Origin of the sequence: Enterobacter cloacae complex sp. IR5384, from assembly GCF_049237265.1 — a bacterium.
Lineage (GTDB): Bacteria > Pseudomonadota > Gammaproteobacteria > Enterobacterales > Enterobacteriaceae > Enterobacter > Enterobacter cloacae.
This window is the reverse complement of the sequence record NZ_JBMKHJ010000006.1, coordinates 57,471-115,141: the sequence shown is the minus strand read 5'-3', so window position 1 is coordinate 115,141 and position 57,671 is coordinate 57,471. Positions and strand designations below refer to the sequence as shown.

Annotated in this window: 53 protein-coding genes and 2 pseudogenes (2 of these 55 cut by a window edge); 9 read left to right on the top strand and 46 right to left on the bottom strand. The window is 55.2% G+C overall.

Annotated features, from left to right (window positions below; translation table 11 throughout):
• Together ACOTX3_RS07895 and ACOTX3_RS07890 are read left to right on the top strand one after the other, a co-directional pair.
• Window positions 1-295 carry the 3' end of a methyl-accepting chemotaxis protein gene (locus tag ACOTX3_RS07895; RefSeq protein ID WP_048972371.1) on the top strand. It extends 1,490 nt beyond the left edge of the window, so 295 of the gene's 1,785 nt are visible here — the last part of the coding sequence; the start codon falls outside the window, past its left edge; it ends in the stop codon at window positions 293-295.
• Window positions 296-507: 212 nt separating this feature from the next.
• Entirely contained in the window at window positions 508-747 is a 240-nt protein-coding gene (locus tag ACOTX3_RS07890; RefSeq protein ID WP_013096243.1) for a DUF1883 domain-containing protein, read from the top strand.
• A gap of 41 nt (window positions 748-788) precedes the next feature.
• Here ACOTX3_RS07890 and ACOTX3_RS07885 read toward each other — a convergent pair whose 3' ends face one another.
• Together ACOTX3_RS07885 and chaB are read right to left on the bottom strand one after the other, a co-directional pair.
• A complete protein-coding gene (locus tag ACOTX3_RS07885) occupies window positions 789-1,484 on the bottom strand; it encodes a gamma-glutamylcyclotransferase (RefSeq protein ID WP_127869009.1) in 696 nt (231 codons plus the stop codon).
• Between the two features lie 177 nt (window positions 1,485-1,661).
• On the bottom strand, window positions 1,662-1,892 hold the full coding sequence (chaB, locus tag ACOTX3_RS07880) for a putative cation transport regulator ChaB (RefSeq protein WP_013096240.1): 231 nt from the start codon (window positions 1,890-1,892) through the stop codon (window positions 1,662-1,664).
• 270 nt (window positions 1,893-2,162) lie between these two features.
• On the opposite strand from chaB, the gene chaA reads away from it, so the two are divergent.
• Window positions 2,163-3,263 carry a sodium-potassium/proton antiporter ChaA gene (gene chaA / locus ACOTX3_RS07875; protein WP_029882731.1) on the top strand — a complete coding sequence of 367 codons (1,101 nt, stop codon included), beginning with the start codon at window positions 2,163-2,165 and terminating at the stop codon, window positions 3,261-3,263.
• A gap of 115 nt (window positions 3,264-3,378) precedes the next feature.
• On the opposite strand, the gene kdsA is transcribed toward chaA, so the two are convergent.
• The 7 genes and pseudogenes from kdsA to hemA all read right to left on the bottom strand — a co-directional run bounded on the left by kdsA (window position 3,379) and on the right by hemA (window position 8,633).
• Entirely contained in the window at window positions 3,379-4,233 is an 855-nt protein-coding gene (gene kdsA / locus ACOTX3_RS07870; protein ID WP_013096237.1) for a 3-deoxy-8-phosphooctulonate synthase, read from the bottom strand.
• Between the two features lie 36 nt (window positions 4,234-4,269).
• Entirely contained in the window at window positions 4,270-5,079 is an 810-nt protein-coding gene (gene sirB1, locus ACOTX3_RS07865; RefSeq protein WP_013096236.1) for an invasion regulator SirB1, read from the bottom strand.
• A 3-nt stretch (window positions 5,080-5,082) separates the two neighbouring features.
• Window positions 5,083-5,225 (bottom strand): annotated as a pseudogene (locus ACOTX3_RS07860) (siroheme synthase); the annotation flags it as partial.
• Window positions 5,226-5,348: 123 nt separating this feature from the next.
• Window positions 5,349-5,447 (bottom strand): annotated as a pseudogene (locus ACOTX3_RS07855) (siroheme synthase); the annotation flags it as partial.
• Window positions 5,417-6,253 (bottom strand): peptide chain release factor N(5)-glutamine methyltransferase, encoded by an 837-nt coding sequence (gene prmC / locus ACOTX3_RS07850; protein ID WP_058678626.1) that lies wholly within the window; start codon window positions 6,251-6,253, stop codon window positions 5,417-5,419. The gene prmC and the pseudogene ACOTX3_RS07855, both read right to left, overlap by 31 nt.
• Window positions 6,253-7,335, bottom strand: coding sequence for a peptide chain release factor 1 (prfA, locus tag ACOTX3_RS07845; protein WP_013096233.1), 1,083 nt, complete (start codon window positions 7,333-7,335; stop codon window positions 6,253-6,255). The genes prmC and prfA overlap by 1 nt, the downstream gene beginning before the upstream one ends.
• A gap of 41 nt (window positions 7,336-7,376) precedes the next feature.
• A complete protein-coding gene (gene hemA, locus ACOTX3_RS07840; protein ID WP_013096232.1) occupies window positions 7,377-8,633 on the bottom strand; it encodes a glutamyl-tRNA reductase in 1,257 nt (418 codons plus the stop codon).
• 201 nt (window positions 8,634-8,834) lie between these two features.
• Here hemA and lolB point away from each other — a divergent pair, with 201 nt between their 5' ends.
• The 4 genes from lolB to dauA all read left to right on the top strand — a co-directional run bounded on the left by lolB (window position 8,835) and on the right by dauA (window position 13,191).
• Entirely contained in the window at window positions 8,835-9,446 is a 612-nt protein-coding gene (gene lolB, locus ACOTX3_RS07835; protein ID WP_013096231.1) for a lipoprotein insertase outer membrane protein LolB, read from the top strand.
• The gene (ispE, locus tag ACOTX3_RS07830; protein ID WP_058678625.1) at window positions 9,443-10,312 is read left to right on the top strand and encodes a 4-(cytidine 5'-diphospho)-2-C-methyl-D-erythritol kinase; all 870 of its coding nucleotides are present in this window, start codon (window positions 9,443-9,445) and stop codon (window positions 10,310-10,312) included. The genes lolB and ispE overlap by 4 nt, the downstream gene beginning before the upstream one ends.
• A gap of 127 nt (window positions 10,313-10,439) precedes the next feature.
• Window positions 10,440-11,387, top strand: a complete 948-nt coding sequence (gene prs / locus ACOTX3_RS07825; RefSeq protein WP_003856663.1) for a ribose-phosphate diphosphokinase — start codon at window positions 10,440-10,442, stop codon at window positions 11,385-11,387.
• 124 nt (window positions 11,388-11,511) lie between these two features.
• The gene (dauA, locus tag ACOTX3_RS07820) at window positions 11,512-13,191 is read left to right on the top strand and encodes a C4-dicarboxylic acid transporter DauA (RefSeq protein WP_040022152.1); all 1,680 of its coding nucleotides are present in this window, start codon (window positions 11,512-11,514) and stop codon (window positions 13,189-13,191) included.
• Here the strand turns inward: dauA and ACOTX3_RS07815 are convergent.
• On the bottom strand, window positions 13,177-14,235 hold the full coding sequence (locus tag ACOTX3_RS07815) for a MerR family transcriptional regulator (protein ID WP_058678624.1): 1,059 nt from the start codon (window positions 14,233-14,235) through the stop codon (window positions 13,177-13,179). The two genes, dauA and ACOTX3_RS07815, sit on opposite strands and share 15 nt — an antisense overlap.
• Before the next feature lie 124 nt (window positions 14,236-14,359).
• Window positions 14,360-14,635 carry a stress-induced protein YchH gene (gene ychH / locus ACOTX3_RS07810; protein ID WP_013096227.1) on the bottom strand — a complete coding sequence of 92 codons (276 nt, stop codon included), beginning with the start codon at window positions 14,633-14,635 and terminating at the stop codon, window positions 14,360-14,362.
• Window positions 14,636-14,908: 273 nt separating this feature from the next.
• Between ychH and pth the strand changes: the two genes are divergently transcribed.
• Both pth and ychF read left to right on the top strand, forming a co-directional pair.
• Entirely contained in the window at window positions 14,909-15,493 is a 585-nt protein-coding gene (gene pth, locus ACOTX3_RS07805; RefSeq protein ID WP_013096226.1) for an aminoacyl-tRNA hydrolase, read from the top strand.
• Between the two features lie 126 nt (window positions 15,494-15,619).
• Window positions 15,620-16,711: a redox-regulated ATPase YchF gene (gene ychF, locus ACOTX3_RS07800; protein WP_013096225.1), complete on the top strand. Its 1,092-nt coding sequence runs from the start codon at window positions 15,620-15,622 to the stop codon at window positions 16,709-16,711.
• A 54-nt stretch (window positions 16,712-16,765) separates the two neighbouring features.
• Here ychF and ACOTX3_RS07795 read toward each other — a convergent pair whose 3' ends face one another.
• From ACOTX3_RS07795 to ACOTX3_RS07625, 35 genes are all read right to left on the bottom strand, one after another.
• Entirely contained in the window at window positions 16,766-17,059 is a 294-nt protein-coding gene (locus tag ACOTX3_RS07795) for a YciI family protein (protein WP_029882738.1), read from the bottom strand.
• A 748-nt stretch (window positions 17,060-17,807) separates the two neighbouring features.
• Window positions 17,808-18,038: a hypothetical protein gene (locus ACOTX3_RS07790; RefSeq protein WP_224085025.1), complete on the bottom strand. Its 231-nt coding sequence runs from the start codon at window positions 18,036-18,038 to the stop codon at window positions 17,808-17,810.
• 503 nt (window positions 18,039-18,541) lie between these two features.
• Complete coding sequence (locus ACOTX3_RS07785; RefSeq protein ID WP_048972362.1) at window positions 18,542-18,802, bottom strand: hypothetical protein; 261 nt, start codon at window positions 18,800-18,802, stop codon at window positions 18,542-18,544.
• On the bottom strand, window positions 18,802-23,178 hold the full coding sequence (locus ACOTX3_RS07780) for an RHS repeat-associated core domain-containing protein (protein WP_058678623.1): 4,377 nt from the start codon (window positions 23,176-23,178) through the stop codon (window positions 18,802-18,804). Before ACOTX3_RS07780 ends, ACOTX3_RS07785 begins: the two co-directional genes overlap by 1 nt.
• A gap of 3 nt (window positions 23,179-23,181) precedes the next feature.
• Entirely contained in the window at window positions 23,182-23,622 is a 441-nt protein-coding gene (locus ACOTX3_RS07775; RefSeq protein WP_029882748.1) for a DcrB-related protein, read from the bottom strand.
• Window positions 23,623-23,697: 75 nt separating this feature from the next.
• A complete protein-coding gene (locus tag ACOTX3_RS07770) occupies window positions 23,698-24,774 on the bottom strand; it encodes a hypothetical protein (RefSeq protein ID WP_058678622.1) in 1,077 nt (358 codons plus the stop codon).
• Between the two features lie 3 nt (window positions 24,775-24,777).
• A complete protein-coding gene (locus ACOTX3_RS07765; RefSeq protein ID WP_234355574.1) occupies window positions 24,778-25,218 on the bottom strand; it encodes a hypothetical protein in 441 nt (146 codons plus the stop codon).
• Between the two features lie 115 nt (window positions 25,219-25,333).
• On the bottom strand, window positions 25,334-25,816 hold the full coding sequence (locus ACOTX3_RS07760) for a hypothetical protein (RefSeq protein ID WP_072205109.1): 483 nt from the start codon (window positions 25,814-25,816) through the stop codon (window positions 25,334-25,336).
• Between the two features lie 10 nt (window positions 25,817-25,826).
• The gene (locus ACOTX3_RS07755; protein ID WP_058678620.1) at window positions 25,827-27,749 is read right to left on the bottom strand and encodes a type VI secretion system Vgr family protein; all 1,923 of its coding nucleotides are present in this window, start codon (window positions 27,747-27,749) and stop codon (window positions 25,827-25,829) included.
• Between the two features lie 65 nt (window positions 27,750-27,814).
• Window positions 27,815-28,249 (bottom strand): hypothetical protein, encoded by a 435-nt coding sequence (locus tag ACOTX3_RS07750; protein WP_058678619.1) that lies wholly within the window; start codon window positions 28,247-28,249, stop codon window positions 27,815-27,817.
• Between the two features lie 89 nt (window positions 28,250-28,338).
• Window positions 28,339-30,267 (bottom strand): type VI secretion system Vgr family protein, encoded by a 1,929-nt coding sequence (locus tag ACOTX3_RS07745; RefSeq protein ID WP_058678618.1) that lies wholly within the window; start codon window positions 30,265-30,267, stop codon window positions 28,339-28,341.
• A gap of 96 nt (window positions 30,268-30,363) precedes the next feature.
• Window positions 30,364-30,711 carry an immunity protein Tsi6 family protein gene (locus tag ACOTX3_RS07740; RefSeq protein WP_072205099.1) on the bottom strand — a complete coding sequence of 116 codons (348 nt, stop codon included), beginning with the start codon at window positions 30,709-30,711 and terminating at the stop codon, window positions 30,364-30,366.
• Between the two features lie 21 nt (window positions 30,712-30,732).
• Window positions 30,733-31,788, bottom strand: a complete 1,056-nt coding sequence (tri1, locus tag ACOTX3_RS07735; RefSeq protein ID WP_058678616.1) for an ADP-ribosylarginine hydrolase Tri1 — start codon at window positions 31,786-31,788, stop codon at window positions 30,733-30,735.
• A 51-nt stretch (window positions 31,789-31,839) separates the two neighbouring features.
• Entirely contained in the window at window positions 31,840-32,478 is a 639-nt protein-coding gene (locus tag ACOTX3_RS07730) for an immunity protein Tsi6 family protein (RefSeq protein ID WP_234355578.1), read from the bottom strand.
• Between the two features lie 202 nt (window positions 32,479-32,680).
• Window positions 32,681-33,454 carry an ankyrin repeat domain-containing protein gene (locus tag ACOTX3_RS07725; protein WP_058678615.1) on the bottom strand — a complete coding sequence of 258 codons (774 nt, stop codon included), beginning with the start codon at window positions 33,452-33,454 and terminating at the stop codon, window positions 32,681-32,683.
• A gap of 42 nt (window positions 33,455-33,496) precedes the next feature.
• Window positions 33,497-34,261 (bottom strand): ankyrin repeat domain-containing protein, encoded by a 765-nt coding sequence (locus ACOTX3_RS07720; RefSeq protein WP_058678614.1) that lies wholly within the window; start codon window positions 34,259-34,261, stop codon window positions 33,497-33,499.
• The gene (locus tag ACOTX3_RS07715; RefSeq protein ID WP_058678613.1) at window positions 34,258-35,724 is read right to left on the bottom strand and encodes a hypothetical protein; all 1,467 of its coding nucleotides are present in this window, start codon (window positions 35,722-35,724) and stop codon (window positions 34,258-34,260) included. The genes ACOTX3_RS07720 and ACOTX3_RS07715 overlap by 4 nt, the downstream gene beginning before the upstream one ends.
• Window positions 35,725-35,760: 36 nt before the next feature.
• Entirely contained in the window at window positions 35,761-37,194 is a 1,434-nt protein-coding gene (locus tag ACOTX3_RS07710; protein ID WP_013096192.1) for a serine/threonine protein kinase, read from the bottom strand.
• A gap of 24 nt (window positions 37,195-37,218) precedes the next feature.
• Window positions 37,219-39,834: a type VI secretion system ATPase TssH gene (tssH, locus tag ACOTX3_RS07705; protein WP_058678612.1), complete on the bottom strand. Its 2,616-nt coding sequence runs from the start codon at window positions 39,832-39,834 to the stop codon at window positions 37,219-37,221.
• A gap of 38 nt (window positions 39,835-39,872) precedes the next feature.
• Entirely contained in the window at window positions 39,873-40,916 is a 1,044-nt protein-coding gene (gene tssG, locus ACOTX3_RS07700) for a type VI secretion system baseplate subunit TssG (RefSeq protein WP_127869002.1), read from the bottom strand.
• Complete coding sequence (gene tssF, locus ACOTX3_RS07695) at window positions 40,913-42,784, bottom strand: type VI secretion system baseplate subunit TssF (protein WP_038420938.1); 1,872 nt, start codon at window positions 42,782-42,784, stop codon at window positions 40,913-40,915. Before tssF ends, tssG begins: the two co-directional genes overlap by 4 nt.
• Window positions 42,785-42,786: 2 nt before the next feature.
• The gene (tssE, locus tag ACOTX3_RS07690) at window positions 42,787-43,350 is read right to left on the bottom strand and encodes a type VI secretion system baseplate subunit TssE (protein ID WP_127869003.1); all 564 of its coding nucleotides are present in this window, start codon (window positions 43,348-43,350) and stop codon (window positions 42,787-42,789) included.
• Window positions 43,343-44,155: a type VI secretion system accessory protein TagJ gene (locus tag ACOTX3_RS07685; RefSeq protein ID WP_013096187.1), complete on the bottom strand. Its 813-nt coding sequence runs from the start codon at window positions 44,153-44,155 to the stop codon at window positions 43,343-43,345. Before ACOTX3_RS07685 ends, tssE begins: the two co-directional genes overlap by 8 nt.
• 9 nt (window positions 44,156-44,164) lie before the next feature.
• Entirely contained in the window at window positions 44,165-45,151 is a 987-nt protein-coding gene (locus ACOTX3_RS07680) for a hypothetical protein (RefSeq protein WP_038419867.1), read from the bottom strand.
• A 16-nt stretch (window positions 45,152-45,167) separates the two neighbouring features.
• On the bottom strand, window positions 45,168-45,965 hold the full coding sequence (locus ACOTX3_RS07675) for a PP2C family protein-serine/threonine phosphatase (RefSeq protein ID WP_013096185.1): 798 nt from the start codon (window positions 45,963-45,965) through the stop codon (window positions 45,168-45,170).
• Entirely contained in the window at window positions 45,962-47,731 is a 1,770-nt protein-coding gene (gene tagH / locus ACOTX3_RS07670; RefSeq protein WP_013096184.1) for a type VI secretion system-associated FHA domain protein TagH, read from the bottom strand. Before tagH ends, ACOTX3_RS07675 begins: the two co-directional genes overlap by 4 nt.
• A gap of 87 nt (window positions 47,732-47,818) precedes the next feature.
• Window positions 47,819-48,172 (bottom strand): T6SS amidase immunity protein Tai4 family protein, encoded by a 354-nt coding sequence (locus ACOTX3_RS07665; protein ID WP_013096183.1) that lies wholly within the window; start codon window positions 48,170-48,172, stop codon window positions 47,819-47,821.
• The gene (locus tag ACOTX3_RS07660) at window positions 48,169-48,660 is read right to left on the bottom strand and encodes a type VI secretion system amidase effector protein Tae4 (protein WP_013096182.1); all 492 of its coding nucleotides are present in this window, start codon (window positions 48,658-48,660) and stop codon (window positions 48,169-48,171) included. The genes ACOTX3_RS07665 and ACOTX3_RS07660 overlap by 4 nt, the downstream gene beginning before the upstream one ends.
• 58 nt (window positions 48,661-48,718) lie before the next feature.
• The gene (locus ACOTX3_RS07655; protein ID WP_008502640.1) at window positions 48,719-49,201 is read right to left on the bottom strand and encodes an Hcp family type VI secretion system effector; all 483 of its coding nucleotides are present in this window, start codon (window positions 49,199-49,201) and stop codon (window positions 48,719-48,721) included.
• Window positions 49,202-49,536: 335 nt separating this feature from the next.
• Window positions 49,537-51,036 (bottom strand): type VI secretion system contractile sheath large subunit, encoded by a 1,500-nt coding sequence (gene tssC / locus ACOTX3_RS07650; protein WP_013096181.1) that lies wholly within the window; start codon window positions 51,034-51,036, stop codon window positions 49,537-49,539.
• Window positions 51,037-51,039: 3 nt separating this feature from the next.
• On the bottom strand, window positions 51,040-51,564 hold the full coding sequence (gene tssB / locus ACOTX3_RS07645; protein WP_008502644.1) for a type VI secretion system contractile sheath small subunit: 525 nt from the start codon (window positions 51,562-51,564) through the stop codon (window positions 51,040-51,042).
• A 75-nt stretch (window positions 51,565-51,639) separates the two neighbouring features.
• Complete coding sequence (tssA, locus tag ACOTX3_RS07640) at window positions 51,640-52,656, bottom strand: type VI secretion system protein TssA (RefSeq protein WP_038419870.1); 1,017 nt, start codon at window positions 52,654-52,656, stop codon at window positions 51,640-51,642.
• An 11-nt stretch (window positions 52,657-52,667) separates the two neighbouring features.
• Complete coding sequence (tagF, locus tag ACOTX3_RS07635) at window positions 52,668-53,384, bottom strand: type VI secretion system-associated protein TagF (RefSeq protein WP_013096179.1); 717 nt, start codon at window positions 53,382-53,384, stop codon at window positions 52,668-52,670.
• A 16-nt stretch (window positions 53,385-53,400) separates the two neighbouring features.
• On the bottom strand, window positions 53,401-57,021 hold the full coding sequence (tssM, locus tag ACOTX3_RS07630; RefSeq protein WP_058678611.1) for a type VI secretion system membrane subunit TssM: 3,621 nt from the start codon (window positions 57,019-57,021) through the stop codon (window positions 53,401-53,403).
• Between the two features lie 2 nt (window positions 57,022-57,023).
• Window positions 57,024-57,671, bottom strand: partial view of a DotU family type VI secretion system protein gene (locus tag ACOTX3_RS07625; RefSeq protein WP_013096177.1) — the 3' portion only. 591 nt of this gene lie beyond the right edge of the window; 648 of the gene's 1,239 nt are visible here — the last part of the coding sequence; its start codon lies beyond the right edge, outside the window — the gene reads right to left on this strand; its stop codon occupies window positions 57,024-57,026.

The window sequence follows — 57,671 nt, the reverse complement described above, 5'->3', positions numbered from 1 at the left end:
TATCGACTCCACCACCGACAGCGTGGCAACCGGCTCCCGCTATGTACACCTGGCCGGGGAAAGCATGGATGAGATCCGCGCCAGCATCGGCAGCGTCTCGGGTATCATGCGTGAAATTTCCATCGCCACCAGCGAGCAGATGAAAGGCATCCATGAGATCAACCATGCTGTCACGCACCTCGACAGAATGGTGCAGCAGAACGCTGAACTGGTGGTGCAATCCGCCGCAGCCGCCAGCGCCCTGCAGAGCCAGGCGGGCGACCTTGCTGAAACTGCCGGACATTTCCGCATTTAATTTTCTTCTGGCGCGCCTTCACCGTGTAAATGCGCGCCAGCTGAATGCTTTCAGGTATTTTGTCATTTTTGTTTAAACGTTATGCCATTTTTTGATCAAAATCAGCATCCCGACGCTCCCCCTTTGGTGTTATGCCATGAGTGAATTGTGAACAACATCACGCTCGGAAATGGCAGCAGGGAGAGCGTTGTTTAAGACTACGGGGTAAATAAATGGCACTGGTAAAAACAAGTTTGAAACTGTTTGGCGGGGATACGGTAGTGGTGCGTTGTTCAGAGCGCTGCCGTATTCATTTGATGAGTGCGAAGGCACAAAAACAATCGCAGGCAGATATCCTGACCGTGCAGGATGATAAGGCGTGGCTAACCGTCCCTTATACCGGCACATGGGATGTCCTGATTGACAGCCATAGTCAGTCACTCGAACACTCAGTCAGCTACGTGGCCGCTTAAAAACAGACGCCCGGTCTGCACTCTCGCAGCCGGGCGTATTATCAGGCAAAACCCGGACGCAGCGGGTTATTCAGCGGATTTCCTTCCAGCAGTGCTTTCACCTTCGCTACCAGCTCATTCAGACACTCGTCCTGCATGCCGAGGCGCGTCAGTTCCTGATCGAGTGAAAACAGATACTGCGCGTTTGTGCCGAGCGGTCCACTGGCCGCCGCAATCAACGGCGCGATCACCTGCGTGCGGGTATCCGCTTCATACAGGGGATGGCGCGGATCCATAATAAACACCAGCGCGTTGACGGTGCGTCCGTCATCAAGTTCCAGCTTGCACCAGCTTGGCATATAGCAGCCGGTGATCATCTCGCGCTTCCAGAGCAGCGTCAGCTCCTCTTCGAGGGTGGCATCCGGCAGGCGATACGCCACCCCCGTGGTGCGTCCGCCCTCTTTCAGTGCAAGCATACGTCCCGGCTGACAGGCACTTCCGCGTCCGGCGGTTAATCGCAGACAAAATGCGCGATGCCACCCCGGGAGCGTAGCTGTCGCCGATTCGACAAATTCCAGAGCCGGGTTCCACATCAGCGAACCGTAGCCAAAAATCCATACCGGGCCATCATCCGGGCGGCAGGCAAGCGTGGCAGCGAGCGACGCCGCACGTTGTTCAGCTGACCAGAGAAGCGATTCCTCAATAGCACCAAATGCCGTCTTACAATCTGCCTTCATTAAGAAATCACGCGTTAACACTTTACACCTCCGCCACTGCATGCTTCCTTGCGACATCTGTAATTCACCTTCCCGGCATTATCTACTGGTCATTTTGCCAGCAGTTGAATAACGATAAGCAATTCGCGGGCCAGTTGCAATACAACGGCAGTTCAACCGCCTGAAAAGTCAAAATGAAGGCAGCTTATTATTTTACGGCTATTTCTTTTTATGCCATTTATCATCGTCTCCTTTCTCGTAGTCATGTTTTACTGCCGCCCAGGCCACTTTATGCGCCGTCTCTTCCCGGCTGGCATCGTCCCGACGATCGTCTTTATCTTTGTATTGATCCCAGGCGCTGTTAAACGCCTCTTTATAGATATCCTGCGCATGTGCGGGCAGTACGTTTTGCACGTTATCGGGTAAATCGCGTTTCGTTTTATATGGCATCACTAACCTCTCTTTTGCTTAAAAAGATAAGTGTGGACGACGATGCTGCAAGCTGCCAGTCGCGGATCAATTTTGAAGAATTAATGAAGTTAATTACATGTTATTTAATATGTATTAATCAAAAATATGACATTATGGATATCAGGAGACTTAAAACAGGATTAGGGTAAAATTAAGTAAAAGATAAAGGGTATTTAACAGAGATCTGTTAATTTAATGACCTCAAAATTCTATCTATAATTACAAGCACCTGCATTTATGGAGAAGCACATGACAGCAGCACACGAGGCGGTAAAAACCCGCCACAAGGAGACGTCGCTCATTTTCCCGGTTCTGGCACTGGCTGTGCTGCTCTTCTGGGGAAGCAGTCAGTCACTGCCAGTGGTGGTTGGTATCAATATTCTTGCGCTGGTAGGGATTTTAACCAGTGCCTTTAGCGTGGTTCGCCATGCCGATGTCCTGGCCCACCGTCTGGGCGAGCCGTATGGATCGTTAATTCTCAGCCTTTCCGTTGTGATTCTTGAGGTCAGCCTCATTTCCGCGCTGATGGCGACCGGTGATGCCGCGCCAACCCTGATGCGCGATACGCTCTATTCCATCATTATGATTGTGACCGGCGGTCTGGTGGGCTTTTCACTGTTGCTGGGCGGCCGTAAGTTCGCCACCCAGTATATGAACCTGTTTGGCATTAAACAGTATTTGATCGCCCTGTTCCCGCTGGCGATTATCGTGCTGGTCTTCCCGATGGCGTTGCCGGGAGCAAACTTCTCTACCGGTCAGGCGCTGCTGGTCGCATTGATTTCCGCCGCCATGTACGGCGTGTTCCTGTTGATTCAGACCAAAACGCACCAGAGTCTGTTTGTGTACGAGCATGAAGACGACAGCGACGACGATGACCCGCACCATGGCAAACCGTCTGCGCACAGCAGCGCGTGGCACACGGTTTGGCTGATCGTACATCTGATTGCGGTTATCGCCGTCACCAAGATGAACGCCAACCCGCTGGAGACACTGTTAACCGAGATGAATGCCCCGGTGGCCTTTACCGGCTTCCTGGTGGCGCTGCTGATCCTCTCGCCGGAAGGGCTGGGCGCGCTGAAAGCAGTGCTGAACAATCAGGTACAGCGCGCCATGAACCTGTTCTTCGGCTCGGTACTGGCGACCATTTCGCTTACCGTTCCGGTGGTGACGCTGATTGCCTTTATGACCGGTAACGAGCTGCAGTTTGCGCTGGGCGCGCCGGAGATGATTGTGATGATGGCGTCACTGCTGCTGTGTCAGATTTCGTTCTCAACCGGGCGCACCAATGTACTCAACGGCGCGGCGCATATGGCGCTGTTTGTGGCGTACTTAATGACAATTTTTGCGTAGCCTTTTTGCCCAGCGGCGCTTCGCTTGCAGGGCCTACGGGTTTTGTAGGCCGGGTAAGCGCAGCGCCACCCGGCAATATGTCCCATAAAAAAACCCGCCGAAGCGGGTTTTTTTATTAGTTGCTGGTATCCAGCTCGTCGAAGCTCTTCACCAGATCGTCAATCGCTTTGATCTGTTTCAGGAACGGCTCCAGTTTGTCCAGCGGCAGCGCGGATGGACCGTCGCATTTTGCATTCGCCGGATCCGGGTGCGCTTCAATGAACAGACCCGCCAGGCCGGTCGCCATACCGGCGCGCGCCAGTTCGGTCACCTGCGCACGACGGCCGCCAGACGCGGCGCCAAACGGGTCGCGGCACTGCAGAGAGTGGGTCACGTCAAAGATCACCGGAGACTGGTTAGAGACGTTTTTCATCACGGTGAAGCCCAGCATATCCACAACCAGGTTGTCGTAACCGAAGTTGGAACCACGGTCGCACAGGATCACCTTATCGTTACCGCCTTCGATAAACTTATCGACGATGTTCCCCATCTGGCCTGGGCTCACGAACTGCGGCTTCTTCACGTTGATGACCGCACCGGTTTTGGCCATCGCTTCCACCAGGTCAGTCTGACGAGCCAGGAACGCTGGCAGCTGAATAACGTCAACCACGTCAGCCACAGGCTGCGCCTGAGACGCCTCGTGAACGTCGGTGATCACTTTCACGCCAAAGGTCTGCTTCAGTTCCTGGAAAATTTTCATCCCCTCTTCCAGGCCCGGGCCACGGTAGGAGTGAATGGAAGAGCGGTTGGCTTTGTCAAAAGAGGCTTTAAACACGTACGGGATGCCCAGCTTCTGGGTCACGGTCACGTAGTGCTCGCAGATACGCATGGCGAGATCGCGGGATTCCAGCACGTTCATACCGCCAAACAGCACGAACGGCAGGTCGTTTGCCACGTTGATATCACCAATGCTAACCACTTTTTGTTTCATAGGATCGCCTTATTCAGGTGTGAATCGGAATTAAGATTAATGCAGTGTAATTTGTTTGTGCGAGATCGCGTTGATCTGCGCGCGAATCATTTCGCTGATCGGGTCTTCCGGGCATTGCTCGACGAAATAGCTTAAATCGTTCAGCGCCACATGCTCGCAGTCGAGCTGGGCATAAATCAGCCCGCGGTCGCGAATTTCGTACGGGTCTTCCGGATTAAACTGCAGCAGCACTTCGCTGGCGCGCAAGGCCAGCTCCATCTGCCGCTCTTCCATCAGTGCAGATTTCAGCGTATCCAGCAGCTTGCGGATCACTTCGGCGTTATCGGCTTCGTCGAGATCTTCGTTAAAGAGCTCGGCCACCGGGCTGATATTACCTTTCAGCCAGACATCCAGCGTATGTTCATCCAGCGTATCGCCGTTAAACGGATTGATTAACCACATCTCCCCGTCCAGCCACTCGGCACGCAGGATCATCTGCGTCGGGAAAATGACCGGCACCAGTGGAATATCCAGACGGTGCGCGATCCACAGCAAAATAGAGCCCAGCGCAACGGCGCTGCCCTGACGATTTTTTAAGACCTGGTCCAGCCATAATGCGTCAGACAGGCGATACACGCCACGCGTGTCGCAGAAACCCCACTCGCCGTAGAAAAGCTCCAGCAGCTTTTCCAGTTGCCAGTCCTGCGGACGCGCCTGATTGATCTCTTCGCGCGCCAGGCTGACCAGACTTTCCAGCTCATCGTAGACATACTGCGACGTAAAATCGTCGCGAATCATCTCCGAAATCAGGATCATGCCATCGCAGAGCGGCACTTTATTAAATTCGAAATCGGCTAAGGACCTCATGACTTACCCCAGTAACGGTATTCTTGTGGTGGCGAGTTTAATGATGATGTACAGCACCACCAGACCCAGCAGAAAGGCGATAAACCCGACCTGCTGGCTGCGCGGACGACGACGTCCAGGCGCGATAAAACCCAAAACGATATATACCCATCATACTTCAAGCTGCATGCGCGTTGGCTGCGCTCGCTCACCTCAGTCACATAGTTAACTATGCTCCTGAGGACTCGCTCTCTTGCCGCCTTCATGCAACTCGAATTATTTTGGGTATAGATGATAACGCCAAACAGCTTTTCAGTCAGCCATGCGCCTTTATCAGTAAATGGCAGATAGCCTGTTTTCACTGCCACTGCCACTGCCCCAGCGTCAGACGCTCGTTACCGCCGTAGTCGCGGCAGGTCTCGACAGCAGCATAACCCGTCTGCCTGAAGAGCCCACGCACCGCCTCCCCCTGCGTCCAGCCATGCTCCACCAGCAGCCAGCCGCCGGGCAGGAGATGTTGTCGTGACGTTGTCACAATGTGTTCCAGATCGGCCAGCCCTGCATTACCTGCGACCAGCGCCGTCAGCGGTTCAAAGCGAACATCCCCCTGCGCCAGGTGTGGGTCGTGTTCGTCAATATAGGGCGGATTACTGACAATCATCCCGAACGTCTGTTTCTCCAGCGCACTGAACCAGCTGCTTTGCAGCACGGTCACATTAGTCACGCCAAGTCGCTCAACGTTACGCTGCGCCAGTGCCACCGCGTCGGGCATCACATCGACCGCCGTTACCGCGCAATCGGGCCGCTCGGTGGCGAGCGCCAGCGCGATTGCGCCAGTGCCCGTTCCAAGATCGAGAATGCGGCTGGCCGCTGCGGGTAACCGCGCCAGCGCCTGCTCCACCAGACATTCGGTGTCGGGACGCGGGATCAGCGTCGCCGCTGAGACGAACAAGGGTAACGACCAGAACTCGCGCTCCCCGACCAGATGTGCCACCGGCTCGCCGGTTTTACGGCGGGCAAGCAGCGCGGCCAGCTGCGCTTCCTGCTCTACGGTCAGTTCGGTTTCACCGAAGGCCAACAGATACGTGCGGGCTTTTCCCGTCACATATTCCAGCAAAATTTCGGCGTCGCGCTTCGGGCTTTCACTGTCAGAGAGCGCGCCGGTGGCCTGGCGTAACCAGCTCTGAAAATCCATTATTCCTGCTCGGACAATGCCGCCAGCTGGTCGGCCTGGTATTCCTGCACGATAGGCTCAATCAGCATATCGAGCTTGCCTTCCATCACCTCATCCAGACGGTATAACGTCAGGTTGATGCGGTGGTCGGTAACGCGGCCCTGCGGGAAGTTGTAGGTACGGTTACGATCGCTACGATCGCCGCTGCCCAGCAGGTTACGACGGGTTGACGCTTCCGCCTGCTGACGTTTTGCCATTTCCGCCGCGTGAATACGCGCACCCAGCACGGACAGCGCTTTGGCTTTGTTTTTGTGCTGAGAGCGTTCGTCCTGACACTCCACCACAATGCCGGTTGGCAGGTGGGTAATACGGATGGCGGAGTCGGTGGTGTTAACGTGCTGACCACCCGCCCCGGAAGAACGGAAGGTATCGATACGCAGATCCGCCGGGTTAATGTCCGGCAGTTCCGCTTCCGGCAGCTCTGGCATCACCGCAACCGTGCAGGCTGAAGTGTGAATACGGCCCTGCGACTCGGTCGCCGGTACACGCTGCACGCGATGGCCGCCGGACTCAAACTTGAGACGGCCATACACGCCGTCACCGCTGATTTTGGCGATCACCTCTTTAAAACCGCCGTGCTCGCCTTCGTTGGCGCTCATGATCTCCACGCGCCAGCGACGCGATTCGGCGTAACGGCTGTACATGCGGAACAGGTCTCCGGCGAACAGTGCCGCCTCATCACCGCCCGTTCCGGCGCGGACTTCCACAAACGCGTTACGCTCGTCGTCTGGATCTTTCGGCAGCAGAAGCACCTGCAGCTGTTGCTCCATCTCTTCTGAGCGCGCTTTGGCATCCTGCAGCTCTTCCTGCGCCATTTCGCGCATTTCAGGATCGTCGAGCATCATCTGCGCGGTTTCGATATCTTCCTGAACCTGTTGCCAGTCGGTAAAGCATTTTGAAACATCACTTAACTGCGCATATTCACGCGACAGTGCGCGAAAACGTTCCTGGTCCGCAATGGTCCCGGCATCGCCGAGCAGCGCCTGGACTTCTTCATGGCGCTCGTGCAGAGCTTCCAGTTTAGCGACGATAGAAGGCTTCATAGGCGTAAGTGCACCTTGTAATAGAAAATGGGTATAGGGCGCTATTCCAGCCCGAGGCTGTTGCGCAGAATAGTCAGGCGTTCATCGTCCCCGTCACGGGCAGCCTGCTGAAGTGATTTGGTTGGTGCATGGATCAAGCGATTGGTCAGTTTCCAGGCCAGATCCTGCATAATAGCGTGTGCGTCGCCGCCCTGTTCCAGAGCTGCTAACGCTTTGGCAGTCAGGTCATCACGCACCTGCTCCGCCTGACCGCGATATTCGCGGATAGTCTCGCTGACGCTTTGCGCGCGCAGCCAGGCCATAAATTCACTGGCTTCCTGCTCGACAATGGTTTCCGCCTGCACCGCTGCCGCTTTACGCTGAGCAAGGTTGTGCGAAATGATGCTTTGCAGATCATCCACGCTGTAGAGATAGGCGTTGGCCAGTTTGCCAACCTCCGGTTCGACATCACGCGGAACGGCAATATCCACCAGCAGCATTGGCTGATTACGACGGGATTTCAGCGCGCGCTCTACCATCCCTTTACCGATAATCGGCAGCGGGCTGGCGGTAGAGCTGATGATGATATCCGCCTCTTTCAGACGTTCGTCGATCTCGCTCAGCGCAATCACTTCGGCCCCGACTTCGTCTGCCAGCACCTGCGCACGCTCGCGGGTGCGGTTAGCGATAACCATCTTTTTCACTTTATGCTCGCGCAGATGGCGCGCCACAAGCTCAATGGTTTCGCCCGCGCCGACCAGCATCACGGTGACGGTCGACAGGGATTCGAAGATTTGACGTGCAAGGGTACAGGCCGCGAACGCAACAGAAACCGCACTGGCACCAATGTCGGTTTCGGTTCGCACACGCTTCGCCACGGAGAATGACTTCTGGAACATACGCTCCAGCTCGCTGGCTTTCAGATGCCCTTTTTGCGAATCCGCAAACGCTTTTTTTACCTGACCGAGAATTTGCGGCTCGCCCAGCACCAGCGAATCCAGACCACTCGCGACACGCATAAGATGGCTCACCGCATCGTTATCCTGATGCCAGTACAGGCTCTTACGCAGCTCGTCTTCGTTGAGATTGTGGTAGTCGCATAACCAGCGGATCAGCGCTTCATGCAGGTTATCCTGCTCTTCCACGCTTAAGTAAAGCTCGGTACGGTTGCACGTCGAGAGCACCACCCCGCCCTGCACCATCGGTTGTGCAAGCAGGCTATCCAGCGCCAGGTCGAGCGTATCCGGCGAAAACGTGACGCGTTCTCGCAGCGAAACCGGGGCGGTTTTGTGGTTGATGCCGAGTGCTAATAGGGTCATGTTGAGCGGGAGTAGTACCAGCGTTAATAAGGTTAGCAAGACGCATCATACAGGATGCGCGAGATCAATAAAAGAGACTGCCCCCTTTCGGAGTAATAGGTTACTCAACGCTTTGAGATAATTTGAACGTAGACGGTGACACCCTTCAACGCTAGCATTAACAGTTATAACTGCAACGTATCTCAAGGATTTGTCCTCATTATGACCCGACTGATTCGCCTGCTGCCGCTGGCAGCACTGGTTCTGACCGCATGTTCTGTCACTCAACCAAAAGGCCCGGGCAAAAGCCCTGACTCACCACAGTGGCGTCAGCACCAGCAGGACGTACGTAATTTAAGTCAGTACCAGACCCGCGGCGCGTTTGCTTATCTCTCTGACGAACAAAAGGTTTATGCCCGCTTCTTCTGGCAGCAAACGGGGCAAGATAACTACCGCCTGCTGCTGCTGAACCCGTTGGGCAGTACCGAGCTGGAGCTTAACGCTAAGCCGGGTGAAGCGCAGATCACGGATAACAAAGGCCAGCACTACACCGCCACCGACGCGGAAGAGATGATTGGCAAACTGACCGGAATGCCTATCCCGCTGAACAGCCTGCGCCAGTGGATCCTGGGCCTGCCGGGTGACGCCACCGACTACACCCTGGACGATCAGTACCGTCTGAGCCAGGTGAACTACACGCAGAACGGTAAAACCTGGAAGGTGGTGTACAGCGCCTATGACAGCAACAGTAAACCGTCGCTGCCGTCGAATATGGAGCTGACGCAGGGTAGCCAGCGCATCAAGCTGAAAATGGACAACTGGATCGTTAAATGATGACCCACTGGCCCTCTCCGGCAAAACTTAACCTGTTTTTATATATCACCGACCAACGTGCTGACGGGTATCACACCCTGCAGACGCTGTTTCAGTTTATCGATTATGGCGACACGCTCTCGATTGAGCTGCGTCAGGACGGGCAGATCTGTCTGCTGACGCCGGTGGAAGGCGTAGCGCATGAGGATAACCTGATCGTGCGCGCCGCGCGTCTGCTGATGAACGCAGCGGCTGACACCGGGCGCTTGCCCGCCGGGAGCGGTGCGGATATTCGCATTGAGAAGCGTCTGCCGATGGGCGGTGGGCTGGGTGGCGGTTCATCCAATGCCGCGACCGTCCTGGTCGCCCTGAATCATCTCTGGGGCTGCGGATTGTCAACGGATGAACTGGCCGCGTTAGGGTTAACGCTGGGGGCGGATGTCCCGGTGTTTGTGCGCGGTCATGCAGCATTTGCTGAAGGGGTGGGTGAAATCCTCTCCCCGGTTGAACCGCCGGAAAAATGGTACCTCGTAGCCCATCCAGGCGTCAGCATTCCGACTCCGGTCATCTTCAAAGATCCTGAGCTGCCACGCAATACCCCGGCGCGGTCAATAGAAACGTTATTAAATTGTGAATTCAGCAACGATTGCGAGGTTATCGCAAGAAAACGTTTTCGCGAGGTTGATGCGGCGCTTTCCTGGCTGTTAGAATACGCGCCGTCGCGCCTGACTGGTACAGGGGCCTGTGTCTTTGCTGAATTTGACACCGAATCCGCCGCTCGTCAGGTGCTTGAGCAAGCGCCGGATTGGCTGCATGGTTTTGTAGCGCGCGGGATGAACACCTCCCCCCTACAGCAGGCCATTCTGGCGCAGACTGAGTTTCGGTGACAACGTCACCCTGTTCCAGACGTTGCATCGCGCTCTTTAATACACCGCCTGGATAGCATTTCGCCTGGCCCCGCACAGTTTGCGGCGAACTCTATCCACCACTGGACGCATGCCTGAGGTTCTTCTCGTGCCTGATATGAAGCTTTTTGCTGGTAACGCCACCCCGGAACTAGCACAACGTATTGCCAACCGCCTGTACACTTCCCTCGGCGACGCCGCTGTAGGTCGCTTTAGCGACGGCGAAGTCAGCGTACAAATTAACGAAAATGTACGCGGTGGTGATATTTTCATCATCCAGTCCACCTGTGCTCCAACGAATGACAACCTGATGGAATTGGTTGTTATGGTCGATGCCCTGCGTCGCGCTTCTGCAGGCCGTATCACTGCTGTAATCCCTTACTTTGGCTATGCCCGCCAGGACCGTCGCGTCCGTTCCGCGCGCGTGCCAATCACCGCTAAAGTTGTCGCGGACTTCCTGTCCAGCGTTGGCGTTGACCGCGTATTGACCGTTGACCTGCACGCAGAGCAGATTCAGGGCTTCTTCGACGTCCCGGTTGATAACGTATTCGGCAGCCCAATCCTGCTGGAAGATATGCTGCAGCTGAACCTGGACAACCCAATTGTGGTGTCTCCGGACATCGGCGGCGTGGTACGTGCCCGAGCTATCGCTAAGCTGCTGAACGATACCGACATGGCAATCATCGACAAACGCCGTCCGCGCGCTAACGTTTCTCAGGTGATGCACATCATCGGTGACGTTGCTGGCCGTGACTGCGTGCTGGTTGACGACATGATCGATACCGGCGGTACGCTGTGTAAAGCCGCTGAAGCGCTGAAAGAGCGTGGTGCCAAGCGCGTGTTCGCGTACGCGACTCACCCGATCTTCTCCGGTAACGCGGTAAACAACCTCCGTAACTCCGTCATTGACGAAGTTGTGGTATGCGATACCATCCCACTGAGTGACGAGATCAAGGCACTGCCAAACGTGCGTACCCTGACCCTGTCCGGGATGCTGGCCGAAGCGATTCGTCGTATCAGCAACGAAGAATCCATCTCTGCAATGTTCGAACACTAATCGAACACGGCCGAAAAACCCGCTGCGGCGGGTTTTTTTGTCTCTGGGTTTTATTTGTATGATTAATGCCTCCTTCACCTGCCATTCATATGACAGATGATGCGCATACGGATGATAGATAATTGTGAAAAACATCACTTCCTCACATGTTCTGCCCTTTCGCGCCCTCATCGACGCATGCTGGAAAGAGAAATACACCTCGTCACGCTTTATCCGTGACCTGATTGCCGGGATCACCGTTGGTATTATCGCCATTCCGCTCGCCATGGCGCTGGCGATTGGCAGCGGCGTGGCTCCACAGTATGGCCTGTATACCTCGGCCGTCGCCGGGATCGTGATTGCCCTCACGGGCGGTTCGCGTTTCAGTGTGTCCGGCCCTACCGCTGCTTTTGTGGTGATCCTCTATCCGGTATCACAGCAGTTTGGCCTGGCAGGCCTGCTGGTTGCCACGCTCATGTCTGGCCTCTTTTTGATTCTCTTTGGCCTGGCCCGCTTTGGCCGGCTGATTGAATATATTCCCCTTTCCGTAACGCTGGGATTCACCTCCGGGATCGGCATCACCATCGGAACGATGCAAATTAAAGATTTCCTGGGGCTGCAGATGCCTCACGTTCCTGAGCACTATCTGCAGAAAGTGGGAGCACTGTTTATGGCACTGCCCACAGCCAACATGGGCGATGCCGCCATCGGGATCGTTACGCTGGGTACGCTCATCGTCTGGCCGCGCTTAGGCATTCGTCTGCCTGGCCACCTGCCCGCGTTGCTGCTGGGCTGTGCGGTTATGGCCATCGTCAACATGTTTGGTGGTCATGTCGCCACCATCGGCTCGCAGTTCCACTATGTTCTGGCGGACGGTTCTCAGGGCAGCGGTATTCCTCAACTGTTACCACAGATGGTTCTTCCCTGGGACATGCCCGGCTCCAGCTTTACCTTAAGCTGGGATTCGCTGCGCGCACTGCTGCCCGCCGCCTTTTCAATGGCGATGCTGGGGGCGATTGAATCTCTGCTCTGCGCCGTGGTGCTTGATGGCATGACCGGTACCAAGCACAAAGCCAACAGCGAGCTGGTCGGCCAGGGCTTAGGTAACCTCATCGCTCCGTTCTTCGGCGGTATTACAGCCACCGCGGCTATCGCCCGTTCTGCGGCCAACGTGCGCGCGGGTGCAACCTCACCGGTTTCAGCGGTTATCCACTCCCTGCTGGTGATCCTCGCGTTGCTGATCCTCGCGCCGCTGCTCTCCTGGCTGCCGCTCTCCGCCATGGCCGCCCTGCTGCTGATGGTGGCCTGGAACATGAGCGAAGCGCATAAGGTGGTGAACCTGCTGCGTCGCGCACCGAAAGACGACATCATCGTCATGCTGATCTGTATGTCGCTGACCGTACTCTTCGATATGGTGATCGCCATCAGCGTCGGCATCGTGCTGGCTTCCCTGCTGTTTATGCGCCGGATCGCGCAGATGACGCGCCTTTCCCCGGTAAACGTGGAGGTGCCTGATGATGTGCTGGTGCTGCGGGTAATCGGTCCGCTCTTCTTCGCTGCGGCGGAAGGCCTGTTCAGCGATCTGGAATCCCGCATTGCGGGCAAACGGATTGTGGTGCTGAAATGGGATGCCGTACCGGTGCTGGACGCCGGTGGGCTGGACGCCTTCCAGCGCTTTGTAAAACGTCTGCCGGAAGGCTGTGAGCTGCGGGTGAGTAATCTGGAATTTCAGCCGCTGCGCACTATGGCGCGCGCTGGCGTGCAGCCGATCCCTGGCCGCCTTGCCTTCTATCCCAACCGCGACGCCGCGTTAGCGGATCTGTGATTCATCTGATGCGGAGAAACGTCTCTGCATCATTATCCCTATCGCCTGCTGGAGCCATTCAAGCACAGCAGGCGTCATCCACGTCCCTTTCATCAGATACGGCTCCTGCTGCATAGCAGCGCGAAACTTTTGCTGCGTCTCAGGGTTTGTTCCTGCGTATGACTGGAACAACGCCAGCCAGGTTTCAGCCAGCTTTTGCGCCTCGTCAGAGGCGGGGTCGAGATTTTCCCGCTGCGCCTGGTGCAGCTTCGCCACCAGCGGCGGCCACTCCATCATGCGGTCAAAGTAGTGTTTCCGGGTAAAAGCCATCTCATCGGCAGAGAGATACTTTTCCCAGATGGCCAGCTTCGATTCGGCAAACGCCCGCGTGATGTAGTCGGTCATCTCGGCGGTGATGCCCGTTTGCTCACGCATTTGCGGCTCGACGCTGTGCATCTCGTTCAGCCGGGTGAGAAACTCCGGCTTGCCGGCAGTGTCCTGCTCCAGGCGCTCCATCCAGCGCGTCGCGAGATCCATCGCCCGCGGGTCAGAAACGGGTATGTGCTGTTCCAGCAGCGTGTTGGCCTCGGTAACCAGCCCTGACCAGACAGCCGCCAGCGCATCTTTCTGCTCCGCAAACGGCAGTTGCTGTAACTCTTCTTTGCTAAACCAGCGATCGTACATATTCATTAACTCCAGAGTCTGTAGCCAGGATTCCAGATCGGGCGTTTCATCGCGGGTAAGCCCGGTGCGCAAGTCAACCAGCCTGTCACGCAGCGTGTTAATGCTGCGCAGCTGTTTATCCAGCAAACTGATTTGCGCATCGAGGAGTTCCGTTAACGAAAGCGACTCCTGCTCCAGAAAATCCCTGATTTCAGCAAGCTCCAGCCCCGCTTTTGCCAGTGCCTGAATCATATGCAAGCGCTGTACATCCGCCAGATTATAAAGCCGGTAACCTGCCGCGCTTCTGGCAGAAGGCAGCAATAACCCTGTTTGCTCATAGTGATGCAATGTGCGCACGGTGATCCCAGCGCGTTTTGCCAGTTCACCCACCTGAATCAACATAACTGCTCCTTTTATTTTGCCAGTGACGCCACTCTGGTGCCTTACGTTACGTGAGGGTCAACCCCTCAGGCAAAAAAAAACGACTCCATCTGGAGTCGTTTCAGTGTTCTTTATTCTATGCGCACTAGCTGTGCTTATGCTGGTCGCGGCGGCAGCGTTTGTCGTAATGGCGCACCCACCAGTATTTATCACACACTTCCTCATGACCGCTCACACGCGCCCCGGCGAGCCACAGAACCGCCCCCAGGAAGATGCTCAATACCGCACCATGCGCAAAGTATTGTGGGAGATCAAGCTGCGGCAATTGGTTTAAAATTGAATAACCCACACCGGCTACCATCACGAACAGCCCCAACCCCATCAGCACGTTACCGAGTAACGAAGCGTTTTTGCGTTTCATATGTCACCTCCGGAACTTTGGGTTGTAGGGAATAAGTCCCTATTCCTTGTGTGTAAAGTATAGACAACGCCCCTTTTATGAGTTGCGTCAATGATCACAATTACAGATTACTCCCAAACAAAAATTTACAAATAACGCATTGAACAGCTTGAAATTCTAATTGTTCAAATAAGTAATTATTCGTATTTCGCTGTTAAGGTCGCAGAATTTTGTCAAGCGGCGCGCCAGACAGTAAACTACGCGCCAGATCTGGAACCCATTAGGAATTGAATCGTGACGATTAAACTGATTGTCGGCCTCGCCAACCCAGGCGCAGAGTACGCTGCAACCCGCCACAATGCCGGGGCCTGGTACGTTGATCTGCTGGCCGAACGGTTACGTGCTCCCCTGCGTGAAGAACCAAAATTCTACGGGTATACCTCACGTATCAATCTCGCCGGTGCGGATGTGCGCCTGCTGGTGCCTACCACCTTTATGAACCTGAGCGGCAAGGCCGTGGCGGCAATGGCAACGTTTTATCGCATCAATCCGGATGAGATTCTGGTTGCTCACGATGAGCTGGACCTGCCGCCAGGCGTGGCAAAGTTTAAACTGGGCGGCGGCCATGGCGGACACAACGGTCTGAAAGATATCATCAGCAAGCTGGGTAATAACCCGAATTTTCACCGTTTGCGCGTAGGAATCGGCCATCCGGGCGATAAAAACAAAGTTGTTGGTTTTGTGCTGGGTAAGCCCCCGGTTTCTGAGCAGAAACTGATTGATGAGGCGGTAGACGAAGCGGCGCGCTGCACTGAAATCTGGCTCAAAGATGGGTTAACCAAAGCGACAAACCGCTTACATGCTTTCAAAGCGCAATAATCTGCCCGATACGGCATTTTTACCGCGCGGTAGGCGGGTTACGTGTATAATAGGCGTAGTTATTTACTTTTCATCAGTCGGTTATCGTTAACGGATTGATTATCAAGATATTAAGGTGATTTAGAAATGGGATTCAAATGCGGTATCGTCGGTCTGCCAAACGTGGGCAAATCCACCCTGTTTAACGCGCTTACCAAAGCGGGTATCGAAGCGGCGAACTTCCCGTTCTGTACCATCGAACCTAACACCGGCGTTGTGCCAATGCCCGACCCGCGTCTGGACCAGCTCGCGGAAATCGTGAAGCCGCAGCGCATTCTGCCAACCACCATGGAGTTCGTGGACATCGCGGGCCTGGTGAAAGGTGCATCCAAAGGTGAAGGTCTGGGTAACCAGTTCCTGACCAACATCCGTGAAACCGAAGCGATCGGTCACGTGGTGCGTTGCTTCGAGAACGACAACATTATCCACGTAGCGGGCAAAGTAAACCCGGCGGAAGATATTGATGTAATCAATACCGAGCTGGCGCTGTCGGATCTGGATACCTGCGAACGTGCGATCCACCGTATCTCCAAGAAAGCCAAAGGTGGCGATAAAGACGCCAAAGCCGAATTAGCGGTACTGGAAAAATGTCTGCCACAGCTGGAAAACGCAGGTATGCTGCGCTCTCTTGACCTGAGCAAAGACGAGAAAGAGCTTATCCGCTACCTGAGCTTCCTGACGCTGAAGCCAACCATGTACATTGCCAACGTGAACGAAGACGGTTTTGAAAATAACCCGTACCTCGATCAGGTTCGTGCTATCGCCGAGAAAGAAGGTTCTGTCGTTGTTCCGGTTTGTGCCGCTGTAGAAGCCGATATCGCCGAGCTGGATGACGAAGAGCGAGACGAGTTCATGGCCGAGCTGGGTCTGGAAGAGCCAGGTCTGAACCGCGTTATCCGTGCAGGTTATGCCCTGCTCAACCTGCAGACCTACTTCACCGCTGGGGTGAAAGAAGTGCGCGCGTGGACTATCCCTGTTGGCGCAACGGCTCCACAGGCTGCGGGCAAGATCCACACCGATTTCGAGAAAGGCTTCATCCGTGCGCAGACTATCGCGTTTGAAGACTTCATCACCTACAAGGGTGAGCAAGGCGCGAAAGAAGCCGGCAAGATGCGTGCTGAAGGGAAAGACTACATCGTTAAAGATGGCGATGTGATGAACTTCCTGTTTAACGTCTGAGTCGATATGAATGAAAAAAATCCACGCTTTGGCGTGGATTTTTTTATTGCGCGGTCAAAACACATTGGCTAAGCGTTCTGTTTTCATGCTGGGTTCAAAAGGAATGATGTCAGCCGTCGCAAGCTTTAACCTCTGAAACGGATCTTCGCGTAGTCGCTCTTCAAGTGAGGCAAGACTCTCACATTTAGCGAGAATGACACCACCATTTCTTGGGACCCGTCTTCCGGATGCGAGGAAAATCCCCTCTGCATACCCCTTTTTCAGCCACTCTATATGTGCTGGTATCGCTGCATCAATCTCTTCGAGTGGTCTGATATAGGTTAAAATGACAATGTAAACCGTGCTCATCCTTTGCCTCTCAGTTGTGTTTTAGCCGCTTGTTGAAATTGCTTATGCAGTCCCTCTTTTGCCACCCGGTTATGGTTATCATTTTGGGCACATTTGATCTTAATATGCAGGGCCTGAGCAAGACAACGCGTTACGCGTCATATCCCAGGAGTAAAACCAATCATGCCAGCCGTTTTTTTTTGTTGGATAGCTACAGACAACGACCACTTCCTTTGACAGGTTGAATGTTAAGTAATAGAAAGTCGCGCCTTCAGGAGGTGCAGACCAAAATAGTTTTTCGCCCTGAGCCTTGAAGATGGTCAAAACGGTTGGTAATGGCTTTGGCTCGCTTAACGCAAAGACTAACTGGCGTGTTGAGTCGACCATTGCGAGGTCTAAGCAAGGTATACTTAAGCGTACGCTTCTTGTGCAGCATATCCACTCAAGCACGTCTTTTTCTTTAAAAAATTGAAATAAGCGATCATCTTCGCTCTTAATAAATATTTTTATTATGTTTATAAGTAAGTTTCAGATCATCTCGATATGTTATAGTTTGAAGCCCGATATATTATATAAAGCATCAACTATCAAATCGTTCTGAAGATTCCAAAGAGGTTTAGTGTGTTTATTTTTGAAAATAACCTCGCAATTTAATTTAGGGCGTGAGTGTTTTATCTGAATACTCATGAAAATCATCTTTTTTTCGTCATAGATGATTTCTTTCGGTCTATAAATATATCCTTATAGAAGCATGACATCATATTTTTAATCACGGGCCATAAAAATGCATCAGTGTGTTAAGATCATCTAAATCTTGTTTGGTTGGTTTATTTTTCTCCATTTTATCATATTCATAAATTATTCCTTTCATAGGAATGCCGGAATCATGATTAATTGCCAGCCCCATTAGTTTATCAATATCAGTCTGATTTTTTAAAGTATTCTTTAAAAATTTATGGAGAAGTTTTTCAGCATCTTTTCTTTCTAAGAAATACATCATGTTTATCCTGTGATATTTCAATAAAGTAAATGATTACGATTACCATCTTCATACACTAGCAAAATGCAGTTTTACAATGCTCTGAATATTTTAAATATTCATATCAAATTAAGGATAGCAAGATGAGTGAGCAGATCAAGTTTTAGAATCAGCTAAAGACCATGCTTGCAGCAATGGCTCTTAGCAGACAGTTTTAGAGCCTAATCGCACTCAAGAAAAATAAGGCTAACAAATCCTCAAAAGAACAGTGTCTATCATCATGGTTTAGTGTACAAAATTGTAACAGACTGGGGCAAGACTGCTTCGACGGCTAATTTCGTCCGCATGCAGATGAATTGAATGACGCTAGCTTTAATTTTAATACATTAAGCCGGTTAATAGTAATTATTTATGCGCTCTTTTATTAAAAATTGTCTGTTTTTGTGGTTGGAGTGAGAATTTCAAAAACAGACAACCACATAATTATAACCTCGCAAAAAATCATTCCTTCCCTTTGCTTAATATCAGGGCATCATTTTTTTAATATCAAGTGCGTAATTAACAACATCATCTAAAAGTTTTTCTTCCCTGAGGGAAAAGTTTGCGTATTGAGCCATAGCTCTGCATGTTGACAGACTTTCAACTATTTCCAATGAAATTTTGTCTCCAAAAATTATTATCTGATCATAACGAGTTTGAAAAAAATTTGCCGATTCATGTTTACCATTGGCATTAAGTTCAAAAATTATTTTTTCAAGTGCATTTTTTAAGTTATTCAAATTCATTACCAGGGAACCCTTAAAGTTTTAACCACCCATGCTCTTGGAAGATTTGACACCACAGCCTGGTATCCCATCCCAGGATATCCTGCCCCTTGAGCTGCAGCAGGACCTTCACTCACCCAAGTTCCCTTAGGAACTCTAAACTCTGATACATTAGTAATATTTACACCCCAATCATGACGAATAGCTAGCTTTTCTCGCAACACCTCCTCAGAATTGTATTTTTCATTTGTCAGCCAAGAGATTTTTCTTCCTGTTCTATTATTTACACCATGATATTTATAAAAAGTCTCGTCTCTTTTTAGCTGCCTGTTTTTATAAATACTTTTATCAAATGTTTCAGCAATTCCTCCAGGAAGTTGCGGCCCTGGTTTTTTCCCTGTATTGCATCTACTCAACCCCCACGGATCCACCCACCCCAGCGCATTCGGCGCATACTGGTAAAGATTTATCCCTCCCGCCAGCCCTATCGGGTCCTGCTGCGTAAACCGCCCGCAGTCCGGGTCGTAATACCGGAACAGATTGTAGTGCAGCCCTGTCTCACGGTCCAGATATTGCCCCTGCATCCGCAGGTTCTGGTAATATCCTGATAGCTGCGTCTCGCTTTCCCGCAGCAGCTTGCCCCAGGCGCTGTTAACGCCTTCCCAGCGCACCTGCCCTTCGATATCCGTCATCCGTTCCGGCGTACCGTTCGGCTGGCAGTGGAACCAGAAAATCTCCGGAGCATCAACGCCGTCAATACGTGCCAGCGGATCGTAGCTGTCCTGATCGCTGTAGACATAGGTCAGCGGCACGTCTCCATGCAGCTCCTGCAGCAGGCGGAACCCTTCCCAGACAAACCGGGTGGTGACGGGCTTACCGGTTACCTGTCCGCCCAGTATCTGCTGGCGCGTTTTGCTGATGCGGCGTCCAAGCGGATCGTAACGGAAGCTGACCTGCGTCTGCGGCCTGTTGCGATCCCGCGGCTGGCTGATCACTTCCGTCAGGCGGTGTTCACCGTCGTACCGGTAGTGCCAGCGGGTCTGGCCGTTATCCTTCTCCACGGTGCGGCCGTGGATGTCATAACGCCAGCGAATGCCATTCAGCTGCGTCAGGCGGTTGTGCGTAGCCTTCTCAGCAGATCCGTCGAGCGGGTTACCGGCCGCATCCCAGCGCCACTGCTCCTGCCCGGGCAGCGTGCCGTCCTGAACCAGCAGGCGCCCGGCGCTGTCGTACTGCCAGCGGTACCAGCTGAACGGATTATCATCCCGTTCTTCCCGCACCAGGTTATTGCGGTAGTCATAATCCCAGCGGCGGGACCAGCGGCGAGGTGACGGGCGCTGGGCGTTGCCGGTGAAGACATCCCGGCGATGAAGGCGACCTAAACGGTCGTATTCGCTGCGGGTGGTGAGCAGCCCCTGCGTGCGGCTGGTCTCCCGGTGGAGTTCGTCGCGGGTAAAGTCGGATACCGACAACTTATCAAGGGCAATGCTGAGCAGATGCCCGCTGCCGTAGTAGAACTGTTTGAGTTCGCGGCCATCCGGCAGCGTAACGGAGGTGCGGTTGCCAAGGGCATCATACTGCCATGCCAGCTCACCGTGCTCGCCCGCTTCGCGGGTCACGCGACCAAGTGCGTCATACTCAAAGGAAAGCTCCTGCTCAGCCTCGGTACTCCACGCGTCGGCTGAAAGCGCCGGGTGCAGCCCAATCCGGGTCAGCAGCCCTGACGGGGTGTAGTGGTAGCGGGTCTGCCCTTCCGGCGTAGTGCGGGCGACCAATTGCCCGCTCGCGCTCCAGGCAAAGGCGTGGGTGATGGCCTCCGGATGACCGGCAGCAAAGGTACGCGCTATCGTGCGCCCACAGGCGTCGTAGCGATACTGCGAGGCCACACCATCGAGCCCCACCTCCTCCAGCAAGAGCGAGTCAGGCCCCCAGCGGAACTGATACGCTTCGCCGTTTTCATTTTCAAGGGCAATCAGACGCCCTCTGCTGTCCCAGCGGCGGCGGACCTCTTCACCCCGGGTATTACGCGTGGCGGTTAAGCGTCCGGCCTCATCGTATCTGAACTCGCTTTCTTTCCCGTCGGCGCCAGCATGCTTCACCGGCAGGCCACGTTCGTTCCATTTTAGCGACTCTGTCCAGCCTTCCGGGCGACCGAGCTGTACCGGGCGCCCGGCAGCGTCGTAGCGATAACGCGTCTCTTCGCCGTCGGCGCCCGTCTCGGTCATCAACCAGCCCAGCGGATGATATTGGTAGCGGGTGGTGTGGCCAGAGCAGTCTGTCGCACGCACCACTTGTCCTGCTTCGTTGTACTCATGATGGCGGCTGTTTCCGGCGGCATCCACCTCTTCAACGACCTGACCAAACTCATCCCGGCGCAGCAGCGTGGTCTGCCCCATTGGGTCCACCACGCGGTTCAGGCCGTGATGTTCGTCGTACCAGAACCGGGTAGCGCTGCCGTCGGCTTCAATGATGGCCGTCGGTAGCGCGCGGTGTTCAAGCCAGGTCGTGGTGCGGGCATTGCCGTCAGGGTCGATCTCCTGCACCCGGTTGCCCATCTCGTCGTAAACGAAGGTGACGGTGTTCCCGAGCGGATCAATGCGTTGCGTGAGGAGTTCGTTCTCATCCCACGTGTAGCGCCAGTTCTCGCCGCGCTCGTCAACGTAGCGGACGATCAGATTTTGCGCGTTCCAGTAGTGCTGACGTTTCTGACCATCGTAGTGTTCGACGGTGGTCAACCCGGCGTCAAGATCGTAGGTGAAGCGACAGCCATCCCCGGTGCTGGTGCGGTTTTCAACCACGCGCCAGTGGTCAAATTTTTTCCAGCGGTATTCACTTTCCAGCCCGCCCGGCAGACGATGCCAGACCATCAGGCCATGGTCGTTATAGCGGTATTCGCGGGTAACTACACCAGAGGCATCCGTCGCGCTCGCCAGCTGGCCACGCGCATCGTAACCCCATTGCATCAGCGGCCAGCTACGGCTGCCGTCAAAATGGCTGGCAGCGGTTACGCGCTGTGGGAACCGTTCGTCCTCATAGCGCAGGGTGACGTCTATTGCCCGCGGCTCATCGTGCAAACCGACCAGCCTGCCGTGCTCATCCCACTCTGTCAGCAGTGCGTTGCCGTATTCGTCGCTAAGGGAGGCCAGACGCAGAACGGATGGATTCACGCGTGTCGGTTTATACAGGCGCCACACCGCGCCGTCATCATCGGCTATCGCCACATCACCGCTCTCGTTGCGGCGGATGATGATACCCTCGCTGATGCTGTAGAATGCGCGGTCGACGGGTGGCAGTTCAAAGCTCAGCTCACGCCCGGTTTCGTCGAACCAGGTGGCATTGTTCTCTTCAAGCGTCAGATAACTGTCAAAGGTTGTTGCCCAGCCCAGGCCAAACAACCCTTCGCGGGTGGTCAGGCTGTTATAACTGCGCTGCCAGCGAAGCGGAAAACGCCCGGGCAGCGAGAAATCGAGCTCATCATCGTCATTCAGCACCTTCACGCCGGTGGCGGCATGAACCGGGTGCGAGGAACCAAATACGGCATTGACGGCCATATCGGCCAGCATCCCGCCCCCGGCTGCTGCCAGGGCACAGGGCATGTTTTTTAAAATCTTGCCCGGACGGCCGCGCAGCAGGGAGAGCGCAATCATCCCCAGTGCCAGCCCCGGCGTTTTGCCGCTCTTGATATCGCGAACCGTCAGCGTCTCGCCGCCGATGATCACATTCGGGGAAACGTCATCGGAAACGGTGCCTTCGCAGGTGGTGCGATCTTTGGCACGTACTGCCGCTTGTCCATTGATAAAGACGCTTTTAGAGCCTTCCGCCAGATACTGTGGTCCGGAGTGTTTTTCACACGCGACCTTATCCTCTTCCAGCGGCGATGTACCCGCCGCAGCGGAGGCCACGCTCGGCTGCCACATTTCGCTGCCGAACTGTCCGGCAGCAGAGAGCAACATGCCGGCGTAATCGGCAAAACTTCCCGGTGACTGTGGCTCTGGGGGTGGCGTATCTGCGGGGGTCAGCGTTCCGGCCGCGCGTGCAGCGGGAAGGCTATTGGTGAGCACGTTGCTGGAGCCGGTGGTGATTTTACCTGCGGGTGACGGCGGGAACAGCGCATCACCCAGCCCCTCCGCGATATTACTGATATCGTCGGTAACACCCGCCAGGTTAGCCAGTACGCCACCAACGATCCCGCTTAACAGGCAGCTGGATCCAATCGCCGCCACGCCCGCAGCGGCTGCCCCGGCCCCCAGCAGTGGTGCGGCGGCAGTTGCTGCCAGCCCTACCGCCGCGCCGATCACCGCGTAGGCGGCACCTTCCGCCACAATGCTGGTGATATCCGCGAAAATGCTGGAGTGAATAATCTCGTCACCCTTGCGGGCCGCGTTGTTATCGCTCATGCCTTACACATTCCGGTTGTCGTTAAGCGTCAAACTTTGCTTAAGCGCGCTCCAGCGCGCCTCGTCTTCTTCATTGAATGCTCTGAGTGCCGAGAGAGTAAAAATCATCAGGACCGGTTTACCCGGGGTCTGCACCGCCAGCTGTTTTTGCCACAGGCGCTGGCCGTTACGGTCAAACGAGGTTTCAACTTCCAGACCGTTGATTTTTCCGTCAGGACCGGCTTTTACGCGCTGAAATTCACTCTGGACGATCTCCCCCATCTGTGGGCGCAGCAGCTCCCACTGGCGGTGGAACTCTTTCTCATGATCGCTGCCATCCGGGATAACTCCGCGACTGACAACCACAGACAGCCCGCTTTCGTCATCGCGAATGATATTCATCGTGTTATCCTGCCAGGCAGCAGGAAAAAGGGAAAACGAACCTTCCTGGAGGGTGTATTTCATAGGTGGACTCGGGATGATTAATATTGAAAGAAATAAAATGACCAGTTTGATTTGGCCTTTTGAACGGCTGTTTCGTTATTCAAGCCAGTGGCCCGACTGCTCAACCAAAATATGGCCGCCTTTGCTGACAACCAGTTTCAGTGGTGCATAGGTCACGGTATAGGTAACGTCCCCATTCTTATAGGTTGAGCCGGTTATTTTACCTGTGGGATCCTGAAGCGTTTTCCCCTTTAAGGAGATCGTACTGTTATCACTTTTGCGAACGCCAAGATAATACATCTGGCCACACTCACTCTCGAAACGCCCGCAGTTATTTACCAGAGAAATAGTGAACTTATCGGTATCCAGCTTTCTGGTTTCAACGTTATGAACGGGAGCCGCTTTATTTAGCGTATAACGCAGCGGAGCATAATCATGACCTTTTTGAGGAGGCGTGACTAAACGCCACGTCATTTTGCTTCCGTTAATTTCCAGAACTGCTCGTCCATCCACACCGCCAAACGAGGAGTCGAACTTAACGTTCGCACGATTGCCCGTGATAGCACCGCTTAGATTGTGTTCATCCTCTGCGGGACAATCGATGCGGTTTCCTCTCTGAGAGATATAGCAATATGACCCGGAGATACGGTCGCCTGATTCCGTTAAACGCAGGGTTAGCGTCGAGTCAGTGCCGAACGTGCCTGCCCACACCCCATCAAACGTTAATTTTGCCTGGCTGTTCGTTGCAAAATGCATCGCTTTGAATCTGGCAGCCCATTGCTGAATATCAGCATTCACCACCTGACGATGATCAGATGACTGATAATGAATAACGTCTGACTCAGGAACGACCCAGGCCGTATAGATTTTGCCGTCAGGTTCAACGACCAAAGCTGACGCATTCTCCAGATAAAGATCGTTACGCCAGCCTTCAACAAACAGGCCTCCGCCTGAGGTTGAATGGGGTTCGCCAAAGACATCAAAATTGCTAATAAACGTCTCGTAATCGCTGCCCAGCGTCTTCCTGAGCGTCTCATTCACTTCGCTGTCGTTAACGATGTGGCCTACGGTATCGAGCCTATTGTATTGCGATAGATCAAGCGCGGCTGAGGTTTCAACTGAGCCCAGTAATAGCGCGGTGAACAATGCGCATGCTAAATTTTTCCTGGCCATAAATTACTCTTGGGCACCATTATCGTAATTCATTGTTATTGTCACAACCTTGCTGTCTTTAATCCCGAACGAGAGAAGCTTGTTACCCAATTGATAAAAACACCATTGTTCCCCGGCATCATTTTCCATCTGACCCTTGCCATATGCATTACTGAGTTCCCTGGCTGTTGACCCTACATGAATACCGCGCGGTGTTTTGCCCTCCCCGGCGGTAAGGGTAATTTGCGATACGATATAATCGTCAACATTCCGTTCGACCTTATCCCACCAGAGATTGGAAACATATATGTCAATACCCGTCTTTTGATGCTGGTAGAATTTATAGTGGGTTCCGTCAAAAGGAACCTCACCGACAAAATTACCTTCTATCGGTACCTCAATTTTACGCGCAACATCATCTGTCCATCTTTCGCCCAATGTGACAGTCTCATCTTCCATCTGCACAGTAAAATCCTGGTTAACTAAAACCAGCGGCATATTATGTTCATACACCCCATAGCAGTTCAGAGAGGAAAATATCGCGGTAAAACGAAGAAATATTAAAATGTAATTTTTCACGTTAATCACTGCCCGCGCTAATGACAACCGAGTCCAGACAATCAGGTTTATTTACGGAGAAACTGAAACTAGCCTTTTGTCCATTCATATCTTCTGGCGCGGTATAGCTGGTCACTTCATTTCCGGAGCGGCCTCGGGGATAATCCGTTAACACCAGCTCCGGATAATGCTTTTTAACGGCATCGAGTGTGATGCACTGACCTGACGGGGAAAAATTCAATAACGGTGCCATGCCGTCGCGCTCTTTGCTTACCCGTAAATCAATCCCGGTAATGCGCATATCCTCTGCCAGCCTGACATCACCGGCATGATAGAAGTGAATGTATTCATTATCTTTCGTCAGCGTAAACTGCAACGGCAGATCATTAACACTGGTGTTGGATAGCGTTCTAAGTGAAGCACTCATCTCTGCAATGAACATCCAGAGATCTTTTTTCGTTGCGTGTCCTTCTGGCATGCCCATCGCTAATAACGCGACAAGCACCGCTCCAGCCTTAATCACCCTTGGTCGTGAATTTCGCCTGAACCGCCGCATCAATATCACCTTTGTGCCCCGCGCCCGGCGCCGTTGTGCCTGGCTTAGCGCCTGACGTATTGAGATGCAGCTTACCGCCCGTGGTGATATGACCATCCCCTTCAACGAAGAAGTTAAACTCTTTACCGATCAGGCTAATTTTGCCGTTAGCGTTAAGTTCAATCGCACTTTCACCTGACACCAGCCGCAGTTTGGTGCCGGAGGCAACGACATACTGCTCCACCGCCGCATCCAGCTTTCCTTTGCCGGTCAGGATCTCGGTTCCGCCTTTTACCGCCTGGATCTGATTCGCTTCCACGCGATGCAGTTCGTTTTTCTTTACGTAATGGCTACGCTCGCCGCCAACGCTATGTGTTTCGTCATTCTTGATGCTGGTATCCATATTTCGCTCGGCCTGGATCCACACCTGCTCCGCCCCCGCCTTGTCCTCAAACCGCAGGGCGTTGGCGTTATCCACGGAGCCATCTTTCGTGCGGCTCATAAAGCCCATCTGCGTCGCCGCTGCCGGCAGCGCCCACGGTGGCATGCTGGCATCGTTGTACACGCGCCCGGTGATAATCGGACGGTCCGGGTCACCGTTGATAAAGTCCACCACCACCTCATCGCCCACGCGCGGGATCTGCACCCCACCGTAGCCCTGGCCCGCCCAGGCGCTCGACACACGCACCCAGCAGGAGCTGGTGTCGTCCCCTTTTGCCAGACGGTCCCAGTGGAATTTCACCTTCACGCGACCATATTTGTCCGTCCAGATGCTCTCTCCCTGCGGCCCGACAACCTTCGCCGTCTGCGGGCCGTAGGTGCGCGGCCACGCCGTGGACTGCGCCGGACGGAACGACACCGACGCCGGGATAACCGTGAAATCGATGCGGTGGATGGTCTCCCCTTCGCCGCTGGCATAGCGGTTCTCTTCCAGATGATACCCGGCCGCCGTCACCAGATAGTCACCGTTATCGCTGAAGAACGGTGCGTTGGTCAGGGTGAAGGTGTGGCCCGGCGCAATTCCCGCCGCCGTGGCCGTGGCCTGAATCTGCTGATGCTCCACCTGCCAGCGCTCCTGGCGAATGCGGGCGTAGAACTCCGCATGCCCGGTCTCCACAAAGCGCCCAGGCCAGTCGTACACGTCAATGCTGCCCGGTTTCGGCGACGCCGGGTTCTGCTGCGCCTGGAACAGCCACGCGTTCGGCTTGCGGAAGTCGTAGTCGTCGAGGCTGTAAATGCCCGGCGTGACGCTGTCCTCCAGCGCCCACTGGCTGATGCCCTCTTCGTCCGTGCTGCCGCCGGACGGCGTCTGGTGATAGGGGATGACCTCGTAGCCGCTGAACGGCTGATGCTGCGTGGCGGCATCGGTGAGCACCAGGGTGTGTTTGTCGGCCTCGTGGCTGAAGTAATACGCTATCCCCTCCAGCTCCATCAGGCGGCTGATGAAGTCCAGGCTCGACTCCTGATACTGGACACAGTAGTCCCACACCCGGTAGCTGCCGGTGAGCTTATCTTCCACGTTGACCTGATGCTCGCCCAGCAGGGTTTTCACAATCTGTGGCACCGTCTGCCCCTGGAAGATACGCAGGTTACGGTCGCGCTTCATCGGCCACAGGTCCGGCTCCACCGTCAGCTGATACACCGCATAGCGCGTGCCCGTCAGCTCAACGGCGCTCACCGCCACGCGCGTGACTTTGCCGTTGATGTAGCGCGGGGTAAGCAGGTTCTGGGTCGGGATGGTCACCGTGACCGGCTGGCCCAGCAGTTTGCTGCGGTCGATACGCGCATCCGTGCCGAGCAGGGTCAGCGTCAGGGCGAACGACTCGGACATCGCCTCGCGGCCGGAGAGTTTCCAGAAAAGCAGCCCCTCGACGGGGAGCTGGACGGTGATTCGGTTGAGCATAATCGTTATTCCGTAAATGCAACATCTTAGTTTCAGCAGCCTCGATGCAGCGTTAATTGCAACGCTTACTTAAGCCACAAACCTGAAAACATAAGGACACACCCCAACGAGAGAAGGAGTTTGGCAAAGATAAACAGAGGCGGCGCTACGGTGTGTGTGACCCGGGAAATTTTTTCATAATTCGGAGCGTTGTATTGTTTATGCCCCACCATAACACCAGACAATATTGTGCATAGCAAAACGGCGGTAAATTTCATACCCCAGACGCACAGGAGAGACATAGATATGATGATGGAGTAGTGTTTAGCCACCGCGACCGGAAATAATGAAAATGACTGAGCCAGCCATTTCAAAAGAAAACCAATGCCGACTGTAGAAAGCAGGACAAGTACCAGTATCAGACCCGTATTGATCCATTGTTTCTTATTAAACAGGTTATTGTTATTCCAGATAAGCGCAAGTGTGAGGATCAAAAAGAAAAAAAAGAAAAACCAGTTCATTTCAATATGCCTCTTTTGCCCACCAACACATGCACCTCCCGTCGCCTTACGGTAACGGGATTGCCGGTTGTGTGGCAGGCTGAATATGCTTACTTATTGGCATTGAACACAAAAAAGCCATCCACCTCCTGCTGGATCGCTGACTGGTGGGATGCCCCTGGTGCATCGATGGCATTGGTTCCTTCGGCAGGATTTAAATGCAGCTCCCCGGAAAGCGTGTTTATTTGCGCACTCTGTTTAGCGGTAAAGTTAAAGTTATTGCCAATAATATTCACGCTCCCGTCTTTTGATAATTCGATAGCGCTTTCACCACACTCCAGCCTCAACGTATTGCCCGCTGAAATAATAAAGTCATTAACAACTTTATCGCTGCGGCTGTTGCCCGTCAGGCAAACCACATCCCCTTTTACCCCTGCCTTCTGATTTTTTGCCACCCGTAAGGTTTCATCCTCACCCACAAATTGGGTTCGATTCTTTTCCGTAGCATGCGATTCATCATTTTTGACGTTGATATCGAGATTGCGCTCGGCCTGGAGCCACACCTGTTCCGCACCCGCCTTGTCCTCAAACCGCAGGGCGTTGGCGTTATCCACGGAGCCATCTTTCGTGCGGCTCATAAAGCCCATCTGCGTCGCCGCTGCCGGCAGCGCCCACGGTGGCATGCTGGCATCGTTGTACACGCGCCCGGTGATAATCGGACGGTCCGGATCACCGTTGATAAAGTCCACCACCACCTCATCGCCCACGCGCGGGATCTGCACCCCGCCGTAACCCTGACCCGCCCAGGCGCTCGACACGCGCACCCAGCAGGAGCTGGTGTCGTCCCCTTTTGCCAGACGGTCCCAGTGGAATTTCACCTTCACGCGGCCGTATTTGTCCGTCCAGATGCTCTCTCCCTGGGGCCCGACAACCTTCGCCGTCTGCGGGCCGTAGGTACGCGGCCACGCCGTGGACTGCGCCGGACGGAACGACACCGACGCCGGGATAACCGTGAAATCGATACGGTGAATGGTCTCCCCTTCGCCGCTGGCATAGCGGTTCTCTTCCAGATGATACCCGGCCGCCGTCACCAGATAGTCACCGTTATCGCTGAAGAACGGTGCGTTGGTCAGGGTGAAGGTGTGGCCCGGCGCAATACCCGCCGCCGTGGCCGTGGCCTGAATCTGCTGATGCTCCACCTGCCAGCGCTCCTGACGAATGCGGGCGTAGAACTCCGCATGCCCGGTCTCCACAAAGCGCCCAGGCCAGTCGTACACGTCGATGCTGCCCGGTTTCGGCGACGCCGGGTTCTGCTGCGCCTGGAACAGCCACGCGTTCGGCTTGCGGAAGTCGTAGTCGTCGAGGCTGTAAATGCCCGGCGTGACGCTGTCCTCCAGCGCCCACTGGCTGATGCCCTCTTCGTCCGTGCTGCCGCCGGACGGCGTCTGGTGATAGGGGATGACCTCGTAGCCGCTGAATGGCTGATGCTGCGTCGCGGCGTCGGTGAGCACCAGGGTGTGTTTGTCGGCCTCGTGGCTGAAGTAATACGCTATCCCCTCCAGCTCCATCAGGCGGCTGATAAAGTCCAGGCTCGACTCCTGATACTGGACACAGTAGTCCCACACCCGGTAGCTGCCGGTGAGCTTATCTTCCACGTTGACCTGATGCTCGCCCAGCAGGGTTTTCACAATCTGCGGCACCGTCTGCCCCTGGAAGATACGCAGGTTACGGTCGCGCTTCATCGGCCACAGGTCCGGCTCCACCGCCAGCTGATACACCGCATAGCGCGTGCCCGTCAGCTCAACGGCGCTCACCGCCACACGCGTGACTTTGCCGTTGATGTAGCGCGGGGTAAGCAGGTTCTGGGTCGGGATGGTCACCGTGACCGGCTGGCCCAGCAGTTTGCTGCGGTCGATACGCGCATCCGTGCCGAGCAGGGTCAGCGTCAGGGCGAACGACTCGGACATCGCCTCGCGGCCGGAGAGTTTCCAGAAGAGCAGCCCCTCGACCGGGAGCTGGACGGTAATTCGGTTGAGCATAATCGATATTCCGTAATGTTTTATGCTAAATAAATGTATCAACAAAGACGAGATTTTTGACAAGACGTTTTGGGATATGCACAAGTCACCGTCTGCTTAATTTCGATACCGCTTTTGCCTTTTTAGATATTCATTATCCTGCTCATGAGGAAGAATAACTTTTAACCCTTGAGCCATCTGCGAAGCGATGTAGTTTATATTTGACAGATGCCGGGCAAGCTCTTCATCGGTAGTTTCAAATTCTTTTGCAGCCATAGCGCCAAGATTTAACGTATGGAGTTTACTTTTATCTTTATTCTTTCCTGTCAGGATATCCCTGACATACGCCACTTGTGTTTCAGCCACGTTATACAAAGAAAAAGAAGGATGAATTGACTTTCGCTCCTGAATAATGCCGAGGGCATTTTCAATATAATCCATCGCTGTATAACTTTGTTTATTCACGCTTCTCCTTTAACTCCCGTACTAGAGAAAGTTGTCCTCTGGTGCTCTGTCAAACAAATCACTCGCCAGCGCAGCAATACGTTCATGTTGTACCAGTTTGTCTTTCCAGTCCTGCGGTATCTCAGAATAACCATACAATGCACCGGCAAGTTGCCCTGCCGTTGCCGCGACGCTAGCGGCATCATCCGCGAGATTGGCGGCAAGAAGGATCGCATCACGGAAATTATCCGTATTCCATACCGCCCACATTGCTGCTTCAAGCGTATCGATTACATAACCGCTGGAACGAATCTGATGACGGGCTTTATGCTTGTACTCACCCGCGTTGATTATCATGACCCGTGCACACAAAGGAAAAACATGGGGTGAAAATGCCTCTTCTTTTTGATGACCATTAATCAGATGATGCAGAATCAGCCCCAAAAATTGACATGCATCGATAGATTCTACCGCCCCGTGAGTTGCTCTGCTCTGTGCCTGCGATTCAAAATAAATCGCCCTGAGTGACTTTCGGCGGAAGATCGACACAGGAGCCTGGCGAACAAGTCCGGCATTCCCCGCGGTATGTTTCTCCGTGTTACCGTACCAGGAAGGCCCAACATGTAGATATTGTTCCAGAGCGAAACGCGTTGTATTGCCAATATCGAAACAACGTCCGTTACTGCTGTTCTCTCCAGTTTGATACCACCTCAGAAGGAACTTTCTAAGGGTATCTGTATTCATTCGATTTTCGGCAAGATAGGTTTCTGCCACACACAAAGCCATGGATGTGTCGTCTGTCCATTCACCCGCGTATAACATGAAGGGACCACCACCCTGCATATCACTAACGTTTTCGCTATCCCGTGCTTTAAATTCAAGCGTTGTCCCGACGGCATCGCCAACGGCCAATCCCACTAAGGCACCGAGCGCGTTATCGCGCGAAACGACCTCCGTTGTGACGAGCGGCAATGTTTCATCCCAGACGTTATCGGAACTCTTTTGCCGTGACACCTTCCTGGGGTTTAACGGCATAAGATTGCGGTAGCGGTCTGCATAGTGATTAATTACCGCATCTTCGCTGTGTAGATCGACCATTATGGATCCTTCAGGAGGAAAGATATATTGAGGAAATGATATCAATAACTCTCAAAACTCGTCAGGGTATTTTTCCGCCAGTACGCATTGTTTCTGAACATAGTCAGGATCCACTTCATGCGGTAATTTCACTTTAACGCCACGGAGACGTTGATCTGCGATATACCATGCTTCCGTCAGTCTCTCGAAAAAGAGCTCATCTGAGTTTTCAAATTCTCTGACCGCATAAATGCCAAAAGTCATTCTCTTTAATACGGATTTGTCAGCTTTGTTTTTGATCACAATCTTTTTCAGAATGCGTAACTGCTGCACAATCTCATCATACATATGTAAAATTGGCTCCCTGGGGTACTTGCCATTAATTTCCGCATATCTTTTTTGCGCCAGTGTGAGGGCCCTTTCGATATAGTCCCGTTCAGTTAACGGTAAAAGTTTGTTTACCCCATCACCCGCATCCCATTTTTTCATGACAAATATGAGCGAGCCAATTTTTACTATTTCCGACAAAATGAACAGCGTGATATTAAGAGATATAACACTCATTCCGAGACCGACAATAATCATCGGGAACAAGGTTACCGAACAACTCAGGGTGAGCAGGCGTAGCACTTCCTGCGCCAGAGCAAACCGGACGGCATCTCGGTGAGTTGTGAAAAAAACCAGGCAGAAAAGAGTAATGAAACCGGCCACAGAAGGTATACCAGGTAAAAAAGACCCGTCAATAAACCGTTTACCCCTCCTGCTATCAGCATGAAGATGATGACACCAAAATTCCCACCGGTAGAATCCCACCATGACTGAAGCAAGTGGTATGGGCCGACAAAATAAAACACAATGCCGATGACATCCATAATGCCCCAGAAATAGAGTATTTTATTTTTTGCGTTTATGTTCACTCAATCCCTCTTTTGACCGGCTCGGGTGGCCACTTACCACCATGTCGGATAAGTGATTCTTTAATAGCGATAAGGTTTTTATACTCGTCACTGTCTTTTTTCGCTCTTTCAAGAAAACGCTGCAACTGATTTCCTAAGGCCCACCCGTTATCAGCACGAATGTCAGGATCAGCCCCACGCTCAAGTAAAAGGAAAACATGATCGTAGGAATGAAAATCGAAAGCATTTATCAGCAGAGTCTCACCCAGGGAATCCGTTATGTCGATATTGCTGCCCCGGTCAAGCATTGCTTTTAGTGTCTCGGTGTTTTTCGCTTCCAGAGTTTGAAAAATAATTGGTTTATTAAAAACGTAATCTTTAGCATTTGGAGATAATCCCCCATCCAGCATCGCCTTTATCCAGTCTCCACTGTCGGCCATAAGTACAAACTCTGCCGGGCTACTTTTTCCATTGGGTCTTGGCTGAAGCGGGTCGGCACCGGCCTTTATCAGTTCGGTCACGATATGTAAGCGCGGTTGCGTTTTCTTATCATAAAGTGTATTCGTCAACGCCCAAAAAAGTAGCGTCATATCATGTTGACCGGGTTTATTGAGATCGGTTTTCGGAAGAAATTTTTTGACTTCATCCATATTGCCGCTTTCAATCGCCCGCGCCAGAATAAGCTGCTGGCCGCTAAAGTAATCTTCGGGATTCAAATCCGAATTTTGTCTACATCCCTGTATCAGAAAAAAGAAAACCACTATGAGGCTAGCAATTAACCGTATTTTCACGTCAATTCCATATAATATATTGAACGTATATCCTACTGCTTATCATTGTTTTACTGGCGCAGGTGGCCATTTACCGCCATGTTGAATAAGGAGTTCTTTTATTTCGTTAAGTTTTTTATACTCATCACTACCTTCTTTAGCTCTTTCATGATAGCGTTGGAGTTGGTTACCCATCGTCCAGCCATTTTTGGCTCTAATTTCTGTATCAGCACCCCGTTTCAGCAGTAGCATTACGTGATCATAAGCATGATAGTTTAAGGCTTCAAACAATAATGTACTGTTTAGTGAATCAGTGATATTAATGTTTGCCCCTCGATCCAGCAGAGCCTCAAGCGTGTCCGTATTTTTTGCTTTGATGGTTTCAAAAATTATAGGCTCATGAAACGTTTTATCTTTAGCGTCAGGCGATAATCCCCCGTCGAGTAAGGCATTGATCCAATCTGCACTGTCCGCATTCAATACAAACTCAGCGGGACTGCTTTTACCCTGCGGCCTCGGTTGCAGGGGATCAGCACCAGACTTAACCAATAAAGTGACGATTTTTAATCGAGAAGGAGTTTTATTGTCATTGATACTGTTACCAAGCGCCCAAAACAGAAGCGTCATGTCTTGCTTACCTGGTTTGTTAAGATCAGTTTGCGGCGCAAGTTTTTCAACACCGTCAATATCGCCACGCTGAATATCTTCAGCCAGAACCAGTTGCTGACCGCTGAAATAATCTTGTGGATTTAGATCCATATCTTGTTTACACCCCTGAATCAGCAATGAAAAGAGAATCACGAAAAAGGATACAAAAAGCTTATTCACAAACGACTCCTGATTATCGAAATATCTTCGTCTTTTTGCTGTTCTATACAATTAATGGCTTGTCCAATCCCGTGCCTGTCGAGTGCTCCACCAACCCCACCAGGCAGATCATGAGGAATACCTGCGGCATCAGGTGCCAGTGCTGACAACTCTTCTTTAGCGATTAAGGACGGGACATGTCCTCTCACCATTTTGAAGTCTTCAACAAGATCGACTTCCTGAATTTTAGTCAGCAGCTCTCCTTTGACGCGGTAGGCCTGTATGTTTTCAGCGCTTCCCAACAAACGTCCGCCATATTTTTCTACTGTCCCGCTATTTAACCCTGACGCATTAAATGTCCAGGCCGCTTTTCCACTCGCTATAGACGTTGCCGAGGCCAAGCCGCCCCCTAAAGAATGCCCAGCAATATCAATCGGCTGGGAAGACATTGCTATTTTTTCACCCAGTTGCACTGCACTGCGGTAATAAGGTGCTTCAAACCCTATTCCTTGCTTAAAGTTATTCGCCCAGTCGGCACCATTTTTTATTGAGGCGAATCCATTTTTATTTCGCAGCGAGTCCAGATGCTCTGAAAGCGATGGCAACCCCGGTTCCCTCGATCCTCTAAAAACCAGCGTCGAATTCATCTCTTTACCGAATACACCCGGATCAGGCTGATATACGCGTGACAGAAAATCAGGTGAGTCAGCTCTATCGAAAAGATCTTTGCTTTTAAGGCCAAACTTTTGCAAAGCACCCGCATCATTACTGATATCCTTCCACCCCTCCGGTACTCCCGGCGTGGCCTCAAGCGGGTTCACGGTCTTATACACATTCTCTGCCAGCTTCGCTTTCTCAACCGCGATATTATTCGCCGCCAGCCGCTTAGCCGCGATTTGCGCATCCGGATAGAGGCTATTACTCCCCTTCGCAATCAGATCCTTACGCGCCTGCCAGCGTTCAGCTTTGGTCATATTCTCCAGCTGTGCCGCATAGGTTTTACCGTCTTTGCCCGGCGTCGGCTCGTCCGGCATCTGTGCCGCTTTGGATTTGACTACCTGTTTCGGCAGCACCGTTGGCGCAGGGCGGGAGCCATAGGTTCGCACCATGGTTTCGTAGCGGTCGACAATTGTACTCACCGGGTACCAGCCCAGACCGTCCAACGAGGCAGCCTGCAGTCGGCCATCAGCATTGATATAAAATATCTCCGTCACTGACGACCAGTTACGATAGCTCTCGTCGATAGCCACCACTCTGCCCATGTCGAGATCCTGCACAATCAGCTTACGGGTATCGCGCCCGGACTGATAAGGATTCGCGCCAGTGATGGAGTGCAGCAAGTCGTAACGTGTAAACAGCGAGCGCAGCGAATTGTCGGGCACCGACATAATCCACTGCCCGGCAACGGACGGGCGGATAATATTCGCAAAAAGCGCAGGCGAGACGTTCTCGCTGAAAAGATAGACAAATTTTATGTTGTACATTCGCTCCGTCCTGTTACCAGTCCCTTTTCGCCTTGTTTACGGATTCACCAGCCAGGTGCCAGGCTTCACGATATCCAGCGTCTGGCTACGGGTTCTGCCGTTGCCCTGCAGTTCAATGCTCACCTCACCCGCCGGCAGCTTGAGCGATGCATAGCCGTTGTTCGCCGGACGCAGCGCTTTCGGCTCGCCGTTCACTTTCAACGTCTCGCCGTCAAGGATGCGAATGTAGACCAGAGCAATCGGGCTGGCTTCAACCGGTGGCGGCGTCGGTTGCGCTGTTGCAGGCGTTGCCGCTTGTTCGCTTACCTTCGCGGTCTCCTGTTTGACATCTGGCGCGTTCGATGCGGTTTCCGTCGTGCGGGATGCTTCCGGTGCTTGCGCAGCCTGTTCTGGCGCATCGTGGCCGCCGCTGAACAGCATCGCGCCAGCGACCACCCCAACCAGCACACCCGCGGCAACCATCCCGGGGATCTTGTAACGACGCCAATCAAACGCCGAAGCCGGTGCCTCTTCTTCCACCGGCACCAGCATGGTGCCCGGTTTTTTAGCAGTCAACACGTCATCGATACCGGCGACCGGCATCTCGATTAACGCCGCGAACTCATCAATAGACTGCGGACGGTCTTCCATGTGCAACGCCAGGGCACGGTCGATAGCCTGCAACAGCGACAGGGAGTACCCCTGCGGCTGGATTTCCGCCAGCGGTTTGCAGGTATCCTGAATGGAACGCACCACGCTGACCGGTGGCGGTGAGCCCACGATCAGGGTGCGCAGCACCGCGCCGAGCGCGTAGATATCCGTCCACGGTCCCTGCTCGCTTTCGTTGTCGTCGGTGTACTGCTCGATAGGCGCAAAGCCCGGACGCAGCATGGTTTCGGTTTCGTCAGAGAGGTTACCGATGGTGCGACGCGCGGAGCCGAAGTCCAGCAGCACCGGCAGGCCGTTATCCTGGATCTGAATGTTATCCAGCGAAATATCGCGGTGCAGATAGCCCTCGTCATGGATGGTCTTGATTGCGCCAAACAGCATCGGCAGCGTACGACGGATCCATGCCTCGTTAATCAGCTCCGGCTTCTCCTCGCGCAGGCGAGAAAGCGTGGTGCCGCTGTAAAACAGCGTGCCCATGTAAGCCGTATCGTTTTGCACCCAGAAGCGCAACACGTGCAGCAGGTTCGGGTGGTTGAAGCGCGCCAGCAGGCGGGCTTCCTGAATGAAGCTGTTCAGCCCCGCCGAAAACGCTTTGCCAAAGCGTTCGCTGCGCAGTACCAGCGTCATGTCGTCGCCGCGCACGGCGAGCGAGGAAGGCATAAATTCTTTGATAGCGATAGTGCGTTCGAGCTGGTGATCCCAGGCGCGATAGACGATGCCGAATCCGCCGCCGCCAATCACCTCTTTAATTTCAAATTCGTTGAAGCGATACCCGACCGGGAGCGCGTTTGGGACAGTCCGATTGTTATCATTATCCGTCATCTTTTACAGTTCTCTTGATGATTATTACGCGGCAAACTGACAGTGAAACTCGCCCTGCTCGCAGGTGACATGCAGACGTCGGTACTGCTCGTCGCTGCGGCTGGCGGTAAGTAATATCTGACTCATCTGAGGCAGCAAGGTGTTGGTCAGGATCGCATCCACCATACGTCCACCTGATTCCACCTCGGTACAGCGCTGAACAATCTGTTCTACAACGCTGTCATCAAACTCGGAAATAATATTGTGATTCTCTTCCAGCCGACGCTGAATGCGTTTGAGCTGCAGGCGAACAATCTGCCCCAGCATCGCGTCGCTCAGCGGATAGTACGGCACCACCAGCAGACGGCCCAGCAGCGCCGGTGGGAACACCTCCAGCAGCGGCTGGCGCAGCGCCCCGCTTAACGCCTCCGGCTCCGGCATCAGTTCCGGATCGGCACACATGGCGCTGATAAGCTCGGTCCCGACGTTAGACGTCAGAATAATAATCGTATTACGGAAATCAATGTGACGGCCTTCGCCATCCTCCATCCAGCCTTTGTCGAAGACCTGGAAGAAGATCTCATGTACGTCCGGGTGCGCTTTTTCGATTTCGTCCAGCAGCACCACGCTGTAAGGACGGCGACGGACGGCCTCGGTTAACACCCCGCCTTCACCATACCCGACGTATCCCGGGGGTGCACCTTTTAAGGTGGAAACGGTGTGCGCTTCCTGGAATTCACTCATGTTGATGGTAATGACGTTCTGCTCACCACCGTACAGCGACTCCGCCAGCGCCAGCGCGGTTTCGGTTTTCCCCACGCCGGACGGGCCACAGAGCATAAACACGCCAACCGGCTTGTTCGGATCGTCGAGTTTTGCCCGGGAGGTTTTCACCCGGCGGGCAATCAGATCCAGACCGTGACGCTGGCCAATCACCCGCTGGTTCAGCGTGTCGGCGAGGTTCAGTACCGCATCAATCTCGTTTTTCACCATCCGGCCCAGCGGGATGCCGGTCCAGTCAGAGACTACGGCCGCCACCACGTTTTCATCCACAGCGGCAAACAGCAACGGTTCATCACCCTGTAAGGCGTTCAGCGCCTGCTGCTGCTCTGCCAGTTGGCTGCGCAGCTCAGCGGTGTCGTCATCGCCCGCCGCAAACAGTGCGGCACGCAGGCGAATGATCTCCTGCACCAGGCTACGCTCGTCTTCCCAGCGCCGGGCCAGGGCCTCACGTTTCGCCTCATACGCGTCACGCTCTGCGGTTAATGCCGTGACGCGCTCAGATTCCCCTGCACCGACGCGCGCTTCGCGCTCCGCTATCTCAATTTCTACGTCCAGCGCCGCAAGATGGCGCAGGCAATCTTCCAGCTGCGCCGGAGGTGCACTCTGGCTCACCGCCACGCGGGCGCAGGCCGTATCCAGCAGAGCAACGGCTTTATCCGGCAGCTGGCGGGCCGGAATGTAGCGATGCGAAAGCTTCACGGCTGCGCTAACCGCTTCGTCGAGCAGTAAGACCTGGTGGTGGGTCTCCAGCGGCGACACGGTGCTGCGCAGCATCAGAACCGCTTTGGCCTCATCGGGTTCATGTACCTGCACCGTCTGGAAGCGACGGGTCAGCGCCGGATCTTTCTCGATGTATTTTTTGTATTCCGCCCAGGTAGTGGCGCCAATGGTACGCAGTTGTCCACGCGCCAGCGCTGGCTTCAGCAGGTTGGCGGCATCACCGGTGCCCTGCTGACCGCCCGCACCGATCAGGGTGTGGATTTCATCGATAAACAGAATGATTGGCGTGGCGCTGGACTGTACTTCATTGATTAATGCCTGCAGACGGGCTTCGAACTCGCCTTTCATCCCGGCACCGGCCTGCAGCATACCGATATCCAGCAGCCACAGCTGAATGTTTTGCAGCGGCTCCGGCACATCGCCGTCGGCGATGCGCAGCGCCAGCCCTTCCACCACCGCCGTTTTTCCGACGCCGGCTTCCCCGGTCAGCAGCGGGTTGTTCTGGCGGCGACGCATCAGGATATCGATCATCTGGCGGATCTCTTCATCGCGCCCAACTACCGGGTCAATTTTGCTTTCACGGGCACGGGCGGTCAGGTCCTGACCATACTGGGCCAGCGTTCCCTGGGCAGCAGGCACCGAACCGGCTGGCGCATCCACTGCGGCAGCGGCCTGCTGCGTCTCTTTGCTGTTGGCACAGATAGTATCGAACTGCTCAATCAGCACCTCGACGTTAAGACGGGTAAACTGCGCCGAGATGCTCTTCAGCACGTTCGCCAGATTCCAGGTTTTCAGAATGCCGATCAGCAGATGGCCACCGCGGATACGGCTGACGCCAAACTTCAGCGATCCATAGACCCAGGCGCGCTCGACGGCGCTGTCGATATGTTCGGAGAGATCGGAAACGGAACTGGCTCCGCGCGGCAGGGCATCGAGCGCCGCCACGATATCGCGCGTCAGTTGCTGTTCGTCGAGGGCAAAATGACGGATCACCTGTTGCAGATCGCCATCCTGCTGCTGCATCAACTGATGCAGCCAGTGCACCAGCTCGACGTAGGGGTTGCCGCGCAGCTTGCAGAACGCGGTGGCGCTTTCCAGAGAGGTAAATAACAGCGTATCCAGTTTGCCGAAAAGCACGGCACGGCTAATTTCTGACATGTTAGTTTCCATTAACAATGATTCGGTATACGGAAGGATTACCGCTCTGCGCGATACACCAGATCGCCACGCGGGACAGGCTGTGGCTGAAGGCCCAGCCAGGTGTTGTACCCCAATCGCCCGGTGCTGCCGAGCGTGGCGCCCTGCACGGCGTCAGCGCGCAGGATCACCCGTGTTTCCCATTCAAATTCCACCCCTGCGTACTGGCGTACCCAGTCCCGCAGTTCGGTTACCCATACTTCTCCGGGCAAAAACCGGTTGTACTCTTCCGCGCTGAGTGGGCCAATCTCGATGCGAAATTTATGCTGCACGTCGCGGACCGCCACGCCCAGAAACGCAGATTCGCCCATCCGCGGCACGCGGCGTCCTGCTCCCAACTGCGCCTGCTCGCGCGGTGAAAGCGGCATCCACTGCGGTACGTTGGCGATCAGTTTGACCGGGGCTTTAAAATAGTTACGCAGGATTTTTTCCAGGCCCTCAGGATCCCGTCCGTGGCGGGTCAGGTGTCCGGCGTGGGTAAAGCGGGCATGGGCGCTCAGGCTGCCTTTGTCCATCTGGCCGGGCTGCCCCATACCAATCAACGACGCCAGATATCCCTCAAAACGTTTATTGTCGGCGCGGTCGAGGGAGACGGCAGGCTGCGCATCGGCCCAGGCGCGATAAAACAGCAGCGTCAGACGATGATGGAACAGATCGGCAAACGCGCTCAGGCTGGTGTCCTGATGATGATGGATCCGCTCGCGGGCATACTCGGTCATGTGAACCGGCAGCGGCCCGTTAGGACCAAACAGGCCGAAGCTCAGAATGGAGACCTCGTGCAGCCCGTTGCCTTCGCGCTGGCGTACCTGCGCCACCGTCGAAGGTGCAAAACTCATCGACGGCTGCTGGCCCAGGCGTAGCGGCTCGAATTTTGGCAGCGGCGCACGCCCCAGCGGGTAGCGCTCCCCGCCCTGAGCATCAATGCGCCTTAACAGCTGGAACAGATCGTAGCGCCATGGCGTCTCGCGAACCCCGCGCCAGAAATTGTCCGGCAGCGGCGTCAGACGATGAACCTTCAGTGGCGCAGTGACAACGTCGCTCATACCAGTGCCCTTTTGCCCATACGCGGCGCCCAGTAGCCAATCTCGCCGCGCTGCTGACTTTTCAGGGTGAATTCCGTGAAGCTGTTGATCGACACCAGACGGGCAAACAGCCGCTCCAGCACGCTACCGAAAAGCCAGGGACTGGCACCGGAAAACGCACGTTCATCCACCGTCAGGGTAATGCCGATGCCACGGGCGAAGACGACCGGTCCCGGCTCGGGCACGCGGCGGTGAACCGGCTCCAGCACGCAGTGACGAACCCCTTCTACCTGACGCGCAACCGGCGTCTCCGCGAGATTAGCGTACAGCCCTAACAGCTGACGCAGCGCGGCGGCGCCCTCTTCGTTTTCACTGTCCATCAGGCTGAGGTAGTTCATTTGTAGCTGGCTGATCAACCGCCAGGTGCTGAACCCTTCTGCCAGCGCCGGACGCGGCGGCGTCGGCCCCTTACGCAAGGTCAGCGACTTCACCGGCATGGAGTCAGCCATAATGAACTGTCCCAGCTCCTGCTGCAGCATCAGCGGCAGATCCCGGCTGGTGCACAGCACCTCGGCGGAGATATAGCGCAGGTTCTCCTGCCAGGGTGCATGCTGCTCATCCACCAGCGAGACAAAGACCTCCGAGCCAATGTAGCCGGTGCGGGTGCCGTAACGCAGGGCGTGCTCAGAGAGCACGCGTTGTTCCCGGCGCAGGGAAAAGTAGGCCCCGTAGTTGCCCGCATCACCGCTCCAGGTGCTCCAGAACGGACGAAACGTCTGGTCGTCGCGCTGACCATCCGCACTGCCGTATATCTTGTTTACCGCGTAAATTTCGTAATCCAGCGGGCGGATGTTATCCACCACCAGATGGTATTCATGCTGGCCTTCGCTCAGCTTCTGACGCGCCGCTACCTTCGGGAACAGGTTGATCACTGGCGTGCAGTGCAGGGCCAGATGGCTGGCATCGACAACGCGCTCCAGCTGTTCATCGGTTTTATCCAGCAGAATGAAGATATCGAAGGCTTTTTCGTTTTCGCAGCGCTGGATCAGTTTGCTCAGCCCGCTCAGGCTGATGAAGCGGAAACGGGCCGGAAAAGCAAAGTACTCCTGCAGCAGACGGTAGCCGTCAAAGTTGCGCAGATCGTCCGGGAGTAGCGACTGATCCGCGTCAAACCCTTCCTGACGCAAGGCATCAGACGCCAGCACATCACGCTGCGGATGTTTGCTGACGGTCTGGCAGACCACCCCGACATGGTGCTCCATTACCAGCTCCAGCAGCTTTAACGCCTCGATATCCGGGCCGCTAAGGAAAAACTCCAGCCGGTCAAAATCAAGGTGGCCGAGGTTTTGCGGACCGTCGCAGGCAATGCGGATCCGTAAGGCGCTGCTGATCCCCTGCTGGCCCAGACCAAGCTGTGTCAGGGGCAGGTCGGCAGGCACACCGCCCAGCTCAACCTTGTCGATTTTCAGCGGCAGCAGGTTCACCTCATGCGCCGTGGTGTAGCTGCAGGTCACGCCGGTTTTCTTCAGCGCCAGGCTGTCCATCATTGTGCCGCGTGGCACGATAAAACCGTTGCTCAAATCGCCACGGCTGCTGTCAGGCTGAATTTCAGCAATCGCCATGGACGGAGTGGGCGCGAGATAGTTCGGCGCAATCATCTCCAGCAAGCGCTGGGAGAAGCGCGGAAACTCCGCGTCCATTTTCATCTGCACGCGCGAGGTCAGAAAGGCAAAGCCCTCCATCAGTCGTTCGGTGTACGGATCCGCCACTTCGATGCCGCGCATGCCCAGCCGTCCGGCCACTTTGGGATAGCGCTCGGCAAATTCGGCGCCCATCTCACGCAGATAGGCCAGCTCACGGTTGTAATATTCGAGCAGTTTACTTTCCACGATCACCCCGCATCTTTCAGTTCAAAGTGGCGGTTTTCCAGATCGACATCGGTACGAAACAGAAACTCCAGCGGGTACGGCACACACCACAAACGCCCTTTTATCTCGATGGAGAGCACGTTGTGCAGATCCAGCGAGGAGGTGTCCGACACACAGCGGACCTGCAGCCCCTGGGGCAAAATGCGGGGTTCAAAGTTGACAATGGCCTCGGTGAGTTTGCGCTGAATGTCGTGCCATTCGATATCCGACATGCGCTTTCCGGCCAGCGGCGCAACGCCAAAATTCACTACCGAACGGCTTACGTGTGGCAGCATGCTCAAATCGCCGGAGGCGTCGTGATTGATGGTATTAAACAGCCACTGCAGATCCCGCAGCACGTTGCGACGCAGCGCGGCATGGGTGATCAGGTTGCTGTTGGCCGACTCGCGCTTTTTCTCCGGGTCGTTATCGGTGAGGCGATCGAGCAGCGAGGGCTGCATTTTATCGCGCGCCCCCACCTTCTCCTGCTTACTGCGGGCTTGCCAGCCGCTGCGCAGCAGATCGCCTTCGCCAGTAGGATTACTCATGGGCTCCATCCGTTGCAAAAGTAACGAGACTCAGCGACAGCAGCGGGCTTTCGCTTTGCTCGCTGAGCCAGGCTTTCTGCCCCAACCCTTCATACAGAGTGCCGTCATCATCGAGCGGCAGCCACTCGGTGGTGCGTGCGAGTTTAACGGCGTCAGAGGCATCGGCTGCAAAAGGATAACGCGCCGGGATCTGACACACCTGCTCCGTCCCATCGGTCAAACGCACCAGCGCATGACGCCAGACCAGATCGGTGACGCTGGCCGGCGTCTGGAAACGGATCTCTGCGATAGCGCTAAACGGCAGCCAGAAGTAACGGCCGTTAACAAGGGTTTCGCACACCGGCCCCAGACGGGCATCGCCGTCCATCAGCCATTCAAAGGTCTGCGTCTCATCATTCTCTAGCGTCCATTGCCCCGCGCTCGCCTGCGCCTGTTCAAGGGCTTCCAGACGCAGCGCGTGAGCGCGTTCATCGCTCTCGCTCAGCGCGGCAGCAAGGGTGGTCAGCCATGGCCACTGGGCTTCCGGCATGGCCGGACGACGTTCTCCCGCCATCACCTGCGCGCGCTGCAGTTCTCCCTGAATGCACTGCTCCAGCAGGGTGACGGTGGGTTTCGCCTGCGGCTTAAGCGCCAGCCAGCTTTTCAGCTGGGTCAGCGCGCGCGTCCAGTTACCGCTGAGGGTGAGAAACTGCACAAACGCGGCACGGAGATCGGCATCCGCCGGACGGGCTTTAATCTCGTTTTCAAGACGCACCAGCGCGTCGCTGAGCGACTCGCCCGCCAGATGTTGATAGAGCGTATTCATAGCCATTCCTTAGTTTGCCGCGCGCCAGGCGCCCACTGCCGGGTCACGCAGCTGAGGACGCAGGGTATCAATCAGGACAATATTCAACGTGGTGCCAGGGGTAACCCAGGCGCTCCAGACCTTCTTCACTGCAGCAATACGCGCCTGCAGTTTTGCATCGTCGCTGGCGGTTTCACGCGAGATCTCCACGGCCACCGTGCCGTTGCTTTTCCAGCCGTTCAGGGCGCTGTCGTAAGGCAGGATCATCCAGCTCTGGTCGCTGTTCGGGGTGCTGAAGACCATACGCTCTTTGTTGACGGAGGTGATCAGGGCATGTTCCGGGTCGACGCTTTGATTCAGCCCCATCACCGGGAAGCCGTGAATGTAGGTCACCGCTATCTCTTTTTGACCGCCGCTGCGGGTCTGCGAGATAACCGTGTGGCCGCTCAGCCAGCTGCCGTTGCCGCAGCGGGTCGTGTCGGAATCCGGAATAAACAGCGCCGGCGCGGAAGATCCGCCTTCCCAGAAGGTGCGCAGATGGCAGCCGTCCTGGAGGGTAAACTCCTGCCACGGTGTGCGGTCAGCGGCCACCGTGTTGGTTTCAGCGTTCTGGTCAGGTGGCAGTAACGCGCCGCTGGTCTGGGTCGCAGTGGGTGCCGTCTGCTGCTGTTTCACCACCAGCTTCCACTCCTGAGCTTTGTCTGCTGTTCCCTGCGCAAGCGTAGTCCCTGCCGGATCGTTGAGGGCCCAGCTCAGCTTATTCACTTTGCTGCACTGGTGTTCCAGCAGCGAGCCGAGACGCGGAACAAAGTTTTCCAGCACTGAAACGTCTTTATTGCCGTTCGCCACAATGCGCAGCGCAATCTCTGATTTACACCAGCTCTGCGGGGTGTTGTCTTTGATGTTGTCGATCCAGATATCCAGCTTCTGCGCAGGAGACTGCACGATGCGGAAATTTTCAGCCTGGGCGGTGGAGGCCACCGCCAGAAGTGCCAAACCCGATAGCCAAAGTTTCATATCGTTCCTTGTGTGTCTAGTCAGTTCCGCAGGGAAGAAATTGTGCTGCGTCAGAGAGCGTATGCAGCAAAGTGGTGTCCTGAGGGTTGCCCATCCATACCGCCAGCGCCGTATAGTTATCCTGAGCATTCCCCTCCTGTTCAGCATTCTTTTGAATGATTTGGTTCATTAAGGTCAGCCACTCCTGTGGGGTGTTGACCATATGCAGCGACTGTTTCATCTGCTCTTCGCTGACGCCGTGCCAGAAACCGTCGGTGCAGAGTAAAAAGGCATCGCCGTCTTCAACCTGCACCACGTCGCTGTAGCTCGCTTCCGGGCCACCGTTTTCAATGCCCAGCGCCAGATACAGCAGGTTGCTGTTGAGGTTATCGGTCTGGTGACCGGCATCTTTCATCTGCTGAACCAGGCTGTGGTCGGTGGTGACATGCCACAGCCAGCCGCGACGAAACAGGTACAGACGGCTGTCCCCGGCGTGTGCCCAGTAGGCCAGACGGTAATCCCGGTCGATAAACAGGCTGACCAGCGTGGTACCCATCCGGCGATAGTCCTGCACCGCCTGCTGTTCGCTGAGAATGGTGCGATTCGCGGTTTGCACATAGTCACGAATATGCTGCGCGTTGAGGTGTTTGTCGCCATCAAAACGGGAGATGATGCTATTGCGGGCCAGTTCAGCGGCCACCTCACCGCCCGGCAGACCAGCGATGCCGTCACAGACGACAAAGCAGGCTGAACGTTCCCCTATGGTTTCTCCCGTCTGGTCCTGATTGCTGGCGCGCGTTCCCTGGCGGGAGAGAGAAGCCGTTGCGATATTCATTTTTCTTCCGATCCGCTCTGTGAGTCTTTGTACTGATTGACCTCCATGTCATAAGCATGAAGGAACGCTTCGCCAAACAGGGTGTGGAAGTCATCCTCAATCTCACCGGCCGTCTCGCCATAGCTGCGAACAAAGTAGTCCCACAGCGCGGCTTTGCGGCTGCCCGGCAGCGCCAGACGAGAGGTCATGCCGTTCTGCTTCGCCTGCTCTTCCAGTTGCTCCGGGTTAAAGGACTGCAGCATCGCAGCGATGATGGCGCGGATACCGGAGATCATCCCCAGCTGATGCGCCTGCAGATCGATTAGCGCGTCACGCACTGATTTGGTGGGTGGCATAAAGCCCGGCATCGGCGTACCGAACATCTGAATCAGGACCGTTTTCCCGGTCGGCAGCAGCTTGAACGGGTTGTTGGCATCGTCCAGCACCATGGTCATATCGGCTTTTACGCCGCGCTTGAGGATAGAGCGCGAAGAGAGCAACGCCACGGTGCCCTGCGAGAACATGCCGAGGATCTGGCCCAACTGACGCATATTTTCACGGTCAAACTGCGGCACCGGCTGCATTTCGCTCAGGCCCATCCCCTCCAGCAGCGCCTCCAGCAGCTCGCCCTGCAGCACCTCGCCTTTCTCACCGTTTTGCGCCGTAGCGCTTGGCACAGCCGCGTTTTTGACCGGGTCGATACGCAGACGTCCCTTCGGCGTCTGTGCGCTGCTGCGTGCGACGGCCTGCGGTGTAGGCATAGTAAAGCCTGCGTAATCGGTACGTACCGGCTCTTCCTCTTCCGCACGCGGTGGATCCTGCGGCTCAGGAGCAAACAGCGGAGAATCCGCCAGCGGATCGTCCTGCGGTACGGCCTCTGGCTCTGGCGCGGGTGCAGATGGCTCAGGCACGATCTCATCCGGATGGGTTAATGGCGCCCCGCCCATCAGCCCGAGCGGATCATCGTTACGCGCGGCTGGCGCGCTGGCCGAACCACCAAACAGGGCCAGCGGGTCGAGTTCATCCGTCGCCTCTTCTGCAGGCGCAGGTTTGCTCTCTACCGGCGGCACCAGCGTTGAAGGGGTGACATCGTCAAAAATGCTCTCTTTTTTGAACAACGCTTCATCGCTGAACAGCGTGTCGGGATCGACATTCTTACGCTCAAGCTTCGGCTCGCTGTCGTTGAACATTGCCAGCGGGTCTTCAGCGTTACGCTCGGGTGCCGCGGGTTGCGAGAAAGGATCGTGAGACGCCGCAGGCTGCGGTTTCGCACGGTTGCTGGAGATGCTGTCAGAGATAGAGAACTCCTGCATCAGGCTATCCCAGATTTCCGACGGCACGGCCGTTGGCTCCGCTTTGCCGCGCGGTGCGGCACTGGCTGGCTTTGGCTGCGGAGCAGGTGTCGGCGCCACTGTCGGGCGAGCCTGCTGCTGCATACTGGCGGCCATGCGGCTCACCGGCTGCGTGTCGTGGATAAGTTCCGTCACTTCGATGCGGTAGTCATCAATACCGAGAATATCCCCGTCCTGCAGCTCTACCTGACGCCCCCGCTCCAGCGGGATGTCGTTCAAAACCACGCGGGTGACGCTGCCACGGTTGGTCACGCGGCATTCGCCCTGGGCGTCAACGTGAACAATAGCCTGCAGGCGCGAGATGGTGCGGTCATTGTCCGGCAGTACCAGATTGTTATCCGTACCGCGCCCAATAGTGCCCCCGGGGGCATAAAAATCACAACTGCTCTGCGGCGGCTGATGACCGGGTTTCGTAGAAATAATCGTGAATCGCATGGCGTATTCCTGCTGGTATGATTAGCGCTCAAACGCTGCCGCTCTCGGGGGTGAGAACGGCGGCGTTTGGGGCCGATTTCATCTTTACTACTTTGAGGATTTGAGTGGCCGAATAGCGTCACTATTAGCGATCAAGGTGCACTTCAATATCTGATAATGACCTGGCTCGGTACCACCTACCTTCTGTTTCAGTAAAGAAACAATCACCTCATCAGCTTTTTCAAAATTCTCAGCAGGCAGATTGCTTGCTTCCAGCCATGCCGCGGCGCTGGCGTCAGCATCTTCTTTCAGGCTTTTACTGTCCGCAATCTTACCGATGCATCGATTCTGCACCCAGTTTTCGAAGATTTGTTGTTGAGAAAAAGTACTGATATCAGGCAACGTCTGGGCATTTGCGGCGGAGGCAACGAAGGCTAAGACAAAGAGCAATGGCTTTTTCATTTCAGGCTCCAGAAGGTTGCGTTAGTAGGGATAAATGAACCATTACCCGGTGAGCCAAGGAAATGACAATCATCCGAACAAATATTTCCGTTCCAGAGTGTTACATGCCCGGTTGCATCAAGCCAGCCATGCCCGGTAAAAATAATAATACCTTGCTTGCCCGCAAATTGTGCTGGGGTTGGAGAAGAAACAGATATGTCAGCTTTTCCCAATACCGTGGGTAAAAAAGCAATCATATCTTTAACACGGAACATATATCGCTTCTTGTCGCTCCCGGTCACAGTTGCATATTTACTATTAGAAGGAACTGGAATGCCACAATAATTTAAAACATAGCTCATACGAATGGGGCAGGCATTTTTAAAAATACCAGCATCTATATTATGCTGAACTTTCCCCCCCAATAACTTGCCAACCTGTTCTACGTTGACGTTCACTTCTTTAAATCGGTTCCAGGCGGCACCAAAAGCAGGACGCATATGAGACATCTTGTTTCTCCTTGAAAAGAAGCTCAGGAAAAAGTGGGCCCTTTCGGACCCACTACTATTATGCTTCTTTGTTTTCTTTGATGTTCCAGCCAGCGCTGCTTTCAGCACCTTTACCACCAGAGGTGGTCTGCTCCCAGTACTGCTGTTTCACTTTCGCAGCCTGGAATGCATAGGTCACACCAACGGTATCGCCGTTGTCTGCACCGGTGTACTGAACAGACGTTACCAGAACGTCTTCCAGGGTAATGCGAGAGTATTCCACCTGCTGGCCACCGGCTTTACAGACGGACAGCTCAACTTTGGTCAGGTGTTTACCGCTGGCGCAGTGTTTCAGAATTGCTGTGGTGGATTTGTCGATCAGAGCGTTAACGTGCAGATCGTTAAAGTTAACTTTACCGGCACCGCCGCCACCGCCAACGCTCATATTACCTGGCTGGGAAGCGCCCCAGGAGAAGGAGGTAATATCAGTCCAGCCGGTGTGGTTAGAATCTTTAGATTCGCCCGTAACACCCTCGACCTTCAGAAACATATCAATAGCCATAATATCTACTCTTCGTGGATGAACAATATTGCTTTCGAAAAAGCACTTATATGGCAAACAGGAAAGCATGGGGCTGAATAAAACCGTCCATATTTTACCTCTGCCTCACATCAAATGACCCGTGTCATTTGACAGTCTTACATTCCCTCCCGAATAAAAGGAAAGAATGAGAAGTCTTTTACTACCGAACGTTATTCCGGAACCTCTCAGGACCAGACTTTCTTGCCGGGTGGCGCTTTGCTTACCCGGCCTACGCTGTGCAGCGATATCAATATATTTCACGTTGCATTGTAGGCCCGTGCAAGCGTAGCGCCGCCGGGCGAAACTCACAAAAATTACGCGTCTTTCGTTTTCAGCGATGGCAGTTTAGATACCAGACGCAGAGAAACGGTCAGACCTTCCAGCTGGTAGTGCGGACGCAGGAAGAACTTCGCGGCGTAGTAGCCTGGGTTGTCTTCAATCTCCTGCACCTGGACTTCTGCAGCGGCCAGTGGCTTGCGGGACTTGGTCTCCTGAGAGGAGTTGGCCGGGTCACCGTCCACGTAGTTCATGACCCAGTCGTTCAGCCAGCGTTCCATCTCTTCGCGCTCGCGGAAGGAGCCGATTTTGTCACGCACGATGCACTTCAGGTAATGCGCAAAGCGGCAGCAGGCGAACAGGTACGGCAGACGGGAGGCCAGACGCGCGTTGGCTGTGGCATCCGGGTCGTGGTACTCGGCCGGTTTTTGCAGCGACTGCGCGCCAATGAAGGCAGCAAAGTCGGAGTTTTTGCGGTGAACCAGCGGCATAAAGCCGTTTTTCGCCAGCTCGGCTTCGCGACGGTCGCTGATGGCGATCTCGGTCGGACATTTCATGTCCACGCCGCCGTCGTCGCTCGGGAAGGTATGGCACGGCAGGTTTTCAACCGCCCCGCCGGACTCCACGCCGCGAATTGAGGTGCACCAGCCGTACTCTTTGAAGGAGCGGTTGATGTTGGCCGCCATCGCGTAAGCGGCATTCGCCCAGGCGTAGCTGTTGTGGTTCGCGCCGTCGGTCTGCTCTTCAAAGTCAAAGCTGTCGACCGGGTTAGTACGAATGCCGTAAGGCAGGCGCGACAGGAAGCGCGGCATCACCAGGCCCAGATAGCGGGCATCTTCCGATTCACGCAGTGAACGCCAGGCGGCGTATTCGGTGTTCTGGAAGATTTTGGTCAGATCGCGTGGGTTAGCCAGCTCCTGCCAGGACTCCATCTGCATCACGCCCGGTGCGGTACCGGTGATGAACGGACAGTGAGCCGCAGAGCCGATACGCGCCATTTCACCCAGCAGTTCAACGTCCTGCGGGCTGTGGTCAAAGTAGTAGTCGCCGACGATGCAGCCAAACGGCTCACCACCAAACTGACCGTACTCCTGCTCGTAGATTTTCTTGAAGATCGGGCTCTGATCCCAGCCCACACCCTTATAGCGTTTCAGGGTACGACCCAGCTCCTGCTTGGAGATGCTCATAAAGCGGATCTTCAGCATCTCGTCGGTTTCAGTGTTGTTCACAAGATAGCTCAGACCGCGCCAGGCGCTCTCCAGCTTCTGAAACTCTTCGTGGTGAATGATCTGATTCACCTGCTGAGAGAGCTGTTCGTCGATACCCGCAATCAGGTTCTGGATGGTGCGATAGGTGTCGTTGGAGAAGGTAACGGTGTTTTCCAGCGCCTGCTGCGCCAGAGTTTTTACCGCGCTCTCGACGGCGGAACGCGCCTGGTCAGTTTTAGGACGGAACTCTTTGTTCAGCAGTGCGCTGAACTCGTCCTGACTGAACGCCTGACCTGCCTGCTGCTCGTGTTGTTGAGTCTGGTTGCTCATCGATTACTCCTCGCTACCTTTCGCACTTTCGTCATTTTTCGGCAACTGGCTCAGGGATTTGAGCAGCGTCGGATCCTGCAGAATTTTGGCGATCAGCTCTTCCGCGCCGTTTTTACCGTCCATGTAGGTCAGCAGATTGGAAAGCTGAGTACGCGCTTCCAGCAGCTTGTTCAGTGGCTCAACCTTGCGTGCCACCGCATCCGGCAGGAAGTCGTCCATGCTGTCGAAGGTCAGATCGACGTTGAGCTTGCCTTCGCCGGTGAGGGTGTTATCCACCTGGAACGCCACGCGTGGCTTAAGCGCCTTCATGCGTTCGTCAAAGTTATCAATGTCGATTTCGAGGAATTTACGCTCATCGACGGCCGGCAGATTTTCCACCGGTTTGCCGACCAGATCGGCCATAACGCCCATCACGAACGGCAGCTGAATTTTACGTTCTGCACCGTAGATCTCTACGTCGTACTCGATCTGCACGCGGGGGGCACGGTTACGTGCGATAAATTTCTGCCCACTGTTACTCATTGCCATGATGTTCTCCATCAAAGATGCGCGGTGAAGGTGAAACGACAAGCTCCGTGCCCGTCGTCATAATGCCTGGACGCGTCATTCGCGGCGTCCAAAGATATTTTCCAGTTGGTTAACGCCGTCTGGCGCCAGGTCGCGAATAATGTCCATAAAGTTAAGTTCTGACAGCCGCTGCACCCGTTCAATCATCAGCGGTGCGGGGTGGCTCGGTTCGTACTGCGCAAAATACTGTTTCGCTTTCTCCAGCATCAGCTGGGCGTCGGCGCGACTGGTAACCTGCACGCTGCGCCAGTCGGTGACCTGCTGCACGGGTTGGGTGGCCACCATCTGCGGTTCAGCGTGGTGTTCCGCCTGCGCATCCCGATTGGGCAGCAGCTTGCTGATGTCGGTCACCTGACAGGCACTGGCAACCAGGCCCACGGTTTTCAGCAACTGCTCCATTTCCGGTACGCCGCTTTCACCAAGGTAACCGCTAAGCAGATCGCGAATGGCCAGCAGCCTTTCATTAATCAGGATGACGGCCTCTGTACCTGGCTGGTCGCCGCGCGCCAGTTCGTCAATCAGTCTTGGGCGGCCGCCGGGATAATCCGGGCATTCGGTTTTGCTGCCATCCAGCAATGCCTGCGCGTCACGCAGCGAAATTTCATCGCCGTTTGAGCGCAGCAGCGAGGCGTTTCGCAGCGCGACGGTCAGGTCAGATTTATCGCTCAGCGCGGCAAGGGCGTTAATGCGATAGAACGGGTCCGTTTCGCCATACTCCTCCAGCAGTGGATAGAGCGGCTCCCAGTAGCGGGTGATCGCCTCCTGCACCAGCAGCAGACCGTCCGCGTAGCCCGGCAGCCCACGACGTCGGGTCCAGGCATGGGTTAACGCCAGCATGACGCGAAGATCTTTGGTGCGCCCCAGCAGGCTGGTGGCGAGCTTTTCTACCGTATTCCAGTCAGCGGGCTCGGCGGGAATGATCGTGTCGCCGAACTGCTGTTCCGCTTTACCCTGGCTTGCCTGTCCCATAGCCTGAAAATCGGCGTCGTACTCAAGGTTGTCGCCGCAGGGTTTTTCGGGGCTTATCGGCGCGAGAAATTCTTCGATATTCATGTGATCCCTGCTTATTCAAACATAGGCGGATAAAGACCGTGACGGCCTGGTCGGGCGCCGCCAGCCGGATCGAACAGCAGCGTAAAGAGCTGCCCGGTGAAGTTTCCGCTGTGGACGTGGGTGTAGAGCGGGTAGCCGTCGCAGCGGTTGGTCCACCAGTAGCTGGTCTGACGAAGCGGGTCAAAACACTCCGCCGCCTGAGGCCAGCCCAGCGTGCTCTGTCCGTCTTCGTCATAACCAATCACATCAAGGATGTCGGAACGCTTTTGCGGCTCGACGGGCTGCGGCGCCGGAATTGACATCAGCATCTCATCCAGCTGCGAGGCGGAAAAACTGTTGCGCACCGCATGCAGCCCGAGACGGCCAATCTGCTGATACCAGCTTTCAGCCTGGCTGAGCAGGTTGGTCGACCACTCTGACGGGGCGAAGCTCAGTTGAATGCAGATCGGGTACTGTCGGCCCACGCTGTCGCGGCCCGGCAGCAGGCAGCCCATCTGGATCATCTGGCTGCCCAGCATCGGCGGGACAACAAAGTTCCACACCGGCGCCTTGTTAAACTGGCGTTCGCCGCTGCGCTGCTCTTCCTGTTGCCAGGCCAGCAGGCCGACCTGAAACCAGTGTGACCACTGACGCTGTAGGGTGTCAGGAAAGCGACGCTGCAAAAAATCTCCGGCGCTGGGTAATTTGCCATACCAGCTGTAGCGGTTCATCGCAGGGGTATTCGTCATACGGCTGTCCTTGCGGTTATGGGCATGAGAAACGAGGAAGCTGGAACGGATTGCGAATGCTGTTCGGCGCAAACTCCAGCGTGACCTGATGGCCATCGACGTTGAACGTGGCCTGACGGCTCAGACTACCTGCCCCAGGGCTGGTGCGCGCTTTATCGAAGAAGCGGTTCAGGGCCCAGGCGCCGTTGGTTACCAGCGTCGCGGTGCTGCCGTTGGCCAGACCCAGCTGCATACGCACCTGGTTGGTGCCGCCCGGCCCTGGCCAGTTCATGATCTGCACCGCCTGTGGACCGTGGCTGTAACGCAGCAGTTGGCCGTCAACGTCCAGCGTCAGGTTAAGAATGGTGTTATCCATCCGCACGGTACGCACCGTCACCTTGAAAGAGGGGGTCGTCGCACCGTTAGCAAAGAAGGCATCGCGAATGGACTGGGCCTGCTGGAACGGTCGCAGCAGTCCTTCACTTCCCGGCAGCGTTTTACCGTCGATCCCCGGCATAAAGCGCCAGTTCGCCTGAGTGGTATCCACTTTGTTGGTCAGGTTGTCGCGAAAGAAGGTATCCATCAGCCCGGTACCCGGCGCAAACATGCGTGCCAGATCGTCCGGCGTCACCTCGGTGCTGGCGCTGCGCACCAGCGGGTAGCGACCGGCAATTGCCTGACGGCAGAAACCACCCACTTCGACGTTAATGCGCTTACGGACGTTTTCCAGATCGCGACGCTGGGTATCACTGCTGGCCCCCACCGCCATGTTGCTGAACATGGTTTGCAGCCCGCCCGGCAGACGCCCGGCGCTGGCCTGCAGACGGCTGATTGCTTCACCACCCGGGGCTGGCATGCCGCTGTTGGCAGCGTCCTGCACCGCGGTCAGATAACGATACAGCTCATCCACCTGCTTGAGGAAATCATCAAAGACGATGGTCTTGCCGCCCTTCTCCAGCGGCTGAGCCAGCTCGATCATTGGCGCGTAATGGTCGGTCACCAGCTGTTCAGGTGCCTGCGTCACTACTGCCCCCTGCGTCGGAGCATTGTCGTTATTGCTGAACAGCGCTTCGAGCGTACGGGTGGCGCGGTTACTCTGGTCTTGCGCTTTCCCCGCGTCCTCCGGCGCTGGCGCGTTGCGCGACAGCGTCAGCACCTGGCTCAGGTTCTGCACCAGACGGCGCAGCGGCGAGTTTGCGCCGGAGAGCAGGCGCGCCGTGTTGATGCGCTGCGAGAGATCGGCGCTGTTGTTAAGCTGAATGTCAGCGAGGAAACGATCCCAGTTAGCGATAAAGTCGCGCATGTAGAGCTGACGCACGGCGTTATCGATCTGCTGCTTGTCTTCCCCGGAGGTGGTCGCGCCCAGCACCCAGGCATCATCTTCGTGCAGCGCCGTGGTCACGCTGTCAATCTGGCTGTTAAAGCTCTTCCAGTAGCCGTCCGGGGTGTAGAGCCCCGGCACGCCTTCGCTCACCGGTTTGCCGCTTTTGCGGGAGAACACCAGTTCGCTCTGCGGGCCACCCAGGTCGGACAGGGAGACCGGCTTCAGGTTTTCGTCATGCTCCAGCAGACGCTTCAGACGCCCATACACGCGGGTGGAGAGCGGCTGCTGGTTGATGAGTGCCCTCTCGCGAGCCACCAGCGCTTCGTCCTGAGCATACGGCGAGGCCTGAATTTTTGGCTCCAGCAGCTGCGTCAGGTGCCACTCCAGCTGTTGCAGCTGCGCCTGCGTCACGTTCTGCGGCAGATTAAGCTGCAAATTGAGCATCACCCAGGAATGCAGGAATTTGCCGTCGTAGTGTTTAGGCTGATACAGCATCTGGTAGGCTTTCAGCGCCTCGTAGCTGTATTCCACGTCGCTGCCGTTGTCGTTGCGCAGCCAGGTGGTGATATGCATCGCCACGGCGGGCAGCAGCATCTGATCCAGCGCTTTCTGATACAGCGACTGGGAAGCATCGCTGACGTCATCCCCGCGATAGAGCCCCATACGGCGGGAGACCGGCGGGTCGTTGACATCGAAGGCCTCGCTTTTCGGCAGATCGACCAGGCTGTTCAGCAGCGGCAGGAGCGCGAACAGATCGCGCTGGGGCTGATTCTGTAACGCTTTACTCTGCTGCTCCAGCTGCGGGACTTTAGCGTCCACCTCTTCCAGATAGGCCTTATTTTTGGCATAGCTGGTCAGCCACAATCCGCCGAGGATCACCAGCAGCGCCAGCAGCGCCGCGTATCCGGACCAGATCACCGCGCGGTTGCGCAGTTCCCACCAGCGGTTTTCACCGGCAATACCGGCTTCCTGGAAAATGACGTTTTGCAGCAGGTTTTTAATGAAGAAGCTCTGCCCTTTTGCACCAGGGATAGGCGCCTCTTTACTGACCGAATCCCACTTCTCTGCCTCTGCCCCTTCCGGCAGTGACAGGGCGCGGTTCAGTTCACCCATGACGCGGTCGAACGGCATGCCTTCCTGGGTGCCGCTGGCGAAGTATATTCCGCGTGGGGAGAACTCGGTCTCAAAGTTAGAGCGGGCAAAGACCGTGCTCAGGTAGTCAGCCAGCAGCGGGCGCAGCGCCGCGAACTCCTGCGGGAAGAGATACGCTTCGGCACGGGTTTTGGCGTCATGCTCTTTCAGCATGGTCTCCGGCAGCCCGGCGTCCAGACGCTGCTGCAACAGCGAGAACTCCTGGTGGAAGTTCCCCATCAAGTCGAAATCGGCGTGTTTGGTCTGTTCCCACGGCAGCGTGAAGCCCCAAATCTGGTCGCGCTGCGCTTTGTCGTAGTCAGCAAACCAGGCGCGGAAGCCTTTAAGCAGGTCCGCCTTGGTCACCATCACGTAAACCGGGAAGCGGATACCCAGCTGTTCATGCAGCTCAGACAGCCGCTGGCGCAGGTTGACCGCCTGCTGGCGCGCCGCCTCCGGCGAGAGCGTCAGCAGATCGGAAATGCTGATGGTGATAATGACGCCGTTAATAGGCTGGCGGCGGCGATACTTACGCAGCAGGCCGATAAATTCCAGCCACTCCCCGGCATCCTGAACCTGCTCGCTCTCCTGAGTGGTGTAGCGGCCCGCAGTGTCCAGCAGGACGGCTTCGTTAGTGAACCACCAGTCGCAGTTGCGGGTGCCGCCAATGCCGCGCAGAGCGGTTTTACCGAATCGATCCGCCAGCGGGAATTGCAGGCCGGAATTGACCAGCGCCGTGGTTTTACCGGCGCCCGGTGCGCCGATAATGACGTACCACGGCAGCTGGTAGAGATATTGCGTACTGAAGCGCTGCGTCCACTGGGCACCGTGTCCCGCTTTGCTGAAGTGGGCTTTCTTCAGCATTTGCGCCGCTTCATCAAAACGTCCGGCGAGGATCTGCTCCTCGCTGTTCAGCCGCTTCTGGGGATCGGCCGCGTCCGGTTTGGCGGTGTTTTCATTAAGCTTGTCCATCAGCTTGCGGTTCAGCCAGGCGTTGTACAGCCGCGGCAGAATATGCCCCTGCGCCCAGAGCAGATAAACCACCGCAATACTGATGATGCGGTTTTGTTCAGATTCGAGCGGGCGGGTATCCACGATGGATAACAGCGGACCAATCATCCAGATCACCGCCGACAGCGCGGTAACGCCCAGGAAGCTCCACAGAATGCGATTGGTCAGTATGGAAAGAAGAGTCGTCAGCATCCTTAGTTTCCTTGCGGCAATCCGTTCAGCTCAGCCTGCGTATTTTCAGGCGACACCAGCAGAGTTATTTCCACACGGCGGTTACGGGCGCGGTTTTCAGGCGTATTGTTTGGCGCCACAGGATTGATCTCTCCCCGCCCTTCCGCTTTCACGCGGTCAGGCTGCGAGAGGCTTCCCTGCAACATTTTTTGCACGGACCGGGCGCGATCCAAAGAGAGTTCATAGTTGGAGGCGAAGCGCGCGCTGCGAATTGGCACGTTATCGCTGTAGCCCACCACCAGAATTTTGCCGCTGACGTTGTTCATCGCCTGGGCAATCCGGTTGATGACCGGCTCATAGCGGTCACGCACTACGGTAGAGGCTGAAGCGAACAGCCCGTCTCCTTTCAGGATCACCACGCTGCGATCCGCTTCATCCTTCACCGCCACCAGACCGGCGTCGATTTCCGGCTTCAGGAAGCCACGCAGGTTGAGCACCGCAGGCAGTTGACGCGCAGGTTGCTGAATGGTGGTTTCAGGCAACTGAGACTGGTAAATCTTCGCCAGTACCGGGTTGGTGTTGTCGCCAAGACGCCAGTTGAGAATGATGTAGAACAGGCAGGCGATAAACCCGGCCAGCGCGACACAGGCCCACAGCGGCACCATCGGCCG

Excerpts from the sequence above, each read along its gene's own strand:
- hemA (WP_013096232.1), bottom strand. The coding sequence starts at position 8,633 with ATGACCCTATTAGCACTCGGCATCAACCACAAAACCGCCCCGGTTTCG.
- ACOTX3_RS07660 (WP_013096182.1), bottom strand. The coding sequence starts at position 48,660 with ATGTCTCATATGCGTCCTGCTTTTGGTGCCGCCTGGAACCGATTTAAA.
- ychH (WP_013096227.1), bottom strand. The coding sequence starts at position 14,635 with ATGAAACGCAAAAACGCTTCGTTACTCGGTAACGTGCTGATGGGGTTG.
- tri1 (WP_058678616.1), bottom strand. The coding sequence starts at position 31,788 with ATGGTCGATCTACACAGCGAAGATGCGGTAATTAATCACTATGCAGAC.
- ACOTX3_RS07745 (WP_058678618.1), bottom strand. The coding sequence starts at position 30,267 with ATGCTCAACCGAATTACCGTCCAGCTCCCGGTCGAGGGGCTGCTCTTC.
- ACOTX3_RS07665 (WP_013096183.1), bottom strand. The coding sequence starts at position 48,172 with ATGAAAAAGCCATTGCTCTTTGTCTTAGCCTTCGTTGCCTCCGCCGCA.
- prmC (WP_058678626.1), bottom strand. The coding sequence starts at position 6,253 with ATGGATTTTCAGAGCTGGTTACGCCAGGCCACCGGCGCGCTCTCTGAC.
- ACOTX3_RS07790 (WP_224085025.1), bottom strand. The coding sequence starts at position 18,038 with ATGATGTATTTCTTAGAAAGAAAAGATGCTGAAAAACTTCTCCATAAA.
- ACOTX3_RS07655 (WP_008502640.1), bottom strand. The coding sequence starts at position 49,201 with ATGGCTATTGATATGTTTCTGAAGGTCGAGGGTGTTACGGGCGAATCT.
- tssH (WP_058678612.1), bottom strand. The coding sequence starts at position 39,834 with ATGTCAGAAATTAGCCGTGCCGTGCTTTTCGGCAAACTGGATACGCTG.
- ACOTX3_RS07685 (WP_013096187.1), bottom strand. The coding sequence starts at position 44,155 with ATGAATACGCTCTATCAACATCTGGCGGGCGAGTCGCTCAGCGACGCG.
- ACOTX3_RS07795 (WP_029882738.1), bottom strand. The coding sequence starts at position 17,059 with ATGAGCACGGTTTACATTGTCATTTTAACCTATATCAGACCACTCGAA.
- tagH (WP_013096184.1), bottom strand. The coding sequence starts at position 47,731 with ATGCGATTCACGATTATTTCTACGAAACCCGGTCATCAGCCGCCGCAG.
- chaA (WP_029882731.1), top strand. The coding sequence starts at position 2,163 with ATGACAGCAGCACACGAGGCGGTAAAAACCCGCCACAAGGAGACGTCG.
- ACOTX3_RS07715 (WP_058678613.1), bottom strand. The coding sequence starts at position 35,724 with ATGTACAACATAAAATTTGTCTATCTTTTCAGCGAGAACGTCTCGCCT.
- ACOTX3_RS07750 (WP_058678619.1), bottom strand. The coding sequence starts at position 28,249 with ATGAACTGGTTTTTCTTTTTTTTCTTTTTGATCCTCACACTTGCGCTT.
- ACOTX3_RS07770 (WP_058678622.1), bottom strand. The coding sequence starts at position 24,774 with ATGGCCAGGAAAAATTTAGCATGCGCATTGTTCACCGCGCTATTACTG.
- tssB (WP_008502644.1), bottom strand. The coding sequence starts at position 51,564 with ATGGCAATGAGTAACAGTGGGCAGAAATTTATCGCACGTAACCGTGCC.
- ispE (WP_058678625.1), top strand. The coding sequence starts at position 9,443 with ATGATGACCCACTGGCCCTCTCCGGCAAAACTTAACCTGTTTTTATAT.
- chaB (WP_013096240.1), bottom strand. The coding sequence starts at position 1,892 with ATGCCATATAAAACGAAACGCGATTTACCCGATAACGTGCAAAACGTA.
- prfA (WP_013096233.1), bottom strand. The coding sequence starts at position 7,335 with ATGAAGCCTTCTATCGTCGCTAAACTGGAAGCTCTGCACGAGCGCCAT.
- tssE (WP_127869003.1), bottom strand. The coding sequence starts at position 43,350 with ATGAGTAATCCTACTGGCGAAGGCGATCTGCTGCGCAGCGGCTGGCAA.
- ACOTX3_RS07780 (WP_058678623.1), bottom strand. The coding sequence starts at position 23,178 with ATGAGCGATAACAACGCGGCCCGCAAGGGTGACGAGATTATTCACTCC.
- ACOTX3_RS07675 (WP_013096185.1), bottom strand. The coding sequence starts at position 45,965 with ATGAATATCGCAACGGCTTCTCTCTCCCGCCAGGGAACGCGCGCCAGC.
- tagF (WP_013096179.1), bottom strand. The coding sequence starts at position 53,384 with ATGACGAATACCCCTGCGATGAACCGCTACAGCTGGTATGGCAAATTA.
- lolB (WP_013096231.1), top strand. The coding sequence starts at position 8,835 with ATGACCCGACTGATTCGCCTGCTGCCGCTGGCAGCACTGGTTCTGACC.
- ACOTX3_RS07680 (WP_038419867.1), bottom strand. The coding sequence starts at position 45,151 with ATGAAACTTTGGCTATCGGGTTTGGCACTTCTGGCGGTGGCCTCCACC.
- ACOTX3_RS07815 (WP_058678624.1), bottom strand. The coding sequence starts at position 14,235 with ATGTTGATTCAGGTGGGTGAACTGGCAAAACGCGCTGGGATCACCGTG.
- kdsA (WP_013096237.1), bottom strand. The coding sequence starts at position 4,233 with ATGAAACAAAAAGTGGTTAGCATTGGTGATATCAACGTGGCAAACGAC.
- sirB1 (WP_013096236.1), bottom strand. The coding sequence starts at position 5,079 with ATGAGGTCCTTAGCCGATTTCGAATTTAATAAAGTGCCGCTCTGCGAT.
- ACOTX3_RS07785 (WP_048972362.1), bottom strand. The coding sequence starts at position 18,802 with ATGAATTTGAATAACTTAAAAAATGCACTTGAAAAAATAATTTTTGAA.
- tssC (WP_013096181.1), bottom strand. The coding sequence starts at position 51,036 with ATGAGCAACCAGACTCAACAACACGAGCAGCAGGCAGGTCAGGCGTTC.
- ACOTX3_RS07775 (WP_029882748.1), bottom strand. The coding sequence starts at position 23,622 with ATGAAATACACCCTCCAGGAAGGTTCGTTTTCCCTTTTTCCTGCTGCC.
- tssG (WP_127869002.1), bottom strand. The coding sequence starts at position 40,916 with ATGAGCGACGTTGTCACTGCGCCACTGAAGGTTCATCGTCTGACGCCG.
- ACOTX3_RS07890 (WP_013096243.1), top strand. The coding sequence starts at position 508 with ATGGCACTGGTAAAAACAAGTTTGAAACTGTTTGGCGGGGATACGGTA.
- ACOTX3_RS07755 (WP_058678620.1), bottom strand. The coding sequence starts at position 27,749 with ATGCTCAACCGAATCACCGTCCAGCTCCCCGTCGAGGGGCTGCTTTTC.
- tssM (WP_058678611.1), bottom strand. The coding sequence starts at position 57,021 with ATGCTGACGACTCTTCTTTCCATACTGACCAATCGCATTCTGTGGAGC.
- tssA (WP_038419870.1), bottom strand. The coding sequence starts at position 52,656 with ATGAATATCGAAGAATTTCTCGCGCCGATAAGCCCCGAAAAACCCTGC.
- ACOTX3_RS07710 (WP_013096192.1), bottom strand. The coding sequence starts at position 37,194 with ATGACGGATAATGATAACAATCGGACTGTCCCAAACGCGCTCCCGGTC.
- ychF (WP_013096225.1), top strand. The coding sequence starts at position 15,620 with ATGGGATTCAAATGCGGTATCGTCGGTCTGCCAAACGTGGGCAAATCC.